General features: G+C 65.7%; 59 protein-coding genes (1 of these 59 cut by a window edge). 47 read left to right on the plus strand and 12 right to left on the minus strand.

Going from position 1 to position 53,574, the window contains the following annotated elements:
* The 3 genes in view from ACOJTB_RS21345 to ACOJTB_RS21355 are tightly spaced (at most 52 nt apart) and all read right to left on the minus strand, a layout consistent with a single transcriptional unit that may run on beyond the window.
* Positions 1 to 89: the beginning of a hypothetical protein gene (locus tag ACOJTB_RS21345; protein WP_420104531.1), read on the minus strand. 256 nt of this gene lie to the left of the window's left edge; only the first 89 of its 345 coding nucleotides appear in the window; the start codon lies at positions 87 to 89; its stop codon lies beyond the left edge, outside the window.
* Between the two features lie 52 nt (positions 90 to 141).
* Complete coding sequence (locus ACOJTB_RS21350; protein ID WP_420104532.1) at positions 142 to 420, minus strand: hypothetical protein; 279 nt, start codon at positions 418 to 420, stop codon at positions 142 to 144.
* Positions 417 to 1,058 carry a helix-turn-helix domain-containing protein gene (locus ACOJTB_RS21355; RefSeq protein WP_420104533.1) on the minus strand — a complete coding sequence of 214 codons (642 nt, stop codon included), beginning with the start codon at positions 1,056 to 1,058 and terminating at the stop codon, positions 417 to 419. Before ACOJTB_RS21355 ends, ACOJTB_RS21350 begins: the two co-directional genes overlap by 4 nt.
* 85 nt (positions 1,059 to 1,143) lie before the next feature.
* On the opposite strand from ACOJTB_RS21355, the gene ACOJTB_RS21360 reads away from it, so the two are divergent.
* On the plus strand, positions 1,144 to 1,386 hold the full coding sequence (locus ACOJTB_RS21360; RefSeq protein ID WP_420104534.1) for a transcriptional regulator: 243 nt from the start codon (positions 1,144 to 1,146) through the stop codon (positions 1,384 to 1,386).
* Positions 1,387 to 1,427: 41 nt separating this feature from the next.
* Here ACOJTB_RS21360 and ACOJTB_RS21365 read toward each other — a convergent pair whose 3' ends face one another.
* The gene (locus tag ACOJTB_RS21365) at positions 1,428 to 1,673 is read right to left on the minus strand and encodes a hypothetical protein (protein WP_420104535.1); all 246 of its coding nucleotides are present in this window, start codon (positions 1,671 to 1,673) and stop codon (positions 1,428 to 1,430) included.
* A gap of 26 nt (positions 1,674 to 1,699) precedes the next feature.
* Here ACOJTB_RS21365 and ACOJTB_RS21370 point away from each other — a divergent pair, with 26 nt between their 5' ends.
* The 13 genes from ACOJTB_RS21370 to ACOJTB_RS21430 all read left to right on the plus strand — a co-directional run bounded on the left by ACOJTB_RS21370 (position 1,700) and on the right by ACOJTB_RS21430 (position 7,100).
* A complete protein-coding gene (locus ACOJTB_RS21370) occupies positions 1,700 to 2,074 on the plus strand; it encodes a hypothetical protein (protein WP_420104536.1) in 375 nt (124 codons plus the stop codon).
* A 110-nt stretch (positions 2,075 to 2,184) separates the two neighbouring features.
* Complete coding sequence (locus ACOJTB_RS21375; protein ID WP_420104537.1) at positions 2,185 to 2,427, plus strand: DUF2312 domain-containing protein; 243 nt, start codon at positions 2,185 to 2,187, stop codon at positions 2,425 to 2,427.
* A gap of 1 nt (position 2,428) precedes the next feature.
* Complete coding sequence (locus tag ACOJTB_RS21380; RefSeq protein WP_420104538.1) at positions 2,429 to 2,890, plus strand: RuvC family protein; 462 nt, start codon at positions 2,429 to 2,431, stop codon at positions 2,888 to 2,890.
* A 44-nt stretch (positions 2,891 to 2,934) separates the two neighbouring features.
* A complete protein-coding gene (locus ACOJTB_RS21385; RefSeq protein WP_420104539.1) occupies positions 2,935 to 3,471 on the plus strand; it encodes an MT-A70 family methyltransferase in 537 nt (178 codons plus the stop codon).
* Positions 3,468 to 3,659 (plus strand): hypothetical protein, encoded by a 192-nt coding sequence (locus ACOJTB_RS21390; protein ID WP_420104540.1) that lies wholly within the window; start codon positions 3,468 to 3,470, stop codon positions 3,657 to 3,659. The genes ACOJTB_RS21385 and ACOJTB_RS21390 overlap by 4 nt, the downstream gene beginning before the upstream one ends.
* The gene (locus ACOJTB_RS21395; RefSeq protein WP_420104541.1) at positions 3,656 to 3,934 is read left to right on the plus strand and encodes a hypothetical protein; all 279 of its coding nucleotides are present in this window, start codon (positions 3,656 to 3,658) and stop codon (positions 3,932 to 3,934) included. Before ACOJTB_RS21390 ends, ACOJTB_RS21395 begins: the two co-directional genes overlap by 4 nt.
* Positions 3,931 to 4,188: a hypothetical protein gene (locus ACOJTB_RS21400; RefSeq protein ID WP_420104542.1), complete on the plus strand. Its 258-nt coding sequence runs from the start codon at positions 3,931 to 3,933 to the stop codon at positions 4,186 to 4,188. Before ACOJTB_RS21395 ends, ACOJTB_RS21400 begins: the two co-directional genes overlap by 4 nt.
* The gene (locus tag ACOJTB_RS21405; RefSeq protein WP_420104543.1) at positions 4,185 to 4,421 is read left to right on the plus strand and encodes a DUF6525 family protein; all 237 of its coding nucleotides are present in this window, start codon (positions 4,185 to 4,187) and stop codon (positions 4,419 to 4,421) included. The genes ACOJTB_RS21400 and ACOJTB_RS21405 overlap by 4 nt, the downstream gene beginning before the upstream one ends.
* A gap of 585 nt (positions 4,422 to 5,006) precedes the next feature.
* Positions 5,007 to 5,825 carry a hypothetical protein gene (locus ACOJTB_RS21410; RefSeq protein ID WP_420104544.1) on the plus strand — a complete coding sequence of 273 codons (819 nt, stop codon included), beginning with the start codon at positions 5,007 to 5,009 and terminating at the stop codon, positions 5,823 to 5,825.
* The gene (locus tag ACOJTB_RS21415) at positions 5,815 to 6,147 is read left to right on the plus strand and encodes a hypothetical protein (RefSeq protein WP_420104545.1); all 333 of its coding nucleotides are present in this window, start codon (positions 5,815 to 5,817) and stop codon (positions 6,145 to 6,147) included. Before ACOJTB_RS21410 ends, ACOJTB_RS21415 begins: the two co-directional genes overlap by 11 nt.
* The gene (locus ACOJTB_RS21420; protein WP_420104546.1) at positions 6,140 to 6,601 is read left to right on the plus strand and encodes a helix-turn-helix domain-containing protein; all 462 of its coding nucleotides are present in this window, start codon (positions 6,140 to 6,142) and stop codon (positions 6,599 to 6,601) included. The genes ACOJTB_RS21415 and ACOJTB_RS21420 overlap by 8 nt, the downstream gene beginning before the upstream one ends.
* A 63-nt stretch (positions 6,602 to 6,664) precedes the next feature.
* A complete protein-coding gene (locus ACOJTB_RS21425; RefSeq protein ID WP_420104547.1) occupies positions 6,665 to 6,865 on the plus strand; it encodes a hypothetical protein in 201 nt (66 codons plus the stop codon).
* 16 nt (positions 6,866 to 6,881) lie between these two features.
* Positions 6,882 to 7,100, plus strand: coding sequence for a hypothetical protein (locus ACOJTB_RS21430; RefSeq protein ID WP_420104548.1), 219 nt, complete (start codon positions 6,882 to 6,884; stop codon positions 7,098 to 7,100).
* Positions 7,101 to 7,277: 177 nt separating this feature from the next.
* On the opposite strand, the gene ACOJTB_RS21435 is transcribed toward ACOJTB_RS21430, so the two are convergent.
* Positions 7,278 to 7,637, minus strand: a complete 360-nt coding sequence (locus ACOJTB_RS21435; protein ID WP_420104549.1) for a hypothetical protein — start codon at positions 7,635 to 7,637, stop codon at positions 7,278 to 7,280.
* Between the two features lie 287 nt (positions 7,638 to 7,924).
* On the opposite strand from ACOJTB_RS21435, the gene ACOJTB_RS21440 reads away from it, so the two are divergent.
* The 23 genes from ACOJTB_RS21440 (at position 7,925) to ACOJTB_RS21550 (ending at position 34,355) form a co-directional block, all read left to right on the plus strand.
* Positions 7,925 to 8,428 carry a hypothetical protein gene (locus tag ACOJTB_RS21440; RefSeq protein WP_420104550.1) on the plus strand — a complete coding sequence of 168 codons (504 nt, stop codon included), beginning with the start codon at positions 7,925 to 7,927 and terminating at the stop codon, positions 8,426 to 8,428.
* Positions 8,429 to 8,641: 213 nt separating this feature from the next.
* Complete coding sequence (locus ACOJTB_RS21445; RefSeq protein WP_420104551.1) at positions 8,642 to 8,893, plus strand: Acb2/Tad1 domain-containing protein; 252 nt, start codon at positions 8,642 to 8,644, stop codon at positions 8,891 to 8,893.
* Between the two features lie 812 nt (positions 8,894 to 9,705).
* The gene (locus tag ACOJTB_RS21450; RefSeq protein WP_420104552.1) at positions 9,706 to 9,927 is read left to right on the plus strand and encodes a hypothetical protein; all 222 of its coding nucleotides are present in this window, start codon (positions 9,706 to 9,708) and stop codon (positions 9,925 to 9,927) included.
* Entirely contained in the window at positions 9,924 to 11,534 is a 1,611-nt protein-coding gene (locus tag ACOJTB_RS21455) for a hypothetical protein (protein WP_420104553.1), read from the plus strand. Before ACOJTB_RS21450 ends, ACOJTB_RS21455 begins: the two co-directional genes overlap by 4 nt.
* The gene (locus ACOJTB_RS21460; protein WP_420104554.1) at positions 11,534 to 11,950 is read left to right on the plus strand and encodes a hypothetical protein; all 417 of its coding nucleotides are present in this window, start codon (positions 11,534 to 11,536) and stop codon (positions 11,948 to 11,950) included. The genes ACOJTB_RS21455 and ACOJTB_RS21460 overlap by 1 nt, the downstream gene beginning before the upstream one ends.
* Positions 11,951 to 12,012: 62 nt before the next feature.
* Positions 12,013 to 12,237, plus strand: a complete 225-nt coding sequence (locus tag ACOJTB_RS21465) for a hypothetical protein (RefSeq protein ID WP_420104555.1) — start codon at positions 12,013 to 12,015, stop codon at positions 12,235 to 12,237.
* A gap of 1 nt (position 12,238) precedes the next feature.
* The gene (locus tag ACOJTB_RS21470) at positions 12,239 to 13,813 is read left to right on the plus strand and encodes a portal protein (RefSeq protein WP_420104556.1); all 1,575 of its coding nucleotides are present in this window, start codon (positions 12,239 to 12,241) and stop codon (positions 13,811 to 13,813) included.
* Positions 13,814 to 14,023: 210 nt separating this feature from the next.
* On the plus strand, positions 14,024 to 14,788 hold the full coding sequence (locus ACOJTB_RS21475) for a hypothetical protein (protein WP_420104557.1): 765 nt from the start codon (positions 14,024 to 14,026) through the stop codon (positions 14,786 to 14,788).
* 11 nt (positions 14,789 to 14,799) lie between these two features.
* Positions 14,800 to 15,729 carry a major capsid protein gene (locus tag ACOJTB_RS21480; protein ID WP_420104558.1) on the plus strand — a complete coding sequence of 310 codons (930 nt, stop codon included), beginning with the start codon at positions 14,800 to 14,802 and terminating at the stop codon, positions 15,727 to 15,729.
* 54 nt (positions 15,730 to 15,783) lie between these two features.
* A complete protein-coding gene (locus ACOJTB_RS21485) occupies positions 15,784 to 16,221 on the plus strand; it encodes a hypothetical protein (RefSeq protein WP_420104559.1) in 438 nt (145 codons plus the stop codon).
* A 28-nt stretch (positions 16,222 to 16,249) separates the two neighbouring features.
* Positions 16,250 to 16,570 carry a hypothetical protein gene (locus ACOJTB_RS21490; RefSeq protein WP_420104560.1) on the plus strand — a complete coding sequence of 107 codons (321 nt, stop codon included), beginning with the start codon at positions 16,250 to 16,252 and terminating at the stop codon, positions 16,568 to 16,570.
* Between the two features lie 71 nt (positions 16,571 to 16,641).
* Complete coding sequence (locus ACOJTB_RS21495; protein WP_420104561.1) at positions 16,642 to 17,277, plus strand: hypothetical protein; 636 nt, start codon at positions 16,642 to 16,644, stop codon at positions 17,275 to 17,277.
* Between the two features lie 58 nt (positions 17,278 to 17,335).
* The gene (locus ACOJTB_RS21500; RefSeq protein ID WP_420104562.1) at positions 17,336 to 18,577 is read left to right on the plus strand and encodes an SGNH/GDSL hydrolase family protein; all 1,242 of its coding nucleotides are present in this window, start codon (positions 17,336 to 17,338) and stop codon (positions 18,575 to 18,577) included.
* A 50-nt stretch (positions 18,578 to 18,627) separates the two neighbouring features.
* Entirely contained in the window at positions 18,628 to 19,224 is a 597-nt protein-coding gene (locus ACOJTB_RS21505; protein WP_420104563.1) for a phage connector family protein, read from the plus strand.
* Positions 19,224 to 21,422 (plus strand): phage tail protein, encoded by a 2,199-nt coding sequence (locus ACOJTB_RS21510; RefSeq protein ID WP_420104564.1) that lies wholly within the window; start codon positions 19,224 to 19,226, stop codon positions 21,420 to 21,422. The genes ACOJTB_RS21505 and ACOJTB_RS21510 overlap by 1 nt, the downstream gene beginning before the upstream one ends.
* Positions 21,423 to 21,487: 65 nt before the next feature.
* Positions 21,488 to 21,952: a hypothetical protein gene (locus ACOJTB_RS21515; RefSeq protein ID WP_420104565.1), complete on the plus strand. Its 465-nt coding sequence runs from the start codon at positions 21,488 to 21,490 to the stop codon at positions 21,950 to 21,952.
* A gap of 93 nt (positions 21,953 to 22,045) precedes the next feature.
* On the plus strand, positions 22,046 to 25,669 hold the full coding sequence (locus ACOJTB_RS21520; protein ID WP_420104566.1) for a transglycosylase SLT domain-containing protein: 3,624 nt from the start codon (positions 22,046 to 22,048) through the stop codon (positions 25,667 to 25,669).
* Positions 25,669 to 30,069, plus strand: coding sequence for a hypothetical protein (locus tag ACOJTB_RS21525; protein WP_420104567.1), 4,401 nt, complete (start codon positions 25,669 to 25,671; stop codon positions 30,067 to 30,069). Before ACOJTB_RS21520 ends, ACOJTB_RS21525 begins: the two co-directional genes overlap by 1 nt.
* Before the next feature lie 44 nt (positions 30,070 to 30,113).
* On the plus strand, positions 30,114 to 32,090 hold the full coding sequence (locus tag ACOJTB_RS21530; RefSeq protein ID WP_420104568.1) for a right-handed parallel beta-helix repeat-containing protein: 1,977 nt from the start codon (positions 30,114 to 30,116) through the stop codon (positions 32,088 to 32,090).
* A gap of 63 nt (positions 32,091 to 32,153) precedes the next feature.
* Positions 32,154 to 32,948, plus strand: a complete 795-nt coding sequence (locus tag ACOJTB_RS21535; RefSeq protein ID WP_420104569.1) for a glycoside hydrolase family 108 protein — start codon at positions 32,154 to 32,156, stop codon at positions 32,946 to 32,948.
* Entirely contained in the window at positions 32,948 to 33,181 is a 234-nt protein-coding gene (locus ACOJTB_RS21540) for a hypothetical protein (protein ID WP_420104570.1), read from the plus strand. The genes ACOJTB_RS21535 and ACOJTB_RS21540 overlap by 1 nt, the downstream gene beginning before the upstream one ends.
* Positions 33,182 to 33,318: 137 nt before the next feature.
* Positions 33,319 to 33,951, plus strand: coding sequence for a hypothetical protein (locus ACOJTB_RS21545; RefSeq protein ID WP_420104571.1), 633 nt, complete (start codon positions 33,319 to 33,321; stop codon positions 33,949 to 33,951).
* Positions 33,948 to 34,355, plus strand: coding sequence for a hypothetical protein (locus ACOJTB_RS21550; RefSeq protein ID WP_420104572.1), 408 nt, complete (start codon positions 33,948 to 33,950; stop codon positions 34,353 to 34,355). Before ACOJTB_RS21545 ends, ACOJTB_RS21550 begins: the two co-directional genes overlap by 4 nt.
* 167 nt (positions 34,356 to 34,522) lie before the next feature.
* On the opposite strand, the gene ACOJTB_RS21555 is transcribed toward ACOJTB_RS21550, so the two are convergent.
* Together ACOJTB_RS21555 and ACOJTB_RS21560 are read right to left on the minus strand one after the other, a co-directional pair.
* Entirely contained in the window at positions 34,523 to 34,678 is a 156-nt protein-coding gene (locus tag ACOJTB_RS21555; RefSeq protein ID WP_420104573.1) for a hypothetical protein, read from the minus strand.
* Between the two features lie 16 nt (positions 34,679 to 34,694).
* Entirely contained in the window at positions 34,695 to 35,141 is a 447-nt protein-coding gene (locus ACOJTB_RS21560; protein WP_420104574.1) for a VOC family protein, read from the minus strand.
* 48 nt (positions 35,142 to 35,189) lie between these two features.
* On the opposite strand from ACOJTB_RS21560, the gene ACOJTB_RS21565 reads away from it, so the two are divergent.
* From ACOJTB_RS21565 to ACOJTB_RS21610, 10 genes are all read left to right on the plus strand, one after another.
* Positions 35,190 to 35,795, plus strand: coding sequence for a TetR/AcrR family transcriptional regulator (locus tag ACOJTB_RS21565; protein ID WP_420104575.1), 606 nt, complete (start codon positions 35,190 to 35,192; stop codon positions 35,793 to 35,795).
* A gap of 505 nt (positions 35,796 to 36,300) precedes the next feature.
* Positions 36,301 to 37,947, plus strand: coding sequence for an amidohydrolase (locus ACOJTB_RS21570; RefSeq protein WP_420104576.1), 1,647 nt, complete (start codon positions 36,301 to 36,303; stop codon positions 37,945 to 37,947).
* A gap of 9 nt (positions 37,948 to 37,956) precedes the next feature.
* Complete coding sequence (locus ACOJTB_RS21575) at positions 37,957 to 38,898, plus strand: ABC transporter permease (RefSeq protein WP_420104577.1); 942 nt, start codon at positions 37,957 to 37,959, stop codon at positions 38,896 to 38,898.
* Positions 38,898 to 39,782 (plus strand): ABC transporter permease, encoded by an 885-nt coding sequence (locus ACOJTB_RS21580; RefSeq protein ID WP_420104578.1) that lies wholly within the window; start codon positions 38,898 to 38,900, stop codon positions 39,780 to 39,782. The genes ACOJTB_RS21575 and ACOJTB_RS21580 overlap by 1 nt, the downstream gene beginning before the upstream one ends.
* A 38-nt stretch (positions 39,783 to 39,820) precedes the next feature.
* Positions 39,821 to 41,407, plus strand: a complete 1,587-nt coding sequence (locus ACOJTB_RS21585) for an ABC transporter substrate-binding protein (protein ID WP_420104579.1) — start codon at positions 39,821 to 39,823, stop codon at positions 41,405 to 41,407.
* 71 nt (positions 41,408 to 41,478) lie between these two features.
* Positions 41,479 to 42,912 (plus strand): amidohydrolase family protein, encoded by a 1,434-nt coding sequence (locus tag ACOJTB_RS21590; RefSeq protein ID WP_420104580.1) that lies wholly within the window; start codon positions 41,479 to 41,481, stop codon positions 42,910 to 42,912.
* A gap of 204 nt (positions 42,913 to 43,116) precedes the next feature.
* Positions 43,117 to 44,742 (plus strand): amidohydrolase, encoded by a 1,626-nt coding sequence (locus ACOJTB_RS21595; protein ID WP_420104581.1) that lies wholly within the window; start codon positions 43,117 to 43,119, stop codon positions 44,740 to 44,742.
* 111 nt (positions 44,743 to 44,853) lie between these two features.
* Entirely contained in the window at positions 44,854 to 46,434 is a 1,581-nt protein-coding gene (locus ACOJTB_RS21600; RefSeq protein WP_420104582.1) for an ABC transporter substrate-binding protein, read from the plus strand.
* Positions 46,435 to 46,621: 187 nt separating this feature from the next.
* Positions 46,622 to 47,557: an ABC transporter permease gene (locus ACOJTB_RS21605; protein ID WP_420104583.1), complete on the plus strand. Its 936-nt coding sequence runs from the start codon at positions 46,622 to 46,624 to the stop codon at positions 47,555 to 47,557.
* A gap of 10 nt (positions 47,558 to 47,567) precedes the next feature.
* Positions 47,568 to 48,392 (plus strand): ABC transporter permease, encoded by an 825-nt coding sequence (locus ACOJTB_RS21610; protein WP_420104584.1) that lies wholly within the window; start codon positions 47,568 to 47,570, stop codon positions 48,390 to 48,392.
* A gap of 168 nt (positions 48,393 to 48,560) precedes the next feature.
* Here the strand turns inward: ACOJTB_RS21610 and ACOJTB_RS21615 are convergent, their stop codons facing one another.
* The 5 genes from ACOJTB_RS21615 to ACOJTB_RS21635 all read right to left on the minus strand — a co-directional run.
* Positions 48,561 to 50,300: a hypothetical protein gene (locus ACOJTB_RS21615; RefSeq protein WP_420104585.1), complete on the minus strand. Its 1,740-nt coding sequence runs from the start codon at positions 50,298 to 50,300 to the stop codon at positions 48,561 to 48,563.
* A gap of 93 nt (positions 50,301 to 50,393) precedes the next feature.
* Complete coding sequence (locus ACOJTB_RS21620; RefSeq protein WP_420104586.1) at positions 50,394 to 51,488, minus strand: protein-glutamate methylesterase/protein-glutamine glutaminase; 1,095 nt, start codon at positions 51,486 to 51,488, stop codon at positions 50,394 to 50,396.
* On the minus strand, positions 51,485 to 52,357 hold the full coding sequence (locus tag ACOJTB_RS21625) for a CheR family methyltransferase (RefSeq protein WP_420104587.1): 873 nt from the start codon (positions 52,355 to 52,357) through the stop codon (positions 51,485 to 51,487). The genes ACOJTB_RS21620 and ACOJTB_RS21625 overlap by 4 nt, the downstream gene beginning before the upstream one ends.
* 35 nt (positions 52,358 to 52,392) lie before the next feature.
* Complete coding sequence (locus ACOJTB_RS21630; protein ID WP_420104588.1) at positions 52,393 to 52,869, minus strand: chemotaxis protein CheW; 477 nt, start codon at positions 52,867 to 52,869, stop codon at positions 52,393 to 52,395.
* Positions 52,870 to 52,941: 72 nt separating this feature from the next.
* The coding region (locus ACOJTB_RS21635; RefSeq protein WP_420104589.1) for a methyl-accepting chemotaxis protein at positions 52,942 to 53,574 on the minus strand (633 nt) is incomplete at its 5' end.

Raw genomic sequence — 53,574 nt, forward strand, 5'->3', positions numbered from 1 at the left:
AGATCGAGGTCGCCGCTGAACTGGATGTCAGCGCCGCGGATCTCGGGGCAGAGCGGGAGGCAGTCGCATTGGTAGGTGACGGCGTACATGGCGTCTCTCCTGTGATGGGGAGACGCTACTATTCACTATCTAGGTTGTCAACTAGCTAGATAGTGATTTTGCCAGATTATCCCGCTCGCGCACGACGGCGGCATAGTGGGCGCGCTTGATGGACCTCATGAAAAGGTAGGGGAGGGCGAACCCAGCTGCCGCGCAGATGAATAGGGGAAGCGCGATCCGGTCTTCGCTGAGCCGAGCCAGCCCGGCGAACATCCCGACAACACCAGCGTGTATCGGGTCCATCGGCGGCGGCGGTGCGTATGCGCTGGCTTTAGCGACGGCCTGCCGATCGATCTCGACCCAATCAAGCATGGTGCTCATCGCCGGTTATATTTCCCGACCACGCGGTGACAGATCGACCAGGCAGCCCGCGGCAACTCGAATGTGCGAGACGGGTTGAACTGCTCGACCTCCCAAGCGTCTTGTCGGGCGCGCCTCAGCGTCTTGATCGTGGCGAGCGCGTTTCCCGAAAGCGGGTCTTGCGCGTAGAAAATGTGCTCCTCGCCAGACATTGGCGGCAGCTTCGGATTGACGAGCGCGGTATCGCCGGGGCGGTAGGCCGGCACCATCGACTCGCCGGTAAGCAGGATGCCGTAGCCCTCCTTGACGTGCTGGAGCGGCTCGGGCCACGCGGAATACTCGATCGCATCGGTCGTGATGATGATCTCCCCCGGTCCGCCCTCGGCTGCCGCATACACTGGCATGCGGGCTCGGCCGACTTCCGGCAGGAGCGACCGCTTGGGGATGATCTCGGCCGCCGAGACGAATTGCTCGTCGAGTTCGCCAGGATCAACGCCGAGGGCTCGCGCGATCTGACCCAGCTTCTTCGAAGACTCCACTTCTCCCCGCTCGATCTGACCTATGAGCTGCTGGCTAACGCCCGCCTCTTCGGCAAGTGCGCCTTGGCTGCTGAATTTTTGACGGCGAAGTGCCGCAAACCGCATGTGGTCAATACCCATAGCGCAAAGATTACCATTTCTCTTGTGGGCAGGTCCAACAATCTTCCTGTTGACTATCTAGCTAGCTTGTGACTAGCTGGATGGTATGAGCAAAGACACGATCGCGGACGCGGTGAAGATCGTGGGCAGCCAAGCGAAGCTGGCCGCCGCGATCGGGCGCTCTCAGCAGCACATCTCGTTTTTGGCCAATGGCCAGTACGAGCCGTCCGCTGAGGATTCGGTGGCTATCGAGCGTGCGACAGGCGGACAAGTGCCGCGCTGGCGCCTCCGCCCCGACCTTTGGCCCCATCCCCTGCCGAGGCGAGAGTCCGAGGGAGCCGCGGCATGAACCGCTACGCTCCCCTCGCCGAGGCTATGCGCGAGCGCCGGTCAGCCTCGGCGCGTCTCGCTCGCCATGAGCATGTCGCCGGCTACACCGAGTGCTTCTGCCGCAGGCGTTCCCGTATCGCCGTGCTTCGTCATGCCGGCCTTCAGCTCGTGCAGCTCGTTCGCCAGGGCCTCCAGAACCTCGTCGGTCGTCTGATGGTGCGGCGACATGATGACGGCCGCGAAGCTGAGCGCAAAGCCGGCGAGGGCGGCTCCTAGATCTTCTGCAGTGATCGGCTGCGAGGGCATTTGAACTCCAATCCAAGGCGTATTCGATGAGTGGAAGTTATCCCGGCGGCGCAGTAGCGTCTTTCGGCTTCGAGCGCAGCGGTCTCCCCGTTGTCGAGGCGGTTTCGGCTGTCGCACGGCGGCTGTGGCCCAACAAGACGGCCCGTCATCTCGCCGCCCGCGCCGGCACTACGCATCGGGCGGCCGAATACTGGCTCGGCCAGCAGACCGGCATGTCGGCGGATGCGCTCGCCGAGCTGCTGCGCTCCGACGCCGGGCTGGCGATGCTCGAAGCGATCATGGGCAGCGCGCGGCCGAACTGGTGGCCGACGTTTCGCCAGGAGGCCAAGGCCAGCGCGATCGCTGACCGCCTCGAATCCATCCGAGCCGAGATCGACGAGGCCCGCCGTGGGCTGGGTTAGGTCGCTGGCCGCTGACTTCGCGCTCTGGCGTGCCGAGCGCAACGAGAAGGCTGCCGAAAGGTGGCTGCGCGTGTGGCGGCGCCTCCGCCAGATCATCACGAGGGACTGACATGGACGATCCGGTTGCGGGCGATCAGCTCAAGAGCATCGTCGAGCGCATCGAGCGGCTCGAGGAAGAAAAGAAGACGATCGCCGACGACATCAAGGAGGTCTACGCCGAGGCCAAGGGCAACGGCTACGACGTGAAGGTGCTGCGCAAGGTCGTCGCGCTCCGCAAGCGCGATCTGAACGAGCGCAAGGAGGAGGAGTCGATCCTCGACCTGTACCTGCAGGCGGTCGGGGAGACAGCCTGACATGGCAGGTCGGTGCATCCTCGGCGTGGACCCCGGCTCGTCCGGCGCCATCGCATTTTTCTGGCCTGACAGCCCATCTGTGGTCGCTGCCGAGGATGTGCCAACGGTTGGTGGGGCACTCGATCCCGTCACGCTTGCCGCCAAGCTGCGCCTGATGCAGCCGGCGGCTGCGATAGTCGAGCAGGTGTCGGCGATGCCTAAGCAAGGAGTGTCGAGCACCTTCAAATTCGGAATGGCCTATGGGCAAGCGATTGGCGTCATCGCAGCGCTTAGCATCCCCATGCACCTTGCAGCGCCCGGCCGCTGGAAGAAGCATTTCCGGCTGAGCGCCGACAAGGAAGAGGCCCGCGCGCTGGCGCTCCGCTTTTGGCCGGGGCAAGGCCTGTTCGAGCGGAAGAAAGACCACGGACGCGCTGAGGCAGCCCTGATCGCGCGCTTTGGTGTGGAAACGGGGCTGGTGTGATGGAGTGGCCGTTCGCCCCGCTCCCGGCCGGCGCCTTCCAGAGCGTGGTGATCGACCCGCCATGGAAGTTCTCGGCCGGCACTAAATCGCGGCCTCAGCACTATCAGCGGATGACGCTCGACGAGATCAAGGCCCTGCCGGTGCGCAAGCTGCTGCTGCCAGAGGGCGGCCGCGTCTTTCTCTGGATCACTGCGCCGCTGATCCACCGCGTGCCTGAGATCGCGAAGGCATGGCGGCTTCGCTACTCGTCGATGATCCCTTGGATCAAGCTCTGGAACAACGAGGACGGCATGTTCGTCTATGCCTCCTCGATCGCCCGCGGCACCGGCCTGGAGGTCATGGGCAACGCCGAATACGTCGTGATCTTGAAGGCCGGCAAGCCCGCCTCGATCAAGGGGCGGCCGTTCTCCGGCGTGTGGATCGAGCCGCGCCGCGAGCACAGCCGCAAGCCGCTCAACCTGCATCAGGAAATCGAAGCCCGCATTCCCGGCCCGCACTGCGAGATCTTCGCGCGGCAGTCGCGGGACGGCTGGGCGACCTGGGGCAATCAGTCGACCAAGTTCGACACGGTGGCCGCATGAAGGCCCCGACCGTCCATCCCCTGCTTGATCTGACCGTGGCGTTGCCGGACGGCCGCCGCGGTCGCGTGCTCCGGGTCTATGAGGCGTGCCCTGTCGCGTCCGAGCGCTGCATGATCGAGGTCGAAGGCGCCGCGCCGATCGACCGCTTCACCGTCAAGCCGTCCGCTGACCTGAAGGTGGCGCGATGACCGGCGAGAACCGCAAGAAGATCGTCGAGATGTTCAAGGCCCACGTGCCGCTCAAGGACATCGCGGAGCAGTTCGGGATCACGCCCAATCGCGTGTCTGCAATCGCACTGGCTGGCGGCGCAGCGCCTCGCCATGTCCATGCGCGGCAGACGATCGCGCTGAAGCTGCTGCCGGCGGTCTATGACGAGCTGGTGTTCGCGGCCAAGGCGCAGGGTGTGAAGCCTGAGACGCTCGCCTGCGAAGCTATCGCCGCTCACCTCGGGCAAGACCGATGAGCCGGATTGTCGTCGAGCCGATCAAGAATCCGCGCCGCATCGGCAAACATGTCGCTGCGACGCTGGACTATCTGCGCGAGCTCGGCTGCGAGGGCGTCGAGGTCATCAAGCGCAAGCACTTGACGATCTCCTGGGCGTGGGGAGCAGGCCGCCTCTCCATCAGCGCGCCATGCACGCCGCGCGATCAGGATCAGGCAGCCAACTACATGCGGCAGGGCATCCGGCGCGCCATGCGGGAGGCAGCGGGTCGATGAGCGGGAATGGCGGAAGCACTGGCAACCATCCGACCAATCCGAAGCCGGATTGTGCCATCGTCATGGCGGCGTTCGATACGCTGCCGGCTGTGGCCCGCGCCGCTATTCGTGAGGCTGCCCTAGACTGGGACACGCTTGCCATCGCTCGTGCCCTCGCCAAAGGCTTCAACCCTGACGGGCTGCCTCTCTACATCGCAGATTTCGAGCGCAAGCATCTCGCGAGGCCCGAATGAGCGACATCCGCACGATCGTCGCGAAGCTTCGGGCCGCCGGTATGGATGCCGACAGCATCCTCGCGGTCGTCGAGGACATCGACGCGATGTTAGCCGGTGCGCAGGCAGTCGAGCCGGTGCGGACGAAGCGACAGGACCGGAACGCTCGCTATTACGAGGCCAGGAAAGAGCGTCTTAAAGCGTCTGAAAACCGTCTGAATAAGGCGCCTGAACAAGACGCAACTCCCTCTCCCCCCGTTTCCCCCCTTTCCCTTCCCCAGACCCCTACCCATACCCCCCTTAATCCCCCCACACCCTCGGCTCCCCGGCGCGACCGCGGCTGCGCGCTGCCGGACGACTGGCGGCCATCCGACAAGCATTTCGCCATGGGCCATGATCGCCGGTTCGTCGAGCAGCAGGCCGAGGCGATGCGGGAATGGGCCGGAGCCAACCGAAATCGCGCCGTCGCTCGGAAAGCCGACTGGGATCTGACCTTCACCGGCTGGCTGCGGCGTGAGGCGGGGCGGTCGCAGACCCGGGCGCCGCCCCGTCCTGCCCGGCCCTCGTATTCCGATCTCGCCCGCTCTTTCGCCGAGGAGGCACTGAATGAACAACCTGCCTACCACGCACCGAACGAACACCGCGCCGGCCGTGGCGACAGTCGCCGAGCGCGAGATCCTGGTTCGCTATTCGAACGCTCTGGACTGGAACGAGAATCCGCTGGCCCGATCATCGATGTCGAGCCAAGTCGCTCCGACCACTGAGCATCGGGCGTTTCTGGCGGGCCGGCGCCGGGCTCTGGCGGACGCGCTGATCCCAGCCTCGTCGGCGGCGATCGGAACCATGATCGCGTCGCTGCGGTCGGTCATGCCGTCGCACGACAACAGCGACCCGGTGCAGATCGTGGCGATGTATCGGTCGGCACTGTCTCGCTTCCCGGAATGGGCTGTGGCGCAGGTGTGCCGCGCCTTCCTCGAGGGCAGGGCAGGGGGATCGACCACCTTCGCGCCCACGCCGGCCGACATCGCCAGCCGCTGCGAGGCGCTGATCCAGCCGCACAAGGACGAGCAGGAGCAGATCGATCGCATCCTCAACGCTGAGATCCGACACGACCCGACCGAGGACGAGCGCGAGAGGGTTGCGCGTGGCCTGCGCGAGCTCGCTGCGAGCATTGGCAAGGGCAACGATGACGATGACGAGGAGCGCGTGAAGCGTGCCGCCGCGAAGGGCCGCGAGATCTCGATGCGCGGCATGCGCGAGGAGCTCGAACGCCACGGCATCATGGATAGCCGGCCGATGAGTCTAGCTCTGCGCCAGCAGATTGCGGCGATGAAAGAGCGGCGCGAGCAGCAGGACCAGGGCGGGACGGCCGAGGCGGTATCGCTCGGGCCGGACGCATACCAGGAGCAAGACCATGGCGAATAGCTGGGCGGCACCGGGCGTCCGGTGCGTGTGTGTCGATGACGGGTGGGAGGAACTGCGCTGCGGGTTGCCCAACCGAATCCCGATGATGGGGGAGGTGCTGACGATCAAGCACGTCAAGCCAGGCAGTGGCGGAGTGCTCGGCGGCGATATCGGTCACGTCTATCTGTCGTTCTGGGAGATCGACGAGGTGCAGACGGCCGGCGGCATCACGGCTTCGATCGGCTGGATTTCGACGCAGTTCGAGCCGCTCGTCGAGCAGCAGACCGACATCTCGACGCTGACCGCGCTGCTGCAGCCGACGCGCGAGCTCGCCGATGTCTGAGACGGCCACCTTCACTACCTACGAGGCGCTGATCGCCGCCATGCGGGCGCGGCGCATCTCGCTCGGGATGTCGCAGTTGTCCGTCGATGCGCGCGCGGGCCTGCCAGACGGTTACACGGCCAAGATCGAGGCCATGCTGACGAACCCGACCGCGAAGAATGCGCGCTCGATCGGGCGGGAAAGCCTGCCGCTGATGCTCGGGGCGCTCGGGCTGGAGCTGGCGACGCATGCACGGCCCAGCCGCGCATCGAAAAAAGCAAGCCCGCTCAACGTGATGTCAGAGCGCGGGAAAAAAGGGCAAGCGATCTGGAAGTGTCGAACGACTGGGAAGCAGCGGCGCGCGAATGCTCGGAAGGCTGCTCTCGCCCGCTGGGAGAAGCACCGGAAGGAGAAGGCCGCGACGAAGCGGACGCGGTGTGCGGTGCCCGCCAAGCCTGCCTCCGCCACAGTCTGACCGTCGCCCCTCGCGATGTTCCTCCCACTTGCCCGGCCTCTTCGGTCGGGCTTTTCTTTGCGCATGAGCACGCCTTACAGCCTGCCGCTCAAGATCCACAAAGTCTGCGAGAGCATCCAGATCGTCGATGCTCGCGGCCGAGCGATCTATCTCTACGTCGAGGAGGCCGAGCTGAGGCGCTTCGAGATGAAGCGCTGGACCGAGGCGGAGGCCACCGAAATTGCCAGGATCATCGCCCGCGCGTTGACCGGCGCCGCGGGCTGAGCCAATCTCCGCGGCCATGCGCGTCGCCATTCTGATCGCCATCGCTTTCACCCTCTCCGCTTGCGTCAGCCAGCAGGAGCGTGATGCAGGCCATGCCACCCGCTGCGAGCAGTTCGGGTTTCAGCGAGGAACCGAGGCCTTCTCCAGCTGCTTGATGCAGCAGGATAGCGACTGGAAGCGCGAGCAAGAGGCGTGGATGCTCCGCTCGAAGATGTCGCTGCAGGGGAAGCCGTGATCGATCGAGTCGTCTTTTCGCTGATTGCGCTGTTCGTGCTGATCATGGCCGGCGTGGTGATAGCGCGCCAGCCTGGCCCGGCCGAGCGAGCCCGTGAGGAGCGCCTGATCCAAGAGCGAGATGAGCTCGCGGCCGAAAGCCTCCGCTCCTTCCGCGCGCATCAGCAGCTGCAGCGGGTCATTCCTGAGTTTCAGCCAAGCTCGAAGCCTCAGGCTGGTCAGCGCGACGCATAGCCCACTCCGCCTGCTTGCGCAGCGTCGCCTTGCTCGGGCCGGTGCGAGGGTGGTGCTCGGGCTGGATGTCGTCGCGGACACCATGACCAGCCGTGACCCGCTCGGCAGCGGTCATCATCGCGGCGATGCGGGCTGATCGGGCGGCATCAGGATCAACCCGAGCCTGCTTGCACCATCGCCAGACCGTCATCAGGCTCACCCGGCCGATCTGCGCAGCCTCGGCCTGAGAGACTAGGCCACGCCTCAGCAGGCTCATCACATGGCGTTTCATCGCCGCCGCAGCCTCGGTCTGACGCCCTGCCATTGTGTTACGATCTCTAACGCATCGATTTCGTGTCAAGCACCGCACATCGGCGCTTCGTCACCACCTCGCGGCCAACAAGCGCACATGCTGAGACAATGCCCAACCCATTGATAGACAAGAGATAATGTTACCGCGTGTCCGCGTGCGCGCGCGAGGAAAACCCTCTGTGCGGTGCTCGCCGTCACCACCTGAGCCACCTTCCTCGCGCCCACAGCCTCGCCCGCGCTCGTTCCTCTTCTCGGTACCGAGCGATTAGCGAGGGAGCCGAGCGGCAGCGAAGGCAGAGAATGGAATACCGCTCATCGAAGCCTCTGACCGTTCCAGGACGCTCACCGACCGTCCTCGATGTCCCTCGCGTCAAGCGCTTCGTCGACCTCCTCATCGAAGGCGAGAAGTTCGAGGATGCTGCCCGTTCTGCCGGGCTGCTCCTAACCAGAGCTCGACGCCTCATGCGCTATCCCGAGTTCAGGAAGCACTATTTCAGCGAGATTGAGGTGCTCAACGAGAGCGAAAGAGCGCGCAACATTCTCTTGCGCCGGACGCTCCGTGATCGAGGTGTGCAGCCCGACGCGCCTGCGGCGCTCGCCAAGGTAGCGCTCGAAGCGGCCAGGCAGCTCGACGGTGACGAGAAGCAGGGCGGGATCACCATCAACGGCGGTCAGAACGTCATCGCGGGCTATGTGATCGACCTTCGAGGCGATGCTGAAGGCCCTCGTGCGATCACAAATCGCAGTGCAGATCAGGCTAAGCCGTTGATATCGCGAGAGGATGTTACCGATGTCGACGGGTAACACGCGCCGATCGGCTATCCGCTGCACTGCAGCGTGCCAGCCCGCTCGCGTTTCGGATCGAGGCCACCCCCTCGAATCCTGCGCGCGATCGTTCAGGGCCGGGCGGGGGGAAAATGGGCGCGCGATGAGTGATGTCCTACCCCCCACACGCAATTTCCGCCTGAGACATCCGGGGTCTGGGGTGGTTTTTTTTGGTCTCGGACATTTTGGGAGATGACGATGGGACAGCATGGTGGGTTGCCGGTCGCGGGGTATCGCCCGCAGTCGGAGGTGAATGTCGAGCGCGTGAACCTGAACAAGCGGCTCGATGAGCAGGTGCTGCGCGCGCTGGATGTGCTGGCGGAGCAGCCTGACATCGACAAGCGGTGGCTGGCGATCGGCCGGACGTCGATCGAGCAGGGTTTCATGGCGGTGAACCGGGCGGTGTTCCAGCCGGCGCGCGTGGCCTTGGCTGCTGACGAGTGAGCGATTGGGCCGGAACATCCGGGGTGTGGCCGCCAGATTTTCCCCGCCCAGAACATTTCGGGAGGCTGAGATGATCGACGATTGGTCAGATGTGCGGAGGCAGTCGGCGAGCGCGAATGTTGGAGGCGTCCAAGCTTGCAACTGCATCGGCCCGCGGAACGGCGAGCCCCTTTGTCGTTGTGCGATGCGGGGCGTGATCGTGCGAGATGGCCGCTACATCATGCCCGAGCGCGATCTGGGGCCGGTGGTGCCACACGCTGCGCCGGCGGATCGGCGGTGTTTTCGGCCGTTCGACGTCTCCAAATTCTGGAATTTCTGATGCCGACCTCATCCGAACTTGTGAAGCAGAGGCGCGCGACCGAGGCGTGGGACGCGTACATGGCGGGCCTGCGCGCGCAATCGGCGGCGGCGCCTGTGCAGCAGCAGACGAGCGCGCCTGCGGAGGAGAAGCCCCCGCCGGTGCTGGGGCCGGATGGTCAGCCGGCAGGAAAGGGAAGTTGACCATGCGTGAACCATTCGTGACCATTCGTGACGGTGAGCCTCGCGGCGCCTGCGTGGTGCTGGAGGTAGACACAGGACGCGGAGTGGTTGGGTCCAATGTCGTGCCTGTCATTCTCGATAAGCGGAATGCGCTGGCATTTGCTGCGGCTCTCCTCAATTTTGCGGCGGGCTATGAGCGGTCGAGCCGCGACGGCGGGGCAGTTCGTCCGGTGCCGACCGATGGGTAACGGCATCTCCTGGCCGGACAACGTGATCGCGTTCCCGCGGCCGAAGCCGCGCCCTGTGCCCAGCCCGAGCGGCGGGACGGCGGCATGACGGACAATGTGATCAGCCACCCCACGGCCTGGGCGCGGACGGACCTGACGCCAGAACAGGCGCTTCAGGGCGCCGCTCAATACGATTGGGAGACTGTCGTCATCGTCGGGTTTGCGAAGGACAGCGAGGAACTCATCGTTCGATCGAGTGAGATGAGCCGCAAGGACGCGCTCTGGATCGCGGAGCATTTCCGGCTCCACGCGCTGGATCGCCTATGACCACAGCTGACGACGAACTCCTGACGCTACCGCCGAAGATCGAGCGCGACGAGCACGGCCGCGTGATCTATCGGCCCGATGGGAAGGTGCTGCGCGGGTTCATGTTGTCGGATGCGCGCGTGCGGATCATTCGAGGGCCGATCCGCTCGGGCACGTCGTCGATGTGCTGTCAGGAGATTTGGCGGCGGGCCTGCCAGCAGGCGCCTGGGCCGGACGGCGCGCGGCGCACGCGCTGGGCGATCGTCCGCAACACCTATCCCGATTTGCAGCAGTCGACCGTCAAGACGTGGCTCGCCTGGTTCCCGGAGAAAGAATTCGGCCGGTTCGTCTGGTCGAAGCCCATGGTGCACACGATGCGCAAGGGCGAGGTGCATTGCGAGGTGATCTTCATCGCGCTCGACAAGCCGGAGGACGTGTCGAAGCTGCGCTCGACGGAGTGGACCGGCATCTGGTTCAACGAGCTCGAATACATCCCGAAGGAGCTGTTCGACGAGGCGGAATCGCGCGCGGGCTACTATCCGGCGATCAAGGATGGCGGCGCGACTTGGAGCGGCATCTTCGGCGATATGAACGCGCCGTCCGAGGACAACTGGGTCGTCATGATGACGGGCGAGGTGCCGCTGCCGGACGACATGCCGGAGGACGAGCGCCGGCAATACGAGTGGCCGGAGGGCTGGGATTACTTCGTGCAGCCGACCGGGCTGGTCGAGAAATTCGGGCCGGACGGCAAGACGGTCGTCGATTACGACCTGAACCCAGCGGCGGAAAACCTGCGCTGGATCCCGAAGATCAACGGGCGCGCGCTCTATCTCGAAACGATCAAGGGCAAGACCAAGCGCTGGATCGACTCGCGCATCATGAACCGGATCACGGCGCCAATCGATGGCTCGCCGGTCTGGCCCATGTTCGTCGAGGAGACGCACGTCGCGAAGGAGGCGCTGCGCTACAATCCGAACTGGCCGGTCTATGTCGGGCTGGATTTCGGGCGCCGGCCGGCGGCGGTGATCGGGCAGATCATCAATGACCGCTGGCAGATCATCGGTGAGCTCGTCGGCATTGACCAGGGCGCCAGCGTGTTCGCGCCGCGGGTGCGGCGGTGGCTGGTGGAAAACTGCCCGGGTCTGCTGGATGGCGAAACGAATGCCGATCTCGTGCGCGCGGTATCGGCCGGCCGGCTGAAGCTCTTCGGTGACCCGAAGGGTAACGACAAGGTGCAGTCTGACGAGGCGACGGCCTATGACGTGTTCGCCGATCACGGCATGCGCGTCACTGCGGCGCCGGTGCCCTCGAACAACATCCAGACCCGCATCGGGGCGGTCGAGTTCGTGCTGAACGGGATGCGGGACGGCATGCCGCGCTTCCTGCTGTCGCCGGGCTGCCGCGCGCTGAAGATGGCGATGGCCGGCGGCTATCACTTCAAGAAGGGCGATTTCCAGAAGGTCGAGCCGGTCAAGGATCGCTATTCCGACATCGCGGACGCGCTGCAATACCTGCTGCTCGGCGCGGGCGAAGGGTCGGTGATGACCGGGCGCGACCGGCCAGCGAACCGCCCCTCGGCGCCGGTGAAAGCATACCAGGGGCGCCGCTCGCTTCGGCGGGTGTCCTGATGGCGGGCGATAGCGGGCGGATCGGGCTCGAACCCGACATGTGGTTCCTGATTTTCACCGAGCACACCGATCGGCGGTGGGTGGGGTGGCTTGCGGCCGGCCGGTTTGCGCATGTGCTCGCGTTCGGCTGGGTGCCGGATCAACGCGCGTGGCTGGTCTACGAGGTGACGATGAACCGGACGCGCGTCGCGGTCATGCCGGACTGCCCTGGTTCGGATGAGCGGATTGCGGAGCTGCGCGCCGGGAACGTCACGCTGGCGATGAAGCCGGCGGAGGGGCGAGCCCCTTGGATGCGGCTGGGGTTCTGGTGCGTCCCGGCGATGGCGCATCTGCTCGGGCTGTCGCGCCGGCCGCTGCGCCCCGATGCGCTCTTCCGCGCGTGCCTAGCCGAGGGGGCCGAGATCGTCGACTGGTAGGTGTGCGGTGCGGCTGCCGGCTGAGCGCATGATGGTGCGAGCCTCAGCATAGGAGGCACCGCATGGGCGGCTCGATGTTCAGCGGCTCGTCTCAGCGCCGCCAGGCGATGGCAACCGCGACCGCTCAGCAGGCCGAACTCGACGCGCAGAAGGCGGTGGCCGATGCGACGCAGGCGACCGCGCTGCAGGACACGCTCGATCGCGACACAAACCGGCTGCTGCGCGTGTTCGGCACCCGTTCGCTTTTGACCGGCGGCGGATCGCGCGCGCCGGGCGCGGTGCGATAGCATGGCCGGCGAGAAAACCAAGCTGGAGAAGGAAGCGGCACAGCGGCTGCAGGACTGCCGGCGCTACAAGTCGCAGATCGATGTCGACCTTCGCGAGGGCTATTTCTTCACTGCTCCGCAGCGCTGCCGGGATGTCTCGTCGCAGAGTTCGCAGACTGACCGCGGCCGCGAGAGCGACATCGCGGAACTGCAGATCTCGCTCGGCATGGAGATGGCGCAGGATTTCGCGACCGAGCTCCTGAACACCTTCACGCCGAAGATCATCGAGTGGGCGCAGCAGCAGCGCGGCATCGACCTGACCGAGGACGAATGGTCGGACATTGAGGATGACGTGGCGGCGCAGACCACCACGATCTTCGAAGCGATCCGCGCCTCGAACCTCTATGCCGCACTGGCGCTCGCCTACATGCCCGATGCGGCGCTTGGCACGGTGGCGCTGTGGGTGTCGGACCTGCGCGCGCACGAGCCCATCGTGTCCCAGCCCGTTCCGCTGCGCGAGCTGGAGATCAACGTCGGACCCTATGGCGACATCGACGATCGGTTCATTGTCCGCCACACGCGCTACCGGCACCTGCCGGCGCTGCTGCCCGGCGTGGGGTTGCCCGCCGATGTGCAGAAAAAGATCAAGGACAAGGGCAACGAGCGCTGCGTCGTGTCCTGGGGCTGGTGGCGCCTCTGGGAGAAGGATGCCGATGTCTATTGGCAGCACGTCATCCGCGTCGGCGAGAAGCAGGTTTTCGCGGCCGAGCTGAAAGGTGCGGGCTCGTGCCCCCTGCTGGTTTGGCGGTTCAATCCCGACACGTTGTTCCCGTTCGGGCACGGCCCCGCACTGCAGGCGCTGCCGGAGCTGCGCCGGCTCGACGAGACCGAGGCGCTCAAGATCGAGAACGCTGATTTCCAGATCCACTCGCCCTTCATCTACGCCGACGACGGCGTGATGAACTTCGAAAACGGCATCGAGCCGGGCATGGGCTATAAGGCCCGGCCCTGGCAGCATTCGCCGGTCGAGCGGCTGGGCTTCGACTCGAACGTCAACTTTGCCGAGTTCGTGACGCAGGACATCGAGCGCCGGATCAAACGCCTGTTCTTTGCCGATTACCCGGAGCAGCAGGGCAAGACGCCTCCGACCGCGGAGCAGTGGCTGGACGAGATCCAGCGCGCGAAGCGCCGGCTCGGCACGCCGGGCGAAATCTTCTTCAAGGAAGGGCCGGCCGAGCTGTTCCTGCGCTTCAAGTACCTGCTGATGGCGCGCGGCACGATCGACGACATCAAGGTCAACGGCAAGACGGTCGCCTTGACGCCCTACGATCCGACAGAGCAGGCGCAGGAATTTCAGGACGTGCAGGTCGCCGGCCGCATCCTGCAGATGGCGCAAGCTTATTTCCAGCAGACAGCCATGGTCGAGATCGACGGCTCTGCCACGCTGCAGAACGTCCAGCGGAAGCTCCGCGACAAGATCGTGGTGTTCCGCAAGGCCGAGGACATTCAAGGGGCGATCCAGCAGTTCGGCCCGCTGCTCGGCGGTGGTGGCGGCGGTGGGCCTGGCCCGGCAACAGGTGGAGCCCCGCCAGTATGACGCCGAACGAGGAACTGGCTGAAGCCTGGGCTCGCGTGCTGACTGATCGCGGCACGCGCGGCGATGGCGAGCGCATTGCGCTCTGGCTTCGGCGCGAGGTTCTGAAGGTGCTCCCGCTCGGCGCTCCGACCTGTGCGGTGCATGATTCCGAGGGTCGCCGCAGGTTGGCTGCAGAAATTCTGCAGTTCGTCCCTGAGGACCAGCCGACCGATGACGCAGCCGAGCACCGAGACGCCCGCTCCGACCTCGCCCTCCAGCGAGCAGGCCGCGCCGCAAGCGGCGGCCCCGGCAGCCGCGGCGCCCGCCGCCGCGTCCCCGGCTGACAAGCCCTCCCGTCCCGACTGGCTTCCCGAACAGTTCTGGGACGGCGAAGGCGGCGCGATCAAAGGCGCGGACCTCAAGACCCACCTCGACGATCTGGCCGCTTTCAAGGCCGGCGAGGATTCGAAGCGCGCCGCGGCGCCGGAGAAGCCGGAAGGGTACGAGCTGAAGCTGCCCGATGGGCTCGACTTCGGCGAGGGCGTGACCTTCGAGCTCGACGACAAGGACCCGATGTTCGCGTTCGGCCGCGCCGTGGCGCACGACCTCGGCCTCGACCAGCCCGGATTCGAGAAGCTCGTCGGCTCCTACGCCAAGATGCAGGTCGAGCAGGCCAAGGCGGATCAGGCTGTCTTCAAGCAGCAGTTCGAGCAGCTCGGCCCCAAGGCCGCCGATCGCCAGAAGGCCGTCGAGACCTGGGTGAACGCCAAGCTCGGGCCGGATGCGGCGGTGCTGTTCGGCGGGATCACGAAATTCAAGGTGGGCATCGAGACGCTGGAGCGGGTGATGCGCCTCGCCTCCGGCGGCGGCGCGCCGAACTTCACGCAGAGCGGACGAGACGGCGGCCACGCCGGCCCGACCGAAGAGGAATACGCGGCGATGTCGCCCGCGGAGAAGCTGGTTGCCGCGCGCAAAGCCGCGTCCGGCGGGCGATAGGGGGTTAAACCATGAAGACGCTGATCGAGTACGCCAAGGGCCTGGGCACGAATTCGCCCGAACGCCCGCTGATCGAGATGTTCGCCACGTCGTCCGACGTGATGGGCGCGATCCCGTTCGACGGCCTGACCGGCGCGGTCTACGAGGGCTTCCGTCAGGCGGCGTTGCCCACGGTCGGTTTCCGCGGCATCAACGAGCCGTCGACCACCGGCGTCGGTGTCATCTCGCCCTTCCAGGAGTCGAGCTACATCGTCGACCACGACCTCGACGTGGACCGCGCGATCGTCGACCGCTACGGCGAGACCCGCCGTGCCCGCGAAGAGACGATGGCGATGGCCGCGGCCGGCCGGCTCTGGATCGACACCTTCCTGAAGGGCGACAACACGAGCAACCCGCGCGTCTTCGACGGCCTGCAGCGCCGCTCGCGCCTGTTCAACCGGACGATCGTCAACAACGCCGCTTCCGGCGGCGGCCCGCTCTCGCTGCTGAAGCTGGACCAGGCGATCGCGAACACCAACACGCCGACCCACATCATCGCCGACTACGCGACGATGCCGCTTTGGATTCAGGCCGCGCGCACGCAGACCCTGACCGGCTTCGTGATGCAGTCCTGGGACGAGATCGGCAAGCCGAAGATGTCCTACGGCGGCCTCCCGATCCTGTGGGGTTACCAGAAGGACGATCACGCGGCGATGCTGCCCTTCTCCGAGGTCGCGGCCGGCGGCGGTTCGCCCGTCACCACCTCGATCTACGTCGTGTCGTTCCGCGACGGCGGCCTGAAGGGCATTCAGCTCAAGCCGATGGCCTTCAAGGACATGGGCCTGCTGGAGAACGGCATCACCTATCGGACGCACCTGTCCTGGGATGTCGGCCTCGTCGACGAGCACAAGTACTGCCTGACCCGGCTGTCCTCGATCACCAACGCGGCGATCGTCGCGTAACGAACCCGGCGGGGCTCCGGCCCCGTCGTCCTTTCTCGAACATGGGGGCTCGCGATGGGCAGCCGGACTTTCACCTTCGACGCGCTGCTCCAGCTCAAGGATGCTGGCGCCGTCACCTCCTCCGCTGCGGCTCAGGTCGGCGGTTCGAACAAGATCCTCGACATGGGCGCCGCCCGCTTCGAGGGGACCGTCGTCATCGACGTGAGCGCGATCGACATCTCGTCCACGGACGAAGCCTACGACATCATCGTGCAGGGTTCGAACTCGTCCTCGTTCGCCTCCGGCATCGAGAACCTGGCGCAGCTCAACCTCGGTGCCACGGCGGCGCGCGACGGCGGCGGCCAGAACTCGACGGTCGGCCGCTACGAGCTCGGCGTCACCAACGAGCAGGCGGATGTCGTCTATCGGTATGTCCGGCTCTTCACCAAGGCGGCGGGCACCACGCCCTCGATCAACTACACCGCCTTCCTGTCCAACGACCCCGGCCGCTGAGCCGGGGATCATCTGAGGAACTGCGCCAATGGCGAAGGTCAAGGTTTTCGAGAAGGACGGCGACGAGGTGCGCGAGCACCTGCTGGATTCCGTCGATGCGCGCGAGGCACTGGAGTTCGACCCCAAGCGCTATTCCTATGACGACCCGCGCGCGAAGAAGAAGGACCGCGATCCGAACGCAGGCCCGGCCGTGCCGCGCTACAAGGTCGAGCACGTGGGCAACAAGAAGTTCAACGTCATCGACACGTCGAACGACGCGATCGTGGAAAGCGGTCTGGACGAGGCGGCGGCCCGGGCGAAGGCGGCGGAACTCGGCAGCGGCCACGCGACGACTTCGCCGAACACCTGAACGGCGGTTCGGCTGGGGCACTATCGAGGGGGCTGGGCAAATAGCCCGGCCCCTTTCGCATGGAGGGGGCGATGCAGCGTCAGAAATTGAATTGGGATGAGGTCGGGCTTTTCAGCGGATTCCGCAAGGAATCGATGGAGACGTTGGTTCCGAAGCTCGATGCGATGTTCCGAGACATCTACGAGCGGTTGCCTGCCGATCTCGACGCAGGGGCGCTTGCGGCGACCGTGCTGCAGATGGGCCAGACGATCGGAGCGATGGCGCCGACTGCGTTTCTGTCCGGCAACTATACCCTCGCAACCCTGCCCGATGCGACGCAGAACCTGCGGAAATATGCCTGGGTGACCGATCTCTTCGACGGCAACCCGGATTACGTCATCAGCAACGGCGCTGTCTGGAAGCCGGTTCGTCCGCTCGCGGTCAACACAGTGGCGAACGCCAATGCGAACATGTCTCTGGCGGCTCTGGCCAATGCCCCGACGCAGATCCTCGGCGGCACGCTCAGCGCACAGCGCACCGTCACGCTGACCACAGCCCTTGCCTATTCGGGCGCCCGATTTCGGATCAAGCGCGAGGCTGGCGGGCTGGTGAGCCTGCTGGTCAATTCGGTGTCGACGTTGGTGGGCACGCTCAGTGCGAGCACCTGGGCCGATTTCGAGTTTGACGGCACGGCCTGGAAGCAGACAGCCTCGGGCGGCCTGCTCTGATGTGCGGTGCGAGGTGACTTAGCGTGGCGGATTGTGCTCGCCGAATAGGAGAGCACCGATGCCGCGCCAGCAGCTGAATTATGATCGCGTCGGGGATGACGACGGGCGCAAGGAGTCGCTGGAAACGCTGCTGCCCAAGCTCGATATCATGATGTCGGAGCTCTATGGCCCTGACGGTTTGCCCATCGCCAACGGTGGCGTCCCGACAATCTACTTCCGCACCCCCGCCAATCTGCGCCGCTGGCATGCCGCGCTCGCCAAGGTGCGAGCCGGACTTGGCCGGGCGCGGGTCGTCTTCATCGGCGACAGCAAGACGGTCGGCACGGGGGCCGGCACTTCCTCCGGGAACACCTGGACCGATGGCGCAGAGCCGCGCTCCAAGGTTGCACACTTCACCCGGCAGTTGACCGCCGCGGGCATCCCGACGAACCGCAATGCCTGGTTCGGCTCATCGGGCCTCGCCAGCCCGGCGGCCAAGGTCGCATATGATGCCCGCCTGACGATCGGCGCCGGCTGGAGCGGCGGCCCTCAAACGCTCGGCGGCGTGTCCTGGGCAACCAACGGCACGACGTCGATCAATTTCGCAGCGGCGGGCAATACCGACACGCTGGAGTCTTTCTTCCGGCTGCGGAGCGCGGACGGGCAGGGCTCGATCACGGTCGATGCAAGCCCCACTGTCTTGACAACCCTCAACGTGTCGCCGCCCGCCGAACAGCCGGGCAAGGCGACGGCCACGACGACGCTCGGCGCCCATACCTGGAACGTCCAGAGGACCGGCGGGGGCTTCCTCAACTTCGTCGGCATGATCGCATACGATAGCACTGCCCCCGCCGTGGACATTATCAACGGCGGCGCCTTCGGCACGGTGTCCGGTTATCATGCCTCGACCAACTCTTCGACGATCGACGCAGCGACGATGCTGTCGGTTATCCAGCCCAACCTCGTGATTATCCAGCTCGGGACCAACAACCTCAACGTCGGCTGGGACTTGGCCGTCTACACCGCCGACATCCTCGACATTATCACCAATGCGAAGGCTGCCGGCGCCGACGTTGTGCTGGAAGTCCCGACTTTCGGCCAGGCTGGCGGTTACGGGACCACCGCGCAACGGCAGGAGTTACGGCAGGCTCTCGTCGGGCTCGGCGCCTCGCAGGGCTGCATGGTCGTGGACCACGATGCGCGCTTCGTCAGCTACACGTTCGCCAACAGCCTCGGCCTTCACCGCGATACCGTCCCGCACGAGACCGAGCCCGGCTATGCCGACGAAGCACAGGCGCTGGTCAACGCGCTGGTGTTCTGACCTGGCGGGTGTGCGGTGCGGTCGCGTCGTAGCTGCCGCACCGTCCGGCCATGGATCGTCTCACCGTCATCAACGATGCGCTGCAGGCCACCGGCAACAACCGGGTGAACGTCGAATATGACGGGTCGGCCGAGTGGGAGGCGGCAGATTCGGCATATCGCCGGGCTCTCTCGTTCCTGATCCCGCGCCACCAGTGGAACTTCGCGAACACGACGGTTCCGCTTGCGGGGCGCCTGCCGGTCTCGCCGCATGAGACCTTCTCGAACGCCTATCAACTGCCCGGCGATTGCCTGCTGGTCGAGAATGCGTTCTGGAGCGGTAATGCCATTCGTGAATACGAGATCGTCGACCAGAAACTGTGCTGCCCCTACGATCAAGGCGTGAGCGTCAAGTATGTCCGCGCGCCAGCGCTCGGTCAGTGGCCGCTCCTCTTCGCAGAGCTCGTGACCATGAAGGTCGAGAGCTATCTGCTCCGCGGCTTCAACGAGGACACGGACAATGCCCGGCGGCGAGACGCTGAGGTCGAAGCGATGCTGGAGGAGGTGCGTTCGGCGCTCGATCGCCAGGAACCGCCGCGCGCCATGTTCCTGTCCCGCACTGCGGCCCGGCGGCTGGGCCGTGGCTCGCGTCGATATACGGGGGGCTGATGGACGCCCAGATCATCGCGCAGCGGGATTTTTCGGCCGGGCAGATCGATCCGACCGCGCTGCGTGCCGACGATACCGAGATCATGCGGGCCGGCCTGCGCACCGCGCGGAACGTCCGCATCCTCGCCTCGCGCGGGTTGGCCCGGCGGCCGGGACGTCGCGCGCTATTCCGCACCACGGGCATCTGCGAGAAGGTGCGTCCGGCGGCTGGCATCGAATGGTACATGGAGGTCGAGGCCGGGAGCATCACCTTCCGCTCATCCTCGCTTACCGTCGCGCTGAGGTTCACGGGCCTGCCCTGGACCGCAGACATGCTGCCGCAACTGCGCTGGGTCGAGAGCGGCGGCACGGTCATCTTCGCCCATCAGCGCATGCGCCCGCAGGTCTTCTCCTATGATCGACTGGCGAATTCCTGGTCCGCGTCGCAGTTCGCGTTCTCTGTCGACCCGAATGGTTCGACGCGGCAGCCCTTCCACAATTTCTACCTCGGCAGCGGCGTCACGATGCAGCCCAGCGCACGGGCCGGGTCGATCGCGGTCGTATTCTCAGCTCCGGTGCTCGATCTGGGCCATTATGGCGTCGTCTTCACCTATGCCGGCCGGCAGATCGTCATCACCTCCGTGAACAGCCCAACGACGGCGACGGCTAATGTGATTGAGGAACTGCCCCCGACCTTCGATGTCGCGGTCGACAATGTGCTCGGGCTCTCGGTCGGCGATGTAGTCGAGGGCGTCACCTCGGGCGCCCGCGGCCAGGTCGTCGAAATCGTCGGCCTCGTCATCCGTGTCCTGGTCGAGAAGAACTGGTCCGGCTTTACCGCCGACGAGCTCGTGGCTGGCCCGCGCTCCAAGATGAAGGTGACGAGCCAGAATCCCGGCGCGACCGTCCCGACGACGCAGTGGGCCGAGGCGCTGATCTCCGATTTCCGGGGATGGCCGGGCTGCGTATCAAAGGACGTGCAGCGCATCATCTTCTGCAAGATGGCACAGGCTGGCGCCGCCATCGTGTGGTCGTCGACGGGCACGCTCAATGACTTCCGCATTGGCGCGGAGAAGGAAGACGCGATCTTTGAGTTCGTCCCGGAGAACTGCCTGGTGCTCGATGTCGTCGGCGGGGCCGATGAGTTCGTGTTCACCGACAAGGGCAACTATTATGTGCCGGTTTCGGTCGCGAATCCGCTGATCCCTGGCTCGATTGATTTCCGCCTGATCTCGGACGATCCGGCTTCCGATATCCGGCCGCGGTCGACCACCGATGGCCTGATCTTCATCAACAGTGCCCGGTCCCGCGTGTTCGCGATCGTCGGCACCGGGCAGACGGCTCGCCCGTATATCGTCGAGGACCTGTCGGAATATCACTCCGCGCTGATCCGCTCGCCGTTGTCGCTGGCGACCAGCACGGCGGATGTCTCGGCGCCGGAACGCTACCTCTATATCGGCAATGCAGACGGCACGCTGGCGGTCGGACGCTACCAGAAGGCGCCGACGACGCGCGGCTGGGTCGGCTGGGTGCCTTGGGACGGCCTGGGCGCTATTGAGTGGATCTCGGCCGGCGGCGATTCCGTGATCGTGACGGCGCGATACGAGACCAGCGTCGGGACAATGCGCTTCGTTGAGGTGTTCGACGACGAACTGCTCCTCGACGCATCGCAGGCCATCGCGTCCGTGATCGGAGCGGATGGGCTCGAACTGGACCCTGGCGACTATCTCGACCTGTCGGACACCGACATCCTAACCCTGGAGAACGTCTACTCGTTCAATTGGGCGGCGGGCACGATGCTCTCGGTCGAGCGTAATGGCTGGTATCGCGGCGAATACACGGTCCAGCCGGACGGGTCGCTCTCAGGCTCGATTCCTGTTCAAGGTGTGATCGGGCTGAATGGCGGCTTCAATTTCGAAGTCGAGGCCGAGCCGTTCGTCCCGCATGCGGATGGCGGTCCTTCCCGGAAGCAGCGCCTGCGTCCGCGCCGGATCAAGCAGATTGGCGCCACCGTCCAGCGCTCGCAGGCTCTGAAGATCGGCGACCATCTGGTCCCGTTCTACCGCGATGGCGAGAACGAGGAACTGCCGCCACCTCTGCGCGATGAGACATACCGCACGCGGTTGACGGGTCGCAGCTTCGACCCGCGCTGGGGCGTGAAGCAGGAACTGCCCGGCGCTCTGACGATCCTGGAGATGACGACAGAGGTCACGATCTAGCCGATGTGCGGTGCGGTCAGGCGCCGCCCGCCGCAGTTTCAGCCCGTCGACTTCGTGAGGATGTGATGGGCGCCGCAGCAGCACCGGCAATGGCCGTGATGAGCATTGCCGGCAAGGGCATGGAGATTGCCGGCGGCATCTCGCAGGGCATCCAGAACAAGGTCGCTGCCCAGATCGATACGGTCAAGCTGAAGATGGCGGCCGAGGCGGGCAAGGTCCGCGCTATTCAGACCGATGCAGCCTATCGCGACGACCTGAACAACACGCTCCAGAATATCGGGGCTATCCGCGCCGGGCAAAACGTCGGCTTCGACTCGCCGACATCGTTCGCAATCTACGACAAGGCGCGCTCGCTCAGCGACAACGCCCGCATCACGGCGGTCTCGAACGAGCGGCTGAAAGCGCTTGGGCTGGAGGGCGATGCCGCCGCGGCCTGGAAGCGTGGCGAGACGGCGCGCACGACCGCCACGCTTGGCCAAGCCAAAAACATCCTCTCGCTCGGCCAGGAAGTGGCCGGATTCATGAAGTAAGGCGCCATGGTCGATATCCTCGAAGCATCTGGCGCCCGTCGACCGCAGCCCGGTCTTGCTGCCACGCCCACGTCGCAGATTAGCGGCGAGCGCATGGTTCAGCCGTACACCGAGCTCGCGAAGGCGCTGGGCGCGGCGGGCGAGGCGCTGGGTGATGCTGCGGCGCCTTACCATCAGGCCGAGGGCGCGAAGGCCGTCACCAAGGACGCGGACGGCAACCTGCAGGTCCAGTGGCGAGCCGAGTTCACGCGCGGAGACAAGCTCTACAATGCCGCGGCGCGGCAGGCGGCTCTCGCCTCGATCAAGACGGACGTGTCGTCGGAACTGCTGCAGCTTCGGAACGACTTCGATGGGCGCCCGGCCGAGTTTCAGGCAGCGGCGAAGGAATACGTCAAGAACAAGGGCAAGGCCGGCGACGCATTGCTGCGGCCCTTCATTCAGGACGAAGCCGACCGGCAGGCCAGCCAGTATTTCGAGGGGCTCGTTTCGGCGAAGCACGACCTCGACATGCGGAATGCGTTCAACTCGCTGGTGGATCGCCGCAAGCTGGTGGCGGACAATCTGGAGGCGCTGGCGGCAAACGGCGGCACCGACACCGACGAGTTCAAGCGCGCTCGCGACGAGTGGAAGGATCTTGGTGCGCAGCTCTCGGCGAACCCGAAGTTCGCCTACAATGCCGAGAAGGACAATTTCGACACCCAGCGGCTCGACACGCGGCTGAAGGGCGAAAGCATCGCGTCGATGACGCGGCGCATCCTCGGCGACCAGGGCGTGGACGCCGCACGCAAGTTCGTGCAGGGCGCCTTCGACGACAATACCCTGGCGATGGACGCCAAAGAACGCCGGACCTACCGGAACCTCGCCGAGAGCGTCATCAACGAGCGCTCGAAGGAACTGGCGACGGCGCGCCGCGAGGTGCAGGCCGAGGGCCGCGAGATGCTGGCCGGGCTGAAGAACGGCGTCGAGGTCGATGATCAGTCATTCGACGATTTCCTGACGCGCGCTTCGCAGGCGGGCGCGACAAACACCGTCCGGCAGCTCGTGCAGACGCGCGCGGCGAAGCAGCAGTGGAAGATGTTCGAAAGCCTGCCGACCGTTGATCGTGTCGGCTTTGCCAAGATGGCGATCACCGGCGCCGGCGCCCCCGGCATGGATCGGCTGGTGCAGGCCGTCATGGGGCAGGAGTCGAGCTTCAACCCGCTGGCTGAATCGAACAAGGGCGCCTCTGGCCTGATGCAGATCATGCCGGGGACGGCGCGCGAGCTGGCGGCTGGGCTTGGCATCCGGGATCTGCAGGGCAAGAGCGACGAGGAGGTCAAGGCCTGGTTGAAGGCCAATCCGCAGCAGAATGTGCAGATGGGCTCGGCCTATTTGGCTCAGAACCTGCGGCGCTTCGGCGGTGACGTTCAGTCTGCGCTCGTCGCTTACAACGCCGGCCCCGGCGTGGCGCAAGAGTGGATCGCCGCCGGCAAGAACGATGCCGTGCTGCCGGCTGAAACCCGCGACTACAAAGAGAAGATCATGGCGCGCCTGAACATGGGCGCCGCTCCGACCGGGCCGATCATGTTCAACGGCCGGCAGATCGCGGGCCGCACCACGGCCGAGCAGATCGGCACGCAATATCTCGGGATGAGTGAGAACGATCCCGGCGGGCGGGCGGCGATCAAGTCGTTCCTGAAGCAGTATGCTGGGACCGACATCGACCCGGCAAAGGTGCCGTGGTGCGCCGCCTTCGTGAACGGCATCATGGGCGCCTCGGGCCGCAAAGGCTCTGGCTCCCTGCGCGCGCTCGACTTCCTGAACTATGGGCAGGCGACCGACCAGCCCACGGCCGGCGATATCGTCGTATTCGATTGGAAGGATGGCAGCGGCCACGCTGGCATCGTGCAGGGCTTCGAGGAGAAGAACGGCAAGCGCTATATCCGGGTGCTCGGCGGAAACCAGGGCGGCACCGACGACGCCGGTAACCGGGTGAGCGGCACGGTGAGTTCTTCGCTCTTCGGCCTCGATAATGTCGCGGGCTATCGGAAGCCTCCTCCGGTCGGCGGCGGGCCGGATTTTGCCCAGCCGCGGCAGTTCAGCATTGCCGGCGGCGCTCGCGGCTATCTCTATCCCGACGCCTCGATGATCGACGATTACAAGCGGTCGATGGCGAGCGATGCGCGTCGGCTGATGCCGTCGATCGCCGATGGCTTTCGCAAGGGCCTGCCGCCGACCGGCGAAGAGTTCAACGCCTTCGTCGACATGGTGACGCTCTCCGGCGACCAGAAGCTCAAGACCGAGACGATCAGCCTCGTGCAGTCGCTGGAGGCAGCGAAGCAACTCGAAGGGCTGCCGAAGCCCATGCGCGACGCCGCCATGCAGCGGCTCACGCAGGAGCTGTCAGGCGGGTCGTCCGAGGTCCAGCGCGCCATGGTCGACAACCTCACCGAGTCCTTCGGCGCGCGCGACAAGGCCTTGGCTGATGACCCGATCGGCGCTGGGCAGCGCTACAAGATGATTCCGGCGCAGCCGCCGATCGACTGGGCGAATGTCGGTGCATCCCTGCCGGCGCGCGCGAAGGCTGCGAACGAGATGCGGCAGGCTTCCGGCGCCACTGAGGCAGTCAGCCCGCTCACGCAGGCGGAGACGCTGCAACTTTCCCAGCAGCTGGCGCAGGGCGATGGGCAGGCGTCGGGCGGCCTGCTCAGCAATCTGGCCGCGCTGCCGCCGGATCAGTTCGGCGCGCTCCTGGCGCAGGTTCCGGTTCGGGATGCGCTGATCGGCATGACGCGCTCGGGCGATCCGGCGAAGATGACGGCGGCATTCTCGGCTCTGGATGCCGAACGGCGCCGCGACCCGGAAGGCTTCGCGAAGAAGTTCCTGAGCGTGGAGGACAGGCTGGAGGTCTGGAACGCGAAGATGGCGTTCATGCCGGCCGAGAGCATCGCCAAGGAGATGCAGAGGGTCGACGATCCAGCACAGCAGAAGGCGCGCAAGAGCCTGCGCGATGATGCCGAGGAGAAGATCAAGAAGATCACGCCTTCGGATGTCGCTGGCTATTTCGGCAACTGGGTGCCGTTCAGCGCTCCGGGGGAGCCGGCTGCGCCCCTGCAGGCGGGTGAGCTCAAGGCCGATTTCGAGCGCGAGTTCACCGGCCTCTATGCCGAGATCGGCGACGAGGGAAAGGCGCGCGAGGTTGCTGTGGAGCGGCTCAAGCGCGTGTGGGCGCCGTCCGCGCTGAATGGCGGCCGGCTGACCAAGTTCGCGCCGGAGAGGTCGCCGGCCTTCCAGCCGATCAACGGCTCGTTCGACTGGATGAAGAAGCAATTCGACAACGACGTGCAGCAGGCTCTTGTCGGGATGGGCGCGGCTGTCACCGATCCCGCGGGATTTGCCGGCGGCGTGCCCCGCCAGGATGTGATCTCGGGGAAATCTACGGCGCTGCTCAATGCCGAGCGCATGGTCGTGCCTGATGCGCGGACGCAGGCCGAGTTCTCCGCCGGCAAGCCGCCATCCTATCCCGTCGTGGTGAAAGACCCGGCCACAGGCATGTATGTCCCGCTGCAGGATGCGCAGGGCCAGCAAATGCGGTGGGTTGCGGATCAGGAGATGGCGATGGTCCCGCTTCGAGCCGATGCCGCTGCCACCTTTGAGCGCATGAAGCCGATCATGGCCGAGCAGAGCCGCGCCGATGAGCGTCGACGCGCGCTCCTCACCCGGAAGAAACCCGACTGATGCCATTGATCGCTGAAGCCCCGGCCGAAACCGCACTGCGCACGCCAACCACTGTGCCGGAGCCGGTCCCGTTTGCGCCGCGCGCGCCGAGCGGCGACCCGCTGTCGGCCGCATTCCGGCAGGAGAACACGGTTACGAACGTCGTCGCGCTCCTGAACCGCCCCGAATATCCGGCCGAGCCCGGCTATAATCCGGTCGAGGCCGTCCGCGGGACGAAGTATGAGCGCGACCATCTGGACGATGTAATCTCGATTCAGTCTCCGGCGGAGATGCGCGCGTGGCAGGCGCGCGTCGACCAGGAAGAAGCGGACAAGCGCGCGCTCCATGATGCGGGCGGCTGGGGAGTGGCGGCCGGCATCCTGGCGGGCACGCTTGATCCCCTAATGTTCCTGCCGGTCGGCGGCGTGGTGAAATCGGCGCGGGGCGGTTATGACTTTCTGCGCTCGGCGGCCACGGTCGGCGGGCTGACCGCCCTTCAGACTGGCGTCTCCGAAATCGCACTGCAGGCCAACCAGGCGACCCGCACCGGCGCCGAAAGCGCCATCTCGATCGCGACCAGCGGCATCCTCGGAGGGCTGATCGGTGGCGGTGCTGCGGCGCTTATGACGCGCGCCGAACGTGAGGCGCTGACTGGCCTGCTTGAGCAGGACCGCAAGCTGGTATCCGAGATCGTGGAAGGATCGGCCGCGCAGCCGGTCGCCGCTGGCGCCGCGGCAACCGACGTTCGTCAGCTCAAACTCGTGGGCTATGGGCTGGACAAGGTGCCGGGCCTCTCCACGCTGGTCGAGAAGATGAGCCCCACGCTGCGGGTGTTCTCGTCTGACAACGTGGCGGCGAAGCGGACCATGGCCGACCTGGCCGAAACCGCGCTGCGCTTCGAGGATAACGAGCGCGGCATCGCGACCTCGTTCGGGGGCGCCCCGGTCAGCCGGATCGTTCAGGCTCAGAAACTCGGCATGCAGTTGGAAGCGGCGGAGACGCTGAAGGATGCGTTCACCGCCTATCGGTTCGGTGATGCGGTGCCTTCGGCGGCCATGGCGCGCGCGGCGATCGACGATCTGCGCGGTGCGGTCGAAGAGGGCAAGCTGTCGTTCAACGACTTCAAGCGCGAGGTGACGAACGCGCTGTTCTCCGGCGACACCCACGCGATCCCGCAGGTCGAGCAGGCGGCGAAGACGATCCGCTCGAACATCCTGGACCCGATCCGCGAGAAGGCGGTGACGCTCGGGTTGCTCGATCCCGATGCCGCGCCGAAAGGCGACCCGTCGTGGTTTGCCCGCGTCTGGAACCGCGAGAAGCTGGCCGAGCGCCGGCCGGACGCAGTGAAGCGCTTCGCCGATTGGCTGGAGGGAGAGCAGACTCGCAAGGCTGGCGCGCAGGAGCGGCTCTCGGCCGCGAGCGACGAACTCGACGCGGTTGACGCCGCGCGCGCGAAACTGGAAGCGCAGGTTCAGCGGCTCGAAGCGACGACGCAGAAGCTGGAAGGCCAGATCTCGGAGCGCGCCATGGAAGCGCGCCGGGCTGCGGGCCGGGTCGATGTGCTGGCAGATCGGAAGGCGCTGCTCGCGCAAGAGCAGTCCGACATGGAAGAGTTCATCTCCACCATGCGGCAGGAGGTGCGTGACCCGGCTCTGCGAGAGCGGATCGACAACCTGGAGAAGGATTATCGCGCGGCGCGGCGTGAGGATGCGAAGGCGCGTGTCTCGGAAGCGGACCTCATCAAGCGCGATCAGGAGGAAGCAGCCGGTGCCCTCTCGGATCGGGTCGGTAAGATGGCGGCCGATATCGTGCTGGGAAACCGTCGCCCGGCGCGCGAACCTTCCTTCCTGCACTATCTGGCGGCGTCCGGCGGCATCGCCGATCCCCGTGGTGACGTGAAGTTCATCATCGGCTCGACGCGCGCGCATCCCGGGCTCATCAGCCGTGATGGCATGTCCATCGACGAGATTGGCGAAAAGCTCTGGCAGGAATACAAGCTGGCCGAGCGTCCGACCGAGCGCGAGGTGCTGGACTGGATCGACGAGGCGTCGCGCGGACGGCAGCCTGGGTTCTGGCTGGAGAGTATGACGGGGCAGCAGCATGCGGCTCTCGACGCGACGCGGTTCGCTGCGTCGGTCGACGAGGCGATGTCGCGCGCTGGCTTCACGCCGAAATCTCGGGAGGATGTTGCGGCATTCCTCCGGGGCGATAGCGCGCCGGCACGCACGCTGGAGGATTTGGATCGCGCCTTGGCGGAGATGGAAGGTGCTGCGGTCCCGCCGTCCGTGAAGCTTGAAGGTGTCGATGGGCGCTTGACGCTCGCGAAGGAAGACCTTGCCTCAGCGCGCGCCGCCGTGCAGCGGGGCTTGCAGGGGCGCCAGCAACTGGCGGGTGAGGCGCGGGTGGTCGGCGGCCGCCAGGCGGAAGCCGGCATGGCCGATCGCGCAAGCCGCGGCCGCATCGGCATTCTGCAGGACCGGCAGGCCCAAGCCGCGACGCGGCGGGAGCTGATCGATGAAGCGATGCGGCTGCAGGATGCGGTCGAGGCCGACATCATGAAGCGGATCGAACAGGAGCTTGGCGAGTGGGGCGGCCGCTCTGCGAACGAGGCTCTGTCTGCGATCAAGGCCCGCGACAAGGCGGCAGTGGGCCGCGACCCGAACGCGCCGCGCCTGGCTGGTGCCGATAAGCCGATGATGCGGGCCGTCGCGCGCATCCTGAATTCCGACCGCAACCTGTCGCGAGCCGAGCTCGATGCGCGCGCGAATGAGATCGTCGACCGCATCCTCGGCACGCCGGACGGGCGCCTGCCATACGACGCTGCCTCGGGCGGCCCGCGCGCGATGGTGACGCAGGAAGCCGGTCAGCAGCGCGGCTCGCTCCTCTCGCGCGACTTCGCCATCCCGACGAGCATGGTCCGCGACCTGATCGAAGATGACGCGGAACATATCCTGTCGACGGTCACGCGCACGATGCTGCCGGACATGGCCTTGGTCGAGCGGTTCGGTGATGTCGACATGACCGAGGCGATGAAGAAGATCGTCGAGGAATCGGCTGCGAAGGCGGCGCGCACGACCAATGCGAAGGAACTGGCCGCGATCGAGAAGGAGAAGCAGATGCTCCTCCGCGACGTTGCTGCCACGCGCGATCGTATCCGCGGCACCTTCGGTTTTTCGCAGGATGCGACGGGCCGCAACATCGCGCGCTATGCGCAGGTGGCGAAGAACGTCAACGTCATCACCGACCTGGGCACCGCCGCGCTCAACAGCATGGGTGACGCGGCAGGCGTCGTGTTCCGCCACGGCTTCCTGAACACCTTCAAGGATGGCTGGGGTCCGTTCTTCCAGCGCATGCTCACGACGGCGCCGGCCGGCGAGGCCGACAAGCGGCAGCTGCGCGCAATGCTCCTGGCAGTCGAGACGCAGACCAACCTCCGCGGCCATTCGATCGCCGATGTCGCTGAGAACTATCGACCAGGAACGCGGTTCGAGCGCGCGGTGAAATGGGCGGCGGACAAGTCGCAGCTCATCAACGGGCAAACGTTCTGGACCGACTGGACCAAGGGCATCGCCGCGACGGTGGGCTCGGCGGAGATGCTGCGAGCGGTCGAGCGCGTTGCGATGGGCAAGGCGACGACGAAGGACATCGCCAACCTGGCGGAGGGATCGATCGACGACGCTATGGCTCGGCGCATTCACGCCGCGTGGTCAGATGGCGGCGGGGCAAAAGTGGACGGCGCGCGCTTGCCGAACACCGAGGCATGGAAGGACCGGGGTGCGGCCAAGGCTTTCGAGGCTGCGCTGCAGCGTGAGGTCGATATGACCGTGATCACGCCCGGGCTGGAGAAACCGCTGTGGATGTCGAAGCCGGTCGCCTCTCTGCTTGGGCAGTTCAAGGCGTTCATCGCCGCCTCGAACGAACGCATGCTGATCGCCAACCTCCAGCGCTCGGACTGGAACACGCTGCAGGGCCTCTTTGCCGCCGTCACGCTCGGCATGCTGTCCTATCGGCTCTACACGCTGGTTTCGGGGCAAAAGGCCAGCGAGCGCCCGCAGGACTGGGTGAAGGAAGGCATCTCCCGCTCCGGCGTTATGGGCTGGTTCGACGAGATCAACAGCATGGGCGCGAAGTTCACGCGCGGGAATGCCGACATCTACCGCGTGATCGGTGCCGACAAGCCTCTCTCGCGCATGCAGTCGCGCGGCATCCTGGGCACCTTCGCCGGGCCGACCGCCAACAAGATCGAGCGCCTGGCGCAGATCGGCGGTTCGGCTGCCGAGGGCGAATGGACCGCGTCCGACACCACGGCGGTTCGCCGGCTGATGCCGTTCCAGAATCTGTTCATGATCCGCCGGCTGCTTGATGAGGTCGAGAAGGGCGTGAACCATCAGTTCGGAATCCCGCAACAAGCGCCAAGATAGCGCTGTGCGGTGCAGGCGCGCGGTGAGACGGACATCGTTTCGCCATGACTGATCAGCCCACAATCCCCAACTCTGACCGCGCTGTCGAATACAGCCCAGTCTCGTCGGCCGGGCCTTTTCCTGTACCGTTTGCAGTTTTCGATGGGGCGGGCGCGGATCTCGCGGTTGATCTGGATGGCGAGAGCCAATCGGGCTGGACATTCTCAGGGACACTGGTGCCTGGGTTCTACGGCGCGCCGAACACGTGGGTCAACGGGAGCGTCATGCTGGCCGGCCAAGCGACAGGCTCGCTGGTGATCACAGGTGATCGCGCCCCACGCAGGCAGTCCCAATTCAAAGAGGGGCGCGGCGTTCCGGCGCGTGATCTGAACGCTGAATTGAACACGCTGACGGCGGTCGATCGTGAGCTCTATCTGCGCGGTAAGCAGTCCGTGACCGTTCCTTATGGCGAAGATGGCTTCAGGCTGCCTCCTGCCATGGAGCGCGCCGAAAAATATATCGCGTTCAATGCGATCGGCCAACCAATCTATCCTGCGGCGGCACCGTCTCCAGGCATCCCGACAGATGGGGCGGTGACCGACAGCAAAGTTGCCGAGCCGACCGACGCCGAGGATGCGATTTCTTCGACGAAACTCCGATTCCAGCAGCTTGGTGCGAATGCTCGTATCCGCATTCTGCAGAACAAGATGCGCGAGACAATCTCGACGGGCGATTGGGGGGATCCCGAAGATGGTGGGGAGCTGCTTCAGTATGCGATCGATCGCTCCATCGCGCGTGAGCGCATACTAAACGTCGACCCGGGCAACTGGCTGCTCACCGAAAAGCTTGTCATTGCGTCGAGCGGCGTCCGCTTGCTCGGTCAGGGGACGGAGAACACTACGTTCCGGGCGGCGTCGGCGTTCGGCGAATTGCTTGAGCTCCCCACCGGGTCGACTGACGTTGTGATCGAAGGCATCAACTTTGATACGACAGGCTTCAACACCCGGTGCGTTTCGATCCCGCGCGGCCAGACGCCCACATTCCGGGACTGTGGTTTCAAGGGCGACATGGGTGGGTCAGGCGGCGATCTGGTCTGGAGCCAAGGAGATATCTTCACCTTCGACAACTGCAAATTCGAGACCCTTCATGCGAATGCATGGGGGCTGGCTTTGGACAGCCACAATCAGAACTGCGCAGTTCAAGGCAACACCCGGTTCGGCGGCATCGGCAATGGCTTGAGGGTCGAGCATGTCGATGGCGCGAAGCCTCGTGTGGAAGGCCTCAAGCTTTTGGGCTGCTTCTTCATCAATACAGGCGGCATCAACCTCGATCTAGGCGACAGTTTTCTGACCACTGCGGTCGGCAATGTCTTCGATCAAGCGAGCGGATACGCCGTGCTGATTCGAGATGGCGCGAGCAAGACAGAGTTCATCGGCAACTGGATCGGCATGCGGCAGTCGGGCGTCGGGATCTGTCTGCGCTTCGAGCCAAGCGCAGGGCCGGGCCATAAGATCATCGGCAACGATTTCTACTTCGGCTCGCATGGTATCGTGGCGGCGGCCAACTCCGGCCAGCGTGTCAGCGGTCTGAAGATTCTTGGCAACGACTTTGATCAGCACGCAACTGCAGCAATTCAGTTGGATAGCGTCTCGCGTTGCATAGTCGAGGGTAACATCGATTTCAGCCCCGCGCCTTCATCGGGCTCCTGGGTGACGCTCGGCAGTTTCGGGGGCGGTGGGGACTATTCGTTCGATGGCAACATCTGGAATCCTGCGACGCAGGCCGCGTTGCATACCGGTAGCTCCTACAAGATTGGGAATGATCGCGGGCTCGTCTATCGCAACAAGGGCGCAAACTCTCCCGGAGGGTCCGTTAACACCATGACCCTGCCTCACGGGATGTCAGTCGCCCCCCGGCATGTCTTAGTGACGCCGCATGGCAACGCTGGCAACTTCTTCGTCAGCAACATCACGTCGACAACCTTCAATATCAATTGGGGGCTGGCTGGGGACCATACGTTTCACTGGGAGGCTTCGTTCTAAGTTCCTGCTGTGCGGTGCGCCTGAGACGCCGCGCTCGCATGGTCTGGCATCACGAGGTGCCAGATGTCCGACAAGTTCGAAGCCTGCCACGCGATCACCGCGAAATGGGAAGGCGGATGGAGCGATCATCCGGCCGATCCCGGCGGCAAGACCATGTTTGGTATCACGCAGGCGACGCTCTCGGCCTATCTCGGGCGTCCGGCTTCTGACCGTGAAATTCGCAATCTGGACCGCGCGACCGCACTGGCGATCTATCGCGAACGCTACTGGAAGCGGGTCGCTGGCGATGAGCTGCCGGCCGGCGTCGACCTCTGCGTCTACGATTTCGGCGTGAACAGCGGCCCCGATCGTGCAGTGAAGTCGCTGCAGGCCGCGCTCGGGGTCAAGGCCGATGGGTGGGTCGGCAACCTGACGCTGAAGGCGCTGGCTGAACAGGCTGATATCGCGCGCGTCATCGCCGACCTGTGCGATCGTCGCGAGATATTTCTGCGCGGGCTGCCGACGTTCTCGAGGTTCGGAAAGGGCTGGCTGAACCGGCTGGCGGACATTCGGAACCGGGCGATGCGCATGTCCCGTGGCGCACCGCAGACGCCGCCCGTCATCGCTCCTGCCGAAGGGACTGCAAAGGCGGTCCCTGCGCCGCCTGCCGAGAAGACGGTCAGCACCGAGCAGAAGGTCGGTGGCGCCGCTGCTGGCGCTGTTGTCGTTACGACCACCCTCGGTCCAGTCGCCGGGTTCTGGCGCGACAACAAGGACGTTCTTTCCGATCCGATCTTCCTGGCCGTTGCCGGCGTCCTCGCCGCCGTCGTGATCTTTATGCTGCTGCGGCGCCCGAAGACGGTAGAGGAGCAGGCCTGATGGCGTGGCTGCTCTCTGAATTCGGCGGATATCTGGCGGCGGCCGGCGGCGCCGTGGCTCTCCTCATCGGGGTCTGGCTCAAGGGTCACCGCACCGGCCGGGCCGAGCAGCAAGCCGAGCAGGATCGACATCGCACCGAGGCGATCGCCGCCAAGAGGAAATCCGACAGTGAAATCGATGATCTTGCCCCTGCTGATCGCGATCAGCGTTTCGACCGCTGGGTGCGCCGGTAGGAACGCTGGCGACTTCTGCGACGTTTCCTCCGTGATCCGCCCAAGCGCGGCTGCTGCGGCGGCCATGGATGCACAGGACAAGGCTGCCATCCTGAAGCACAACGAGTATGGCGCGAAGGCTTGCGGGTGGAAATCGAGTGTCTGAGATGACTAGGCGCGGCGGCGGCAACACCGATCATCAGGCCCGATACAATGTCGGCGCGCTAGAGCAGCGCGTCTACGGGCTTGAGCAGGCGATCGGCGGTATTGCGCAGCAGATCGGGGCGCTTTCGCAAAAAATCGATGCGGGCTCGAAGACGAATTGGCCGGTTCTAACGGGCTTCGCGACAGTGCTCTTGGCGGTGGTGGGCCTTGTGGGTGGGCTCGCTTATTGGCCAATCCGCGAAGGGCAGAGCGACCTCAAGGTGGCGACGCTGGAGATCAGCAAAGCGATGTCGGCAGGGTTCACCGAGGTTAACAAGACCATGGCTTCGTTCGCGAAGGACACTGCCGAACGCTATGTCACGGTCCGCGAGCTCGATGCCCGGTCGACGCGGACACAAACCGACATCTCGCGGATTCTGCAGGACATCAATGCCCTGGAGAACGTGACCGTTCCACGGGTGGAGCAGCAGGAACGCGCCCGCTCGATCGATGCCCAGATCGGCGCGGTGCAGCGGCAGATTGATGACCTGAAAAAGCAGTTCGGCGATACTTTCAGCCTGCGGGATGCGCTTCAGCAGATGCAGCGTGAGATCGACCGGCTGCGGCAAGAGAGGCGCCCCTCATGACGACCCTCCCCAACCTGCCCGACGCGCCGGCCGACGCCAACGACGGCGAACTGATCTATGTGCGCCCGACGAGCGGCTCGCCCAACGCCAAGCGCACCTTCGGCTCATTCTGGCGCAACGTGCTCGGGCGAACCGCTGCGGCGCAGCGCGCGTTCTTCGGCGCCACGCCGATCGCTCAGCCGGCCAGCGCGAATCAGGCGGCCGTGACCGCGACGGTGGGCGCGAACGTCGCGACGACCGGCGCCACGAACTCCACGCCCTATGGCTTCACCACTGCCGCCCAAGCGAACGATCTGGTCACTCGGGTGAACGAGAGCAAGGCGCTCGGCGAGGCCAACAAGGTGCTGCTGAACCAGATGCGCGCCGATCTCGTGGCGCTCGGCCTTATCAAGGGGTCAGCGTGATCTCGCGGTAACGCTCGCCTTATTTATCAGCGCGCCCGATCGGCCTACGAATCTGAGGGTCAGAGGTTCGAATCCTTTCGGGCGCGCCATTCTTTCTTACTCAGTCACTAGATTGCGATGCCGCCTATTTTCGCGGCGTGCTTCCGTCGTCGACAGCTGCTGAAAAGCTAGCGTTTTCTCTGCCTGGTTTTGTCGACGCATTCGTGCCCGGGATGGGGCCGCGTCCCGGCATCACCAGCACCCCATCCGCGCTGATGCTGGCGGATATTCGCGGGATCGTTGGTGACCATCGCGCGGTTGAACGCCTCCTTGGCATCGGCCATGCCTATTCGCCGGCGGTCATGCTCCGGTTTCCTCATTCCATCGCCGCTGCATCTCCTGCGGGGAGACCGCCTCTATCGTCTGCGACAGCATCCAGCGATGACCAAAGGGATCGAGCAACAATGCGCTGCGTTCCCCGAAACTCTGGTCGGCGGCCGCGCGTAACACCGTGGCACCGTGCAGGGCGGCTGCAGCCACGTCCGCATCGACCGCGGTTGTCGACACATGCAACGTGACGGACGAACCGCCGAGCGTGTCCGGGCTCACCGCTCCGAAATCCGGATATTCATCGCTGAGCATGACGACGCTCTCGCCGAAGCGGAGTTCTGCATGGCCGATGCGCCCGTCGGAGGGATCGGTCATGCGGAAAATTTCCTGCGCGCCAAAGGCAGTCTTGTAGAAGGCGATGGCCGCTTCACCACCGCGCACCACAATATAGGGTGTTACCAGAGTGATAGACGGCATGACCGCTCCTTGCATGACTTGTTTAATTACGATACGTAACGTAATGAAATGAGTCAAGACGAATCACCCTCGGCACGCCTGCGTGGCAGGCCACCGAGCCCGGAAGCCCGGAACAAGGCGCTGCGAACTGCTCGCGACATCCTGTTGAACGAAGGCTTCGGCAGGCTGACCATCGAAGCCGTCGCCGCACGATCCGGGGTCAGCAAACCCACCATTTACCGCAACTGGGCGAATGCCGTGGAACTGGCGATGGCAGCGCTCATGGCCGATCCAGCGACGCCTTCCGGCAAGGCAGGGGAGAATGTGGCGGGATCGCTCGGCTCCCAGATGCGCGCTCTGGTCACGGCCTTCGCGACGACACGGGGCCGTCAGATCGCGCTCGCGCTGGCATCCTCCGATCCCGAAAGTGAGATGACGAAGGCCTTTCGCAACCGCGTCATCCTGTCGAGCCGGGAGACCGGGCGGCGACTGGTCGGCGAGGCTGTCGCGCGTGGAGAGATAGCCGCGCCTGCCGATATCGAGACATTGCTCGACATGATCTATGCGCCGGTGTTCTACCGGTTGCTCGTCGGCCACCTGCCTCTCGATCTTCCCTTCGCCGACAGCCTCGTGACCCGGGCACTCGCTCTGCTCTCTCAGTCCGATGGTCTTTGAGGGATTGCGGGACAACGCCCGCGCGACATTCTGCATCGATGAGGCCGTCTTATCGTGGTCGTGAACGATCAGTCCCGAGCCCAGCTGCCCCGTCGAGAAAACTGACCATCGGCTGCGCGCTGCCGTCGAGCATCTCTTGGCCGTGAATCGGCGAGCGAAGCCGTTTTCTGCGTGATCAGGCGGCCTCCGCGCGTTGCAACAGCCGGCCCCTGTCGAGGTTGGTGCCTATTTCCTGCGCAAGGAGCCCTTCGATGGCCTCTTGCGCCGCTCAATATTCTGAGCAATGCTGCGCCAAAGAGAACAACAAGACGCGATGCGCAGGGAACAGGCGGAGTAAACAGATTTTCGAATCGAGCCGAACGACACAATAAAAAGCGCAGCCGCTCTCGTTCGGCAGCGACTCCGACGCAATATTTGGTGCGACGGGTACGGTTTACTGTCGAATACTGACCGCTGGATTCCTGCCGAGCCTACCCATGGTCGATGCAGGGACGTAACGACAATCATGACGATAGCCGATACCGTTCTTCTCAACGGGCGCGTCTTTTGCGGGCTCGCGGAGGGTTTCGCCGAGGCGCTGGCCCTTGCCGGAGGCAAGGTGCTCGCGGCCGGGTCGGCAGAGGATATCCGCAGCCTGCAAGGTCCCGGGACGACAATCGTCGATCTGGCCGGGCGCGTCGCCATCCCCGGCCTCAACGACGCGCATATGCATCTGCTGCCGCTCGGGCTCGGCATGAGCGAAGTCAATCTGCGGCCGGAGGAAGGCGTGACGAGCATGGCGGAGCTGCTGCGCCGGGTCGGCGCCGCGGCAAAGGGCAAGATGCCCGGCGAATGGGTCTTCGGTCGCGGTTACGACCACAATGAGCTCGCCGAGCTGCGCCATCCGACGGCCGAGGAACTGGACCGGGTCGCGCCCGACAATCCGGTCTACATCAAGCGCACCTGCGGCCATGTCGGCGTCATCAACAGCCGGGCCATGCAGGAGGCCGGAATCGGCCACAATACGCCGAGCCCGGATGGCGGGCTGATCGAGCGCCGCGACAACCGATTGACGGGCCTGCTCGCTGAAAGCGCATTGCGGCTCGTGGTCGAGGCCATGCCGCGCCCCAGCGCTGCGCAGCTGCGCGAGGCGATCGAGAAGGCCGGGCATTACATGCTGTCCCAAGGCTTCACCAGCGTGATGGATGCCGGCGTCGGCATGACGGCGGGCATGGATGAAATCGCCGCCTATGAAGAGGCGGCGCGGGAAGGGGCACTGCCGGTACGGACCTGGGTCTGCATCTATGGCAACGCCGACGGCATCGGCGACGAGGCCCACGCGGCTGGCTACCGCTTCGGCCGCGAGATCGGCCTGCTGCGCTACGGGGCGATGAAGGTCTTCGGGGACGGCAGCGCCGGCGGCCTGACCGCGGCGATGAGCGAGCCCTATATCGTGGGCGATCCCGACAATCGCGGCATCTTCATCTACCCGGATGAGCGGATGCACGCTTTCCTCAAGCATTATCACGAACTCGGCTACCAGCTCGCGATCCACGCCATCGGCGACGCCGCGATCGAGCAGGTCATCACCGGCATCGAGAAGGCCGACAGCGCCGAGCACCCGATCAAGGGGCGCCGCCATCGCATCGAGCATTGCGGCTTCCTGACCGACGCCCAGCTCGCCCGCATGGCGGGCGCCGGCATCGATCCGCTGCCCCAGCCCTGCTTCATCTACGAATTCGGAGATCTCTACGTCACCAATCTCGGTGAGCAGCGGGCCCATTCCTCCTATCCGATGCGCAAATGGCTGGATGGCGGCCTGCATGCGGCCGCGAGTTCGGATGCGCCGGTCTGCGCCACCGATCCGTTCAAGAATCTCTTCACGATGGTGACCCGCAAGACCAAGCGCGGCACCGTGATCGGCGAGGACCAGCGGATCTCGATGGAGGAGGCGGTCCACGCTTATACGGCGCTCGGTGCCTATACCCAGTTCGCGGAGGAGCGGCTCGGGCGGCTGGTGCCGGGGCAGTTGGCCGATATCGCAGTGCTGTCGCACGACATTTTCGCGGTGCCTGTCGAGATGCTGGAGAACGAGGTGCGCTGCGACCTGACCTTGCTCGGCGGCGAGATCGTCTTCGACCGGCACGGCCAGATGGCCGCAGCGGCGCAATAGGGGCAGGACATGCTGCGGCACGCGCTGCAAAGGCTGGTTCTCGTCCTGCCGGTGATGCTGGGTGTGCTGCTGGTCGGCTTCCTGCTGATGCAGGTGGTGCCGACCGATCCCGCGCAGGTTCGCGCCGGCCCGACCGCGACGCAGGATGTGGTGGCCGCCATCCGGCAGGAACTCGGGCTCAACGAGCCGCTCTGGAAGCAATTCCTGCTCTATATCGGCCGGCTCGCCCAGGGCGATCTCGGCGTCTCGATCATCAACAACGTGCCGGTGGTGCAGGAGCTGGGCAACACCATCGGCCCGACTCTGGAGCTGATGTTCGCCTCGCTCGTCTGGGCGATCCCGCTCGGCATGTTTCTGGGCACGGTCGGCGCCTATTATCGCGGCTCGCTGCTCGACCGGGCGATCATGGCGGTCTCGGTCGGCGGAGTGTCGCTGCCGGTGTTCTTCCTCGGGCTCGGGCTGATCTGGCTGTTCGGCTTCAAATATCCGATCCTGCCCTTCACCGGCCGCACCGGCCCGCTTTGGACCTGGGAGGGGCTGCAGGGCATCATCCTTCCGGCGGTCACGCTGGGCGGTGTCTTCGTGGGGCCGGTGGCGCGGATGACGCGCACCTCCGTTCTGGACGAGATGGGGGCCGACCATGTCCGCACCGCCCGCGCCAAGGGCCTCGGCGAGATGCGCGTGCTGCTGCGCCACACTTTGCGCAACGCGCTGGTTCCGGTCGTCACTCTGATCGGATTGCAGATCGGCTTTCTGCTCGGCGGGGCGGTGGTGACGGAGACGGTGTTCTCCTGGCCGGGCATCGGGCGCCTGGCCGTCGGCGCGATCCTTTCCAGCGATTTGCCGATGGCGCAGGGCACCATCATCGTGCTCTCGCTGGGTTTCATCCTGATCAACCTGGCGGTCGATGTGCTCTATGGCGTCCTCGATCCGCGCGTGAGGAGCGGCTGATGAGTGTGGCCGGCGATCCTCTGCAGAACGCGCTCCCGCCGGTCGCCATCGCCGGGCGGATCTCGGTGCTTCGTATGCTGCTGTCGGATGTCGGAGCCTGCATCGCGCTGGCTTTGGTCGTGCTCGCGATCCTGTGCGGGGTCTTCGCGCCCTGGCTCGCGCCGACCGACCCCTATGCGAACGACCTCGCCAACACGCTGAAGGCACCCGGCGATCTCGGCTGGCTCGGGACGGATGGACAGGGCCGCGCCATGGCCACGCGCCTGCTCTACGGGCTGCGGACCACGCTAATCATGGGCTTTGCTTCCGTGGCGATCGGTGGCCTCATCGGCGGGATCGTCGGTTTCCTCGCAGCCTTCTATCCGCGGTTGTCGGGCATGCTGATGCGGCTGATGGACGTGCTGCTCTCCTTCCCGGCGATCCTGTTCGGCCTCGCCATCGCGGCGATCTTCGGGCCGGGGTTGACCGCCGTCGTCATCGCGCTGGCCATCGCCACGGTGCCGCTGATGGCGCGCGTCGTGCGCGGCTCGGCGCTGGTGGTGCTTCAGCAGGGCTATATCGAGGCAGCGCGCTCGCTCGGGCTGAGGGATCGGCACATCATCCTGCGCTATGTGCTGCCGAACTGCCTCTCGGCGATCTTCGTCTTCGTGACCCTGCGCTTCGGCCAGGTGATCCTGCTCGGCGCGGCGCTCTCCTTCCTCGGCCTCGGTGCGCAGCCGCCGATGGCCGAGCTCGGCGCGATGGCGGCGGATGGGCGCAATTTCCTGTTCTTCGCGCCGCATGTCTCGGTGCTGCCGAGCCTCGTCATCTTCGCCGTCGTGCTGGCCTTCAACGTGCTCGGCGACGGCCTGCGCGACGCGCTCGACCCGAAGCTGCGCAAATGACCGCGACCATGAATCACAAGCAAAAGAGGGGTTCATCCATGACCAGATTTGCCGGCTTCCTGTTCGCGGGCGCGGCCTGCGCGCTTGGCCTCGCCGCCCCGGCCCTCGCCCAGCAGAAGGCGCCGCTCTCGATCCTGCGCGTGATCGACGCCGACAATTACGACCCGATCCGCTCGACCGCTACGGCCGCGGCGGAGGTCATGTACATGTTGGCCGACACGCTGGTCAGCGTCGATTTCGACATGAAGACGATCAAGCCCGGCCTCGCCGAGAGCTGGACCGTCTCGCCCGACGGCAAGACCTACACCTTCAAGATCCGCCAGGACGTGAAGTTTTGCGACGGGCGGCCGATGACGATCGACGACGTCGTCTATTCGCTGAAGCGCTGGACCGACCCGGCCAACAAGTCGCCGACCGCTTTCCGCGGCGGGCCGGTCAAGGAGGTTCGCGCGGAAGGCGATTCCCTGATCTACGAGCTGAAGGAGCCCTATAGCGACCTGCTGTTCCAGCTCGCGCTGTCCTTCTCCTCGATCGTCGACAGGAACACGGTCGAGAAGCTCGGCGCCAATTTCGGCGTGCAGGGCTTCAACGGCACCGGCCCCTATTGCTGGGTGAAATGGACGCCGCGGCAGGAACTCGTGCTGAAGAAGAACCCGGCCTATGCCTGGGGCCCGCCGATCTACAAGGACCCCAAGCCCCAGGTCGAGGACATCGTCTGGAAGGTGATCCCGGAATCGAACACGCTGATGGCGGCGATCCAGGCCAAGCAGGCCGACGTGACCTATTACATGCCCTATATCGCGCTCGACACCATGCAGCGCATTCCGGGCATGACGGTCCAGCAGCAGAAGAACTACATCTATGACGTTTTCATGGGCTTCAAGGTCGACAAGCCCGTGGTGAAGGACAAGGTGATCCGAGAGGCCGCGAACATGGCGGTCGACAAGGAGGCGATCGCCAAGGCGATCTATTTCGGCAAGGGCCAGACCCTGCCCTCCCTGCTCAACCCCGCCGTGGTGGATTACGACGCCGCATCCGCCAAGGCCATGCCGAAATACGACCAGAAGGCGGCCGCCAAGCTGCTCGAGGACGCCGGCTGGAAGATGGGTGCCGACGGCATCCGCGAGAAGGACGGCGAGAAGGCGAGCTTCACCGTCTACGGCATTCGCAATGCCGACAATCCGCGCATCTCCGAAGCGATGCAGGCGGATCTGCGCAAGGTCGGCATCGACATGAAGATCCAGCTCTGGGACGCCACCGTTGCCTGGGGCAAGCTGGCCACGCAGGAATTCGACGCCTTTCTGATGTCTTATCCTTACGTCACCGCGACCGAGGCTCTGAGCCTCTACTTCCGCAGCCAGCAGGCGCCGACGCCCAACCGCATGAACTGGAAGAACGAGCAGACGGACACGCTGCTCCGGGAGGCCGCCACCGCCACGGACGGCGCCAAGCGCAAGCAGGCCATCGATGCCGTGCAGATGCAGCTGACCGACGCCAATGTCTGGGTGCCGCTGGCCTCGCAGCCGCTCTGGCTCGTCGCGGGCGACCGCGTCGAGGGTGCGCGCGCCCACGGCATCTACGGGGCTGGCCTCTACAAGGGCCTCGACATCAGGCTGAAGCGCTGAGCCGAACGGGGGCGTCGCATGGCGAAGGCCGCGCGGCGCCCGTCTCGATGCCTTGCGGGAGAACACGCACCATGCCGGTCACACTGATCAAGAACGCCGAGATCGTCGTCGCCTGGGATGCCGGGCAGGCGCGCCACGTCTATCTCGCGGGCGCCGACGTCGCCTTCGAGGACGGCACGCTGCGTTTCGTCGGCCAGGGCTATCAGGGCCATGCCGACGAGACGATCGACGGCGCCGGCCGCATGGTCATGCCCGGTCTCGTCAACATTCATTCGCATCCCTCGAGCGAGGCGCTGAACAAGGGCTTCCTCGACGAGACCGGCTCGCCGGCGCTCTACAACTCCTCGCTCTACGAGTTCATGCCGATCCTGCGGCCGGATGCGCAGGCGGTGCCCGATTGCGTGCAGGTCGCCTATTCGGAGCTGCTGCTCTCGGGCGTGACGACGGTCGCCGATCTCTCCGTCGCGCATCCGCAATGGCTGGACCTCGCCGACAGGAGCGGGATGCGCGTCTGCATCTCGCCGATGTTCCGCTCGGGGCGCTGGTTCACGAAGAACGGCTACGTCGTCGAATATGAATGGGACGAGAAGGCAGCCGAGGCCGCGATGACGCAGGCCTTCTCGCTGATCGAGCAGGCGCAGGCCAATGCGAGCGGGCGCCTCTTCGGCATGGTCTGCCCGGCACAGATCGACACCTGCAGCGAAGGCCTGATCAAGGACAGCTACGCGGAAGCCAAGCGGCGCGGGCTGCCCTGGCAGATCCACGCCGCGCAATCGACCGTCGAGTTCCACGAGATCACCCGGCGCCATGGCGTCTCGCCGATCCAATGGCTGGAGAAGCTCGGCGTGCTCGGCGACACCAGCATCATCGGCCACGGCATCTTCCTTGACGATTACCCTCGCGTGGCCTGGCATAGCCGGCGCGACCTCGCGCTGCTGGCAGAGACCGGCACGCGCGTCGCCCACTGCCCCACCGTCTTCCTGCGGCGGGGTATCGCGCTCGACGATTTCGGGCGCTATCGGCGCGCCGGGGTGGAGATCGGCCTGGGTACCGATACCTATCCGCACAACATGCTGGAGGAGATGCGCCATGTCGGCTACGTCGCCCGCATGATGGCGGAGAACCCCCGCACGCTGACGACGACGGACATCTTCGATGCCGCGACCACGATCGGTGCAGCGGCGCTCGGCCGCGAGGACATCGGGCGGCTCGAAGCCGGCTGCAAGGCCGATCTCGTCCTCGTGGATCTGGAGCATCCGATGATGCAGCCGCGGCGGGACCCCGTCCGCAGCCTGGTCTATGCGGCCGCCGAGCGCGCCGTGGACCGCGTCTATGTCGATGGCAGGCTGGTGGTCGCCGATGGCGAGGTGCTGACGATGGACTACCCCGCCGCGGCGCGCCGCCTCACCGAGGCGCAGAAGCGAACCGAGGCGGCCGCGCCAGCGAATGACTGGGCCAAGCGGCCGGTCACGGACTACTCGCCGCTGACCTTCCCTCGGGGCTAGGTCGCAGACGGCATCAACCGCCGGCGTGACCTAACCGGGGCCGGGAGGCTGCGCCACCCGTCCCGGTTGCGCAATCCGCTTTGGCAGAGGGCCCGCATGCGCCGGCACGGGGTGGTCACCCCCGTGCCGCTCAACAAGACTGTCAAGAAAATTGAACAGTCTCTCGCTCCAAGGCGAGGGACGTGGCCTAGGGAGACGGCGACGATGAGCGTTCATGCCGACATCATTCTGCGCAACGGCCCGATCTGGTGCGGCCGTGAGGAAGGCGTCGTCGAGGCGCTGGCGATCTGGCAGGGCAAGGTGCTGGCCGCTGGGCGCGATGACGAGATCGCACCGCTCGCCGGCCCTGAAACCCGGATCATCGACCTCGAGGGGAGGCTTGCGACGCCGGGCCTGAACGATTCCCATCTCCACCTCATCTCGCTGGGTATGACGATGGGCTGGGTCGATTCCCGGCCGGAGGCCGCGCCGACTCTGGAAGCGCTGCTCGGCGCCATCGCGGAGCGGGCCGCAACGGCCAAGCCGGGCGAATGGATTCTCTCCCGCGGCTACGACCAGACCAAGCTCGACACCGGCCGCCATCCTTATCGCGAGGAGCTGGACCGCGCCGCGCCGAACAACCCGGTCATGCTGGTGCGAACCTGCGGGCATATCGCGATCTGCAATTCGCGGGCGCTCGAGCTCGGCGGTATCGACGAATCCTCGCCGACGCCACAGGGTGGCCTGATCGAGCAGCAGAACGGCCGGCTCACCGGCCTGCTCGCCGAAAATGCCCGCGCGCCTGTGCAGGCTGCCGTGCCCGCGCCGACCGAGGAGGAGTTGGTCGCCGCGATCGAGCGCGGCGGCAACTATCTGCTCTCGCTCGGCATCACCAGCTGCATGGACGCCGCCGTCGGACAGAAGGCAGGCTTCCGTGAGATCGGCGCCTACACCAGAGCCAAGCGCGACGGGCGTCTGCCGGTCCGCACCTGGCTCACCCTGCTCGGCGACGAGGGGCGTTCCATCGTTCCCGACTGCCATGCCGCCGGCCTGATCAGCGGCACCGGCGACGACATGCTGATGATCGGCGCCGTGAAGCTCTTCCTCGACGGCTCGGCCGGCGGGCGCACCGCCTGGATGAGCGAGCCCTATCTCGGCGAGGACGAGACGACCGGCGTCTGGATGTGGGACGATGCCGAGCTCGAGCGCATGGTGATGGACGCGCATGTGAAGGGCTACCAGCTCGCCTGCCACGCCATCGGCGATGCCGCGATCGAACAGCTGATCACGGCCTATGAAAAAGCGCTCGCGGCCCATCCCGACCCCGACCGCCGCCACCGCATCGAGCATTGCGGCTTCTCGACGCCGGCCCAGCACGAGCGGATGGTGAAGGCCGCCATCTATCCCTGCCCGCAGCAGGTCTTCATCCATGATTTCGGCGATGCCTACGTCAAGGTGCTGGGACCCCAGCGCGCCCTGCCCAGCTATCCCTTGCGCACCTGGTTCGATCTCGGCCTGAAGCCGGCGACGGGCAGCGACGCGCCGGTCTGCGATCCCAACCCCTTCCCCAACTTCTCCGCCATGCTGACGCGCCGGACCTGGAAGGGCACGGTGATGGATGCCGGACAATGCGTCTCGATCGAGGAGGCGCTCCAGGCCTATACCGAGTTCGGCGCCTTCTCGCAGAAGCGCGAGCGGGTGAAGGGCAAGCTGGTGGCGGGGCAGCTCGCGGATGTCGCGGTCTTTTCGCGCAACCTGCTCGATGCCGACGCCGATGCCATCCTCAGGGAGACGGCCTGCGATCTGACGATCCTCGACGGCAAAATCGTCTATGAGCGCGCGCAGGCCTGAGCGAGCCTGCGCAAATAAGGGGCAGACAAGCGGCAAGCAGCCGCTATGGTTCCATCGGGAAACAACGACTCCGGCACCAAGCCGAAGCGCCAATCACATGGGAGGAACGAGATGTTGAAGAGACTGGCACTCGCGACCGCAATCTCGCTGGCCGCGTTCGCCGCACACGCGCAGGAACCGCGCAGCGGCGGAACGATTCGGTTCACGGCACCCTATGGCGCCTCTTTCGTCAGCAATGACAGCCATGTTTCCAACCAGATCCAGGACGAGATCTACGGCTACGCCCTGCATGGGATGCTCTATCGCTGGGATTCGGCGGCGGGGAAGCCGATGCCCGAGGTCGCCGAGAGCGTCGCTGCGTCGGCCGACGGGCTGACCTATACGGTGAAGCTGCGCGACGCGACGTTTCACAACGGCCGCAAGCTCACCGCCGATGACGTGATCTGGTCCTTCACGAGGATCATGGATGGCTCGAAGAACTATCCCGGTGCGCTCTATGTCGCGCGCATCAAGGGGGCGAACGAGGTCCGCAAGGGCGAGGCCAAGGACATTTCGGGCCTCAAGAAGATCGACGACCGCACCGTCGAGATGACGATGACGGACAAGGTCGATCCCGGCTTCCTGTTCTACAGCGCGACCACCGCCATCCTTCCGGCCAAGGAGGCGCAGGAGCCCGGCTTCTTCGACAAGCCGGTCGGGCTCGGGCCGTTCAAGTTCGTCGAGCACGTTCCCGGCTCGCGCATGGTCTTCGCCAAATGGGAGAAGTACTACAAGCCCGGCAAGCCCTATGCCGACAGGCTGGTGATCACGCCGATGGGCGAGGCGGCGGCGCGCGACGTCGCCTTCCGCAACAAGGAGATCGACGTCTCCATCCTCGGGTCCACGCAATATGTCGCCTACAAGGCGGATGCGAACCTCTCGAAGGGGCTGCTCGAGGTCGCCGAGGTCTTCACCCGCAATATGGGCATGAACCCGGAGTTCAAGCCCTTTGCAGACAAGCGGGTGCGACAGGCGATCAACTACGCGATCGACAGCGACCTGATCATCAAGCGGCTGGTCCGGGACAAGGCCTATCGCGCCGTCAGCTGGCTGCCGAGCTCGGTGCCGGCCTTCGACAAGGACGCCAAGCCCTATCCCTTCGACCCCGACAAGGCCAAGAAGCTGCTGGTCGAGGCCGGCTATCCTGACGGGTTCGAGTTCGAATGGACGGCGACGCCGAACGAGAGCTGGGGCATCCCTATCGTCGAGGCAACGATCCCGATGCTGGCCAAGGTCGGCATCAAGGTGAAGGTCAAGCCGGTCGAAACCTCGGCGCTGGGCGGGGTCGTCGCGAAGGGCGATTTCCAGGCCTATATCTGGTCCAACACCTCAGGGCCGGACGCGCTGACCCGGCTGAAATGCTTCCACTCGGCCACGCCGCGCTCCTCCTGCAACTACACGACCTTCAAGAATGCTGAGTACGACAAGCTGATCGACGCCGCCTCGGCCGAGGCCGACCCGGCCAAGCAGCTCGAGATGCTGCGCAAGGCCAACGCCATGCTGCAGGAAGAGGCGCCGGTCTGGTTCTTCAACTACAACAAGGCGGTGCTGGCCTATCAGCCCTGGCTCCACGGCCTGCAGCCGAACGCCACGGAGCTCGCGCTCCAGCGCTACGAGGACCTCTGGGTCGACGCGACGTCGCCGGCGAAGTGATCCTGCTTCGTGCCGGGATGCGGTGGCGCACACCGTCATCCCGGACATGCCGCGAGCGGCATCGATCCGGGATCCATGCCTGAACCGTTCCGGAATGGGTCCCGGCTCTAGCTTCGATCCGCCCGGGATGACGGAGTGTCCGTAGTGCCGGCTGAGCGTGCCCGAGGCCGCCATCAGGAGCGACCCCATGCTGCCCTACATCATCCGTCGCCTGCTTCAGGCCATCCCGATCCTGCTGGCGGTGGCGGCCCTGATCTTCGTGCTGTTCAGCGTCATCCCCGGCGACTTCGCGACCAGCCAGATGGCGGACGGGCGCACCAATGTCGACGCGGAGACCATTGCGCGAATGAACAAGCAGTTCGGCCTCGACCAGCCGCTGCCCGAGCGGCTGGCGCGCTATGTCGGCGGGCTCGCGACCTTCGATCTCGGCGATTCCTTCCGCACCCGACAGCCGGTGACGATGCTGATCGCCGAGCGGCTGTGGCCGAGTCTGCAACTCGCCATCGCGGCCATGGTCTTCGCGGTGATGATCGGCGTGCCGCTGGGCTTCCTCGCCGCGCTGAAGCCCGGCAGCTGGGTCGACATGCTCTCGATGGTCTTCGCTGTCTCCGGCCTGTCGCTGCCGCTGTTCTGGCTCGGACTCCTCTTGATGTATGCCTTCGCGCTGACGCTCGGCTGGTTTCCGAGCTTCGGCTATGGCGACGGCAATCCGCGCTACATCGTGCTCCCGGCCTTCGCGCTCGGCGTCGCCCCGTTGGCTCTGCTCGCAAGGACGGCGCGGGCGGCGGTGCTGGAGGTGATGCATGCCGATTTCATCCGCACCGCCCGCGCCAAGGGCTCCGGCTCCTATCGCGTGCTGCGCTGGCATGTGCTGCGCAACGCGCTCGTCATCGTGCTGACGACGCTGGGTTTGCAGTTCGGCTCGGTGCTGGGGCAGGCCGTCGTGGTCGAGAAGCTCTTCGCCTGGCCGGGCCTGGGATCGCTGCTGGTGGACAGCGTCACCTGGCGCGACATCCCGGTCGTGCAGGGCTGCATCCTGACGATCGTGCTGTTCTTCCTCGTCGTGAACATCGCCGTCGACGTGCTCTGCGCGTTCGTCGATCCGCGCATCAAATACAGCTGAGGCCGATGGAATGAAATTCCGAGCCAACCTCTGGATCGGCGGCGCCTGTTTCGCGGCGGTGGTGATCGGCGGCGTCTTCGCACCCTGGCTCGCCCATACCGACCCGGTGATGGACGCCAATCTGATGAATGCGGAAATCCCGCCCGGCCGGGAATTCTGGTTCGGCACCGATGCGCAGGGCCGCGACATTTTCAGCCGGGTGCTCTACGGCGCGCGCATCTCGCTCACCGTCGGGGTCGTTTCGCAGTTGATCAACACCATGATCGGTGTCGCCTTCGGGCTCACCGCCGGCTATTGGGGCGGCTGGTGGGACGATTTCGTCAACGGGCTCACCAATATGATGCTGGCGATCCCCTCGCTGGTCTTCGCGCTGGCGATCATGGCGATCCTGTCGCCCGGCCTCACCAGCCTGCTGATCGCGCTCGGCCTCACCAACTGGTCCTTCACCTGCCGGCTGACCCGCGCGGCGACCCTCTCGGTGAAGCAGCTCGGCTATGTGGAGGCGGCGTGCTCCCTCGGCTACGGCACCTTCCGCATCATGCTGACGCAGATCCTGCCGAATGTCGCGGGCCCGATCATCGTCATCGGCACGCTCGGCATGGGTGGCGCGGTGCTGGCGGAAGCCTCGCTGTCCTTCCTCGGCCTCGGCATCCGCCCGCCCTTTCCGAGCTGGGGCTCGATGCTGTCCGACGCCCGCGACCAGATCGCGACCGCGCCCTGGATCTCGATCTTCCCGGGGCTCGCGATCTTCCTGACCGTGCTCGGCCTCAACCTGCTGGGAGACGGGCTGCGTGACATCCTCGATCCGCATTCGCAATCGCGCAAAGCGGCTTGACGAGGGCCGGCTCTCGTCACCGCCGGGCTCGTCCGTGCATCGCCGGTGGCGGCGCTGGCCGCCGGCGCGTTCGAGCCGTCGCGCGCGTCGCGATGGAGCATCGGATCGTTCCGAAAAGCACGTTTCACTGATCGGGACGATGCTTTCGCCCTGGCGGGTCGACGATGCTCAGAACAGCAAGGCGTCGATATCGTCGTCCTGCGGCGCCGGTTCGCTCACTTCGGCGGCCGCCGGCGCGGCGCTGCCGGTCGCTCCGACGATGCTGTCGTGGATCGTGCGTTCGGCGGCCATCGTGTAATGGCGGCGGATCTTGTCGGTGACCCATTCGCGTGCGCGCTGGGCCGAGGCGTTCTGCGGAGGCCGGGCGCCGCCGGTTTGCCCCGCCACCGCATGGGCGGCGCCGGCAACGACTTCGGCCGAGGCTCCAACGGCGGAAAAGCCGAGCCGCGCCTGATCGAGGGCATGGCCGAAGGCACCGCCTTCGCGGGTCAGCCTGTCCAGCTCCGCCTCCAGCCGCGAGGCGACGGATTGCATGGTGGCGAGCGCGGCGCCCATCTCGCGCTCGAACCCGTCGAAATGGCCGGCGTCGAGCCTGTCTTCCCGCTTCAGCTCCAGAGAGGCCTTCTGCATCAGCGCGAAGGTGTCCGGCAGGGTGCGCGAGTCGCGCGCGACCAGATCGGCGGCGAATTTCAGCTCCTGCGCGATGACGACGAGGCTGCGGCCATTGCTGCCGACGCGGGCGGCGCGCAGGCCCGCATTGGTGCCGATGAGCACGATGTTCGAGACGGTGGTGGCCAGGGCGTCGACCGTTTGCTGGCAAACATCCAGAAGCGAGCCCAGCGCCTTGGCGACTTGGTCGACGCCGGCCCGGGCGGTGTTGCACTTGCCGAGCAGCGCCGAGGCCTGTCCCAGATCGGTGCCGATCTCGGCCATGAAGGAGCCGGACTGGGCGCTATCCGTGCCGTAGAGCGAGCGCACGAGATCGAGCAGCCCGGTGGTGTCGTTGCGCAGCACGAGGAGATTGCGCTCGATGTCGCGCGTGTCCTGGGCGAGCGTCTGGGCCGAGGCCTCGAGCTGTGCCGATTCCACGAGCAGCAGCAGCAGATGCGCGATCTGCGCTTCTTCCGGCGCCAGCTCCGCAGGCGCTCCCTCTTCGAGCGTGGCTGCCAGCCGCAGCCCGGCGATGGCATGCTCCAGCCGCTGGCGGACGCTGTCGCCCGATTGCAGGGTCACGATGGCCATGCCCGCCGCCAGCGCGATCTTGCCGGAGCGCTCCGCCGCCTCGCTGGCGAGTTCGATGCCGCGCCGCTGCCGGTTCTCCACCTCGGCGATGGTGACGCCCAGCTTGTCCGCCAGCGCCCAGAGCGCCGCGCCGTACCGGCTCTCGAATTCGCGCTGGGAGGAGAGGGCGGCATGCAGCAGATTGCTCATGCGGGCATGGTCGCGCGCGCAGGTCTCGATCGTGCGCTGGGCCTGGGTGGTGAGCTCGACGATCTCGTTGGCAAAGTCGCCGAAGTCGCGGCCCACGCCCTGGATCGAGATCGACTCGATACGGGCCGAGCGGGCGAGAATCGTGATCAGCCGGATGTGCTCGACGAGCTTGTCCAGCGTGCGGCCGGCATTGGCGGACTGGCTGGCGATCTCCAGCAGCGCATGGGTCTCCGTGGCGAGGGACTCGCGCAGGGGCCGCAGATCCGCCGCCAGACCCCGGAAGGTGGCGCCGGCCTCGGTGATTTCCGCACCGGAAAGCTGCCGTGACAGGGCATCGAGCCCCTGCTTCAGCGCATCGAACAGTGTCAGACCTTCCCCAAGGTCGCGCCCTGCCGAAGCGAATGTCACGTCGACGGTGCGCGCCTGCTCTTCGAGCGAGGCGATGAGCCGCTTTTCTAGGGAAGCCGAACCGTTCATGCCAACCTCACGCATCGCAACGCACACATACTCGCACTCAAAGGGCCCAGGGGCGGATCATTGCGCGTCCCGATGGACGCGGAACACGATGCTCTAGCCCGCCTGCCCCGCCATCTGCGGCCAGGCCATGATCTCCTGGCCGATGCGGGAGAGACCGACCACGCGCTCGGCCGCCCCCAGATCGATGGCCTCCTTCGGCATGCCGAAGACGACGCAGCTCTCCTCGTCCTGCGCCAGGGTTCGAGCCCCCGCCTTGCGCATTTCGAGCAGCCCGCGCGCGCCATCGTCGCCCATGCCAGTCATGATAATACCCAATGCGTTATTACCAGCGTATTGCGCTGCCGAGCGGAACAGCACATCGACCGAAGGCCGGTGGCGCGAGACCGGCGGGCCGTCCTTGATGGCGACGCGGTAATGCTGGCCGGCGCGCTGGAGCAGCATGTGACGGTTGCCGGGCGCGATGAGCACGCGGCCGGCGGTGAGTTCGTCGCCGTCCTCGGCTTCCTTGATCTCCATCGCGCAGATGCCGTTGAGGCGGCGCGCGAAGGCCGCCGTGAACTTCTCCGGCATGTGCTGGACGATCGCCATGCCCGGGCAATGGGCCGGAAGCGTCTCCAATACCTCGCGCAGGGTCTCGGTGCCGCCGGTCGAAATCCCGATGCAGATGATGCGATCCGTGCGCGCCAGCATGCGGCCGGCGACCGGGGGCGGCATGATCACATCGGCGGTGAGCTTGCGTTCGACCTGCATGCTGGGCCGCGGGGTGCGAGGCCGCAGCCGCGCCATCGCGGCGGCATGGACCGCGTGACGGAGCCTCTCGCCGGTCTCCAGCAGGGCGTTGCGGGTGTCGATGCGGGGTTTGGCCAGCACTTCGACGGCGCCGCATTCGAGCGCCTCGAACAGGGCCGGGGAGCCGGCGCTGGTCAAGGTCGAGCAGATGATGACCGGGATCGGGCGCTGCGCCATGATCTTGCGCAGGAAGGTCAGCCCGTCCATCCCCGGCATCTCGATGTCGAGGATCATCACATCCGGCAATTCGTCCTGCATGCGCCGGGTTGCGGCGTAGACATCGGCCGCGGTCCCCATCACCTCGATGCCCGGGGAGGTGGAGAGGATCGAATTCAGCACCTGGCGGACGGAGGCGGAATCATCCACGATCAGAACGCGGATCGGTTTGTTGCGGGTCATGCGGCGCTCCTCCTGAGCTCGGCGTTGTCCGCCTGGTAGATTGTGGGGGCGATCGAGCGCAGCCCCGGCACGCCGGCGCCGGCCATCGATTCTGAATGCCCGAGCATGAGATAGCCACCGGGCCGCAGATGCGAGGTCAGCCGCGACAACACCGCGGCCTGGGTCGGCTTGTCGAAATAGATCAACACGTTGCGGCAGAAGATCACGTCGATGTCGCGGTCGAAGGGATAGCTCGTCTCCATCAGGTTCAGATGGGCGAAGCTGGCCTTGCGGCGCAGTTCCGGCACGATCCGGACGGTTTCCTGAGCCGCTTCGCGCGAGCGCATGAGGTAGCGCTGCTGCATTTCGGCCGGAACGGGGGAAAGGAAGGATGCCGGATAGATCGCCGTGCGCGCTGCGGCCAGAACCTGGGTCGAGACGTCGGTGCCGAGGATCGCGTAATCGAGGCTTCCGGCTGTGTTCGGGGTGTTGGCCAGATCCTGCAGCACCATGGCGATCGTGTAGGCTTCCGCCCCGATGGAACAGGCCGCGCTCCAGATCTTGAGCCGGGTCTGCCGGCCACCCTGCAGCTTGCGAAGGGCGGGCACGGCCCGCTTCACAAGGAAGTCGAAATGGCTCGGCTCGCGGAAGAAATCGGTCTTGTTGGTGCTGACGCAGTCGATCAGATGAACGGATTCGGCCTCGAGCCCGTTCCGCTCGAACAGGAAGCGTCCGTATTCGTTGAGGTTGGCTAGGCCCAGGACACGAACCCGCTTGCGCAGCCGGCCCTCGACCATCGTGCGTTTGGACAAGGGCAGCTTGATGCCCACATTGCGCTCGATGAACGTCGCAATGGCGGCGAAGTGCTTGTCCTGAAGGTTCTCGCTCATCGGCGTCTCCGGTGGCCGGTGGCCTGTTTTCGAGATCAGGCCGCTGCGCCGATGCTGGTGGTCTCCGGCACTTCCGTGTCGGCCATGAAGCGCGCGAGGTCGAGGATGATGACGAAGGCCTCGCCCTTGCGGCCGATGCCGGCGATGTAGTTGGAGCGCCAGCGGCCTCCGACATTGGGCGCAGCTTCGGTCTGCTCGGCGTCGAGGCTGGTCACCTCGAAGACGCGGTCCGCGACGAAGCCGACGCCCATGGTGCGGCCGTCCATCTGCACATCGAGGATGATGATGCGGGTGGCTTCGGTCGCCGGCACGCGCGGAAGGCCGAGCTTGGTGCGCAGGTCGACGATCGGAAAGCCTGTGCCGCGGACGTCGATCATGCCGAGCAGGAACTCCGGGGCATGCGGCAGTTTCGAGATCGGCCGCATGTCGAGGATCTCGCGGACATGCGCGATGTCGATGCCGAAGAGTTCTCCGTCGATGCCGAGGGTGAGATATTGCGAGGTGCGGGACATGTCAGCCTCCTGCCAATGCTAAGCGTTTGCGGTATGGGGGGGCGGGGCGCCCGGTGGGCGCCCCGGATGACGTCAGGAGGCGCGGCGGAACTCCGCGTCCTGGTCGTCGCCGGATCCGTCGAGATCGAAGGAGAACCCGCCGCTGGCGGTCTTGGCCCTGGCAGCCGCCTTCACGGGCGCCTTGGCGGCGGCCTTGGGCGCCGCCTGCCGGGGCGCCGCGGCGGCCTTCATCTTCGCAGCCTGGGCCTTGAGCTTGCCGACCGCATGGTCTGCGACGCCGGACTGATCGAGCTTGAAGAAGGCGATGGTGGCCTGCAGCTGCTCGGCCTGGCTCGCGAGCTCCTCGGAGGTCGCGGAGACCTCCTCGGAGGCGGCGGCGTTCTGCTGGGTCACCTTGTCGAGCTGCTGGATCGCCTGGTTGATCTGGGCCGAGCCGACATCCTGCTCGCGGCAGGCGGCGGTGATCTCCTCGACCAGCTCGGCGGTCTTCTGGATATCGGGGACGAGGCGCGAGAGCATCGTGCCGGCTTCCTGCGCGACCTTGACCGTGTCGCTGGAGAGGGCGCCGATCTCGGCCGCCGCGGCCTGGCTGCGCTCGGCGAGCTTGCGCACCTCGGAGGCGACGACCGCGAAGCCCTTGCCGTGCTCGCCGGCGCGGGCGGCTTCCACCGCCGCGTTGAGGGCGAGCAGATCGGTCTGGCGGGC

It is taken from the genome of Allobosea sp., from assembly GCF_048595345.1.
In the GTDB taxonomy this organism is placed as follows: Bacteria; Pseudomonadota; Alphaproteobacteria; order Rhizobiales; family Beijerinckiaceae; genus Allobosea.

Coding starts and splice junctions, on each gene's coding strand:
- ACOJTB_RS21350 (WP_420104532.1), bottom strand. CDS start 420: ATGAGCACCATGCTTGATTGGGTCGAGATCGATCGGCAGGCCGTCGCT.
- ACOJTB_RS21355 (WP_420104533.1), bottom strand. CDS start 1,058: ATGGGTATTGACCACATGCGGTTTGCGGCACTTCGCCGTCAAAAATTC.
- ACOJTB_RS21360 (WP_420104534.1), top strand. CDS start 1,144: ATGAGCAAAGACACGATCGCGGACGCGGTGAAGATCGTGGGCAGCCAA.
- ACOJTB_RS21365 (WP_420104535.1), bottom strand. CDS start 1,673: ATGCCCTCGCAGCCGATCACTGCAGAAGATCTAGGAGCCGCCCTCGCC.
- ACOJTB_RS21370 (WP_420104536.1), top strand. CDS start 1,700: ATGAGTGGAAGTTATCCCGGCGGCGCAGTAGCGTCTTTCGGCTTCGAG.
- ACOJTB_RS21375 (WP_420104537.1), top strand. CDS start 2,185: ATGGACGATCCGGTTGCGGGCGATCAGCTCAAGAGCATCGTCGAGCGC.
- ACOJTB_RS21380 (WP_420104538.1), top strand. CDS start 2,429: ATGGCAGGTCGGTGCATCCTCGGCGTGGACCCCGGCTCGTCCGGCGCC.
- ACOJTB_RS21390 (WP_420104540.1), top strand. CDS start 3,468: ATGAAGGCCCCGACCGTCCATCCCCTGCTTGATCTGACCGTGGCGTTG.
- ACOJTB_RS21395 (WP_420104541.1), top strand. CDS start 3,656: ATGACCGGCGAGAACCGCAAGAAGATCGTCGAGATGTTCAAGGCCCAC.
- ACOJTB_RS21400 (WP_420104542.1), top strand. CDS start 3,931: ATGAGCCGGATTGTCGTCGAGCCGATCAAGAATCCGCGCCGCATCGGC.
- ACOJTB_RS21405 (WP_420104543.1), top strand. CDS start 4,185: ATGAGCGGGAATGGCGGAAGCACTGGCAACCATCCGACCAATCCGAAG.
- ACOJTB_RS21410 (WP_420104544.1), top strand. CDS start 5,007: ATGAACAACCTGCCTACCACGCACCGAACGAACACCGCGCCGGCCGTG.
- ACOJTB_RS21415 (WP_420104545.1), top strand. CDS start 5,815: ATGGCGAATAGCTGGGCGGCACCGGGCGTCCGGTGCGTGTGTGTCGAT.
- ACOJTB_RS21420 (WP_420104546.1), top strand. CDS start 6,140: ATGTCTGAGACGGCCACCTTCACTACCTACGAGGCGCTGATCGCCGCC.
- ACOJTB_RS21425 (WP_420104547.1), top strand. CDS start 6,665: ATGAGCACGCCTTACAGCCTGCCGCTCAAGATCCACAAAGTCTGCGAG.
- ACOJTB_RS21430 (WP_420104548.1), top strand. CDS start 6,882: ATGCGCGTCGCCATTCTGATCGCCATCGCTTTCACCCTCTCCGCTTGC.
- ACOJTB_RS21435 (WP_420104549.1), bottom strand. CDS start 7,637: ATGGCAGGGCGTCAGACCGAGGCTGCGGCGGCGATGAAACGCCATGTG.
- ACOJTB_RS21440 (WP_420104550.1), top strand. CDS start 7,925: ATGGAATACCGCTCATCGAAGCCTCTGACCGTTCCAGGACGCTCACCG.
- ACOJTB_RS21445 (WP_420104551.1), top strand. CDS start 8,642: ATGACGATGGGACAGCATGGTGGGTTGCCGGTCGCGGGGTATCGCCCG.
- ACOJTB_RS21450 (WP_420104552.1), top strand. CDS start 9,706: ATGACGGACAATGTGATCAGCCACCCCACGGCCTGGGCGCGGACGGAC.
- ACOJTB_RS21455 (WP_420104553.1), top strand. CDS start 9,924: ATGACCACAGCTGACGACGAACTCCTGACGCTACCGCCGAAGATCGAG.
- ACOJTB_RS21460 (WP_420104554.1), top strand. CDS start 11,534: ATGGCGGGCGATAGCGGGCGGATCGGGCTCGAACCCGACATGTGGTTC.
- ACOJTB_RS21465 (WP_420104555.1), top strand. CDS start 12,013: ATGGGCGGCTCGATGTTCAGCGGCTCGTCTCAGCGCCGCCAGGCGATG.
- ACOJTB_RS21470 (WP_420104556.1), top strand. CDS start 12,239: ATGGCCGGCGAGAAAACCAAGCTGGAGAAGGAAGCGGCACAGCGGCTG.
- ACOJTB_RS21475 (WP_420104557.1), top strand. CDS start 14,024: ATGACGCAGCCGAGCACCGAGACGCCCGCTCCGACCTCGCCCTCCAGC.
- ACOJTB_RS21480 (WP_420104558.1), top strand. CDS start 14,800: ATGAAGACGCTGATCGAGTACGCCAAGGGCCTGGGCACGAATTCGCCC.
- ACOJTB_RS21485 (WP_420104559.1), top strand. CDS start 15,784: ATGGGCAGCCGGACTTTCACCTTCGACGCGCTGCTCCAGCTCAAGGAT.
- ACOJTB_RS21490 (WP_420104560.1), top strand. CDS start 16,250: ATGGCGAAGGTCAAGGTTTTCGAGAAGGACGGCGACGAGGTGCGCGAG.
- ACOJTB_RS21495 (WP_420104561.1), top strand. CDS start 16,642: ATGCAGCGTCAGAAATTGAATTGGGATGAGGTCGGGCTTTTCAGCGGA.
- ACOJTB_RS21500 (WP_420104562.1), top strand. CDS start 17,336: ATGCCGCGCCAGCAGCTGAATTATGATCGCGTCGGGGATGACGACGGG.
- ACOJTB_RS21505 (WP_420104563.1), top strand. CDS start 18,628: ATGGATCGTCTCACCGTCATCAACGATGCGCTGCAGGCCACCGGCAAC.
- ACOJTB_RS21510 (WP_420104564.1), top strand. CDS start 19,224: ATGGACGCCCAGATCATCGCGCAGCGGGATTTTTCGGCCGGGCAGATC.
- ACOJTB_RS21515 (WP_420104565.1), top strand. CDS start 21,488: ATGGGCGCCGCAGCAGCACCGGCAATGGCCGTGATGAGCATTGCCGGC.
- ACOJTB_RS21520 (WP_420104566.1), top strand. CDS start 22,046: ATGGTTCAGCCGTACACCGAGCTCGCGAAGGCGCTGGGCGCGGCGGGC.
- ACOJTB_RS21525 (WP_420104567.1), top strand. CDS start 25,669: ATGCCATTGATCGCTGAAGCCCCGGCCGAAACCGCACTGCGCACGCCA.
- ACOJTB_RS21530 (WP_420104568.1), top strand. CDS start 30,114: ATGACTGATCAGCCCACAATCCCCAACTCTGACCGCGCTGTCGAATAC.
- ACOJTB_RS21535 (WP_420104569.1), top strand. CDS start 32,154: ATGTCCGACAAGTTCGAAGCCTGCCACGCGATCACCGCGAAATGGGAA.
- ACOJTB_RS21540 (WP_420104570.1), top strand. CDS start 32,948: ATGGCGTGGCTGCTCTCTGAATTCGGCGGATATCTGGCGGCGGCCGGC.
- ACOJTB_RS21550 (WP_420104572.1), top strand. CDS start 33,948: ATGACGACCCTCCCCAACCTGCCCGACGCGCCGGCCGACGCCAACGAC.
- ACOJTB_RS21555 (WP_420104573.1), bottom strand. CDS start 34,678: ATGGCCGATGCCAAGGAGGCGTTCAACCGCGCGATGGTCACCAACGAT.
- ACOJTB_RS21560 (WP_420104574.1), bottom strand. CDS start 35,141: ATGCCGTCTATCACTCTGGTAACACCCTATATTGTGGTGCGCGGTGGT.
- ACOJTB_RS21565 (WP_420104575.1), top strand. CDS start 35,190: ATGAGTCAAGACGAATCACCCTCGGCACGCCTGCGTGGCAGGCCACCG.
- ACOJTB_RS21570 (WP_420104576.1), top strand. CDS start 36,301: ATGACGATAGCCGATACCGTTCTTCTCAACGGGCGCGTCTTTTGCGGG.
- ACOJTB_RS21575 (WP_420104577.1), top strand. CDS start 37,957: ATGCTGCGGCACGCGCTGCAAAGGCTGGTTCTCGTCCTGCCGGTGATG.
- ACOJTB_RS21580 (WP_420104578.1), top strand. CDS start 38,898: ATGAGTGTGGCCGGCGATCCTCTGCAGAACGCGCTCCCGCCGGTCGCC.
- ACOJTB_RS21585 (WP_420104579.1), top strand. CDS start 39,821: ATGACCAGATTTGCCGGCTTCCTGTTCGCGGGCGCGGCCTGCGCGCTT.
- ACOJTB_RS21590 (WP_420104580.1), top strand. CDS start 41,479: ATGCCGGTCACACTGATCAAGAACGCCGAGATCGTCGTCGCCTGGGAT.
- ACOJTB_RS21595 (WP_420104581.1), top strand. CDS start 43,117: ATGAGCGTTCATGCCGACATCATTCTGCGCAACGGCCCGATCTGGTGC.
- ACOJTB_RS21600 (WP_420104582.1), top strand. CDS start 44,854: ATGTTGAAGAGACTGGCACTCGCGACCGCAATCTCGCTGGCCGCGTTC.
- ACOJTB_RS21605 (WP_420104583.1), top strand. CDS start 46,622: ATGCTGCCCTACATCATCCGTCGCCTGCTTCAGGCCATCCCGATCCTG.
- ACOJTB_RS21610 (WP_420104584.1), top strand. CDS start 47,568: ATGAAATTCCGAGCCAACCTCTGGATCGGCGGCGCCTGTTTCGCGGCG.
- ACOJTB_RS21615 (WP_420104585.1), bottom strand. CDS start 50,300: ATGAACGGTTCGGCTTCCCTAGAAAAGCGGCTCATCGCCTCGCTCGAA.
- ACOJTB_RS21620 (WP_420104586.1), bottom strand. CDS start 51,488: ATGACCCGCAACAAACCGATCCGCGTTCTGATCGTGGATGATTCCGCC.
- ACOJTB_RS21625 (WP_420104587.1), bottom strand. CDS start 52,357: ATGAGCGAGAACCTTCAGGACAAGCACTTCGCCGCCATTGCGACGTTC.
- ACOJTB_RS21630 (WP_420104588.1), bottom strand. CDS start 52,869: ATGTCCCGCACCTCGCAATATCTCACCCTCGGCATCGACGGAGAACTC.